Below are 55,159 nucleotides of genomic sequence, written 5' to 3'. Positions count from 1 at the left end.
GGGGGCCTGTTCGTGGTCGGAGCCCCGCAGCGGGGCCCCCCCCGGGCTGGCTCGTGCGGGGCCCCTCTGTGCGTCGTGCGAAGAGGTCGGGCGGGTGCCGGCGCTCGTCCAGATTCACCGGGTACCCGGTGAAACTCACGCTTCCCGTACGAAGCTTCGTACGGGAAGCGTGAGTTTCGGGCGGGCAGTGTGACGCGTGTTCGGTCGGCGTGGCGCCGCGTGGGGCACTGCCTGGCAGGGTGGGGGCATGGCCTCCCTGTCGATCGTCCTCGCCGGCGGCTCCGGCTTCCTCGGCACGCACCTGCGCGACGAGCTGGTCCGGCGCGGCCACACCGTCACCTCCCTCGTACGGCGTGAGGCGGCGGGCGGCGGGCAGTCGCGGTGGGACCCCTACGCCGGCGTCCTGGACCAGTCGGTCGTGTCCGCGGCCGATGTGGTGGTCAACCTCGCCGGCTCCCCCACCGCGGGCAACCCGCACTCCCAGAAGTGGGCCCGCGAGCTGCGCGAGAGCCGCATCACCACGACCCGGGTGCTGGCCGAGGCCGTCGCTGCGGCCGAGCGTCCGCCGGCGTTCCTCGCGGGCAACGGCATCTCCTACTACGGCGACCACGGCGACCAGGTCCTGACCGAGGCCTCCGACAGCCGCGGGCACGCCCTGCTGACCCAGGTCACCCGCGAGTGGCAGGAGGCAGCCGACCCGGCCGTGACCGCCGGTGCCCGGGTCTGCATCCTGCGCACCTCTCCGGTGATGGACCGCGGCAGCGCGCCGCTCAAGCAGCTCCGGCTGCTGTTCAAGGCCGGCCTCGGCGCCCGCCTGGGCGACGGGCGCCAGCACATGGCGATGATCTCGCTGCGCGACTGGGTCGGCGGGGTCGTCCACCTCGCCGAGCACCCCACGGCCGCCGGTCCCTTCAACCTCTGCTGCGCGCAGACGCCGACCAACGGCGAGTTCACGCAGGCGCTCGCCCGGGCCGTGCGCAGGCCGGCGTTCGTGTTCGCCCCGAAGCCGCTCCTCAACCTGGCCGGCGGCGAGATGGCGCCGGAGATCCTCGGCTCCCTCAACGTGCGGCCCGCCGCGCTCGAGGCGGCCGGCTACGTCGTCCGCGACCGTGACGTCCACGCGGTGCTGGCTTCAGGGCTGCGCTGAGTCCACGCGCGCCACGCGCCACTCGCCGCCCGCCAGCAGCAGCGTCACCCGACGGGTCGTCACACCCCCTCGGGGCAGGCGCCACCACCGCGCACCGTCGGAGGCCGAGGCCCGCGCCAGCCGCTCGGTCACCTCGACGGTCAGCCGGTGGGGATGTTGCGCGAGCATCCGGCCCGACAGGACCTGGACGTCCAGCGTCGGCACGGTCAGCCCCCGCTCGACGTAGCGGCGCAGCATCGCCGCGTCACGTCGCCCGGCCACCGACCCGGCGACGTAGAGCCGACGCAGCGCGCGCACGTCGCCGCTCGCCCACGCCGTGGCGCGCCGCTCGTCCCACGCCTGCAGCACCGCCACCGGCGAGTCCTGAGCCACGGCTGCCACCGGAGGCCCGGTCGACCGCTCGGCCGACGGCGCGGACGAGCAGGCGACCGTCAGCAACAAGATCAGCACCACCGGCGTCACAGGACGTGCGTTCATCCTTCAGTCCTACCTCGATCGCGATCGTCCCTCGCCGTTATCCACAGCCGCAGAGGATCACCGCGTGCTGAGCCGTCGCGGGGTCCTGCTGGGCGCGGTCGGCGTCGCCGCCGCGGGCGCGGCCGGCACGGCGGGGGTCGTCGAGGGCGTGCTGCCCGGCCGCCCCCGGCTCCAGGCGGCGCTCGGCCTCAACGGCGAGCCGGGGCGCGTGCCCGATGTGACGCCGGGACCGATCGAGGCCGGCTCCTTCGTCTCGGAGCGCCGCGGTGCCCGCACCGGCTGGGTGCTGCTGCGCCCGCCCGGCTCCGAGGGTGACCGCCTGCCGGTCGTCGTGGCGCTGCACGGGCTGGGCTGGACGCTCGACGCGTTCGAGCCCGACGGCTTCGGCATCCCGCAGCTCCTCGCCGCGGCGGTCGCCGACGGCGTCGCGCCCTTCGCCGTCGTCGCCCCGGAGGGCGGACGCTCCTACTGGCACCGCCGCCCCGACGGGGAGGACGCCGGCGCCATGGTCACCGACGAGCTGCTGCCGCTCCTCGGCCGGCGCGACGACCTCGCGGTCGACCGGGTCGGGCTCCTCGGCTGGTCGATGGGCGGGTACGGCGCGCTCCGGCTGGCCGGGCTGCTGGGGCCGGGCCGCGCACCGGTCGTGGCGGTCGGCTCCCCGGCCGTCTGGACCGACGCCACGGCCGCGAGCCGGTCCGGCTTCGAGGACGCGGCCGAGTACGAGGAGTTCACGGTCACCGGCCGCCAGGACGACCTGGCCGGCACCGCCGTCCGCATCGACTGCGGCACCGGTGACCCGTTCTACCGCGACGTCGAGGACTACGTCGCGGGCTTCCCCTCCGGCGCCGATGTGACCGCGACGTTCGAGCCGGGCGCCCACGACCGGGCCTACTGGCGCCGGGTGCTGCCCGACCAGCTGGCGTTCCTGGGCGCCCGACTGTGAGCGGCCGACCCCCTCAGTCGCCCTGCGTGTAGGCGTAGGTGCCGTAGAAGAAGGTGTCTCCGGACGAGGTCGGACCCCACACCACGCTGAAGCCCAGGTTGCTGTTGTACGCGATCTGGTGGGTGTTCGCCTCGAACTGGGGGTTGACTGCGCCCAGGGTGTAGACGCAGAGGAACCCGGCCGGGGCGGTGGGAGCGTCGGCTCCGCCCTTGCACTCCGTCTCTCCGGGCGTGGAGTCCATCCGGACATGGGGAGGCTTGGTCGTCCCGGGGATCGGGAAGCTCGCCCACGTCCGGATGTCTCCGCCGGAGGCCGCCACCTCGGTGTCGAGCCCGATGACCCCCGTCACCGTCTCCCCGACCCTCAGCGTCGTGAGCGCCGAGCGCCCGGGCGCACCCTGCGCGCCGGTCGCGCCCCGCGGCAGCTGCCCGGCCTTGAAGTCCTTGCGCAGCAGAGAGCCGTCCTTCACGTCGCCCGACCGCACCGCGTTCGGAGCGATCGCGCGGCTGGTGACGGAGTTCTTGGGCAGGGCGGTCACGGCGTACGACGTGCCGCCCATGGCCACGGTGAGGGCGACGAGGGCGACGGCGTTGCGCCGGACCCAGAGCAGGCTGGTGGTGATCATGGGGGTCTCCTTCGCACGCGGAGCCCCGTGCCCCGCTGGTCGCGAACCTACGAGCCGGTGGCCCGGCAGCGTCAGGTTCCGCGACGAGGCGGCTGCCGTGTCTAGACCGCGGCCCCCGAGTAGCATCGAGGCGTGAGTGAGCTCCGCTTCGAGCAGGTCGGCCTCGGCGCCGACGCCCTGGACTACCTCGCGGCCTGGGAGCTGCAGCGCGACGTGCACGCCCGCGTCTCGGACGACGCGCAGCCCGGCACCGTCCTGCTGCTGGAGCACCCGCCCGTCTACACCGCCGGCAAGCGCACCGAGCCTCACGAGCGCCCGGCCGACGCCGGCGGCGCGGACGTCATCGACGTGGACCGCGGCGGCAAGATCACCTTCCACGGCCCCGGTCAGCTCGTGGGCTACCCGATCGTCCGGCTCCCCGACCACGTCAAGGTCGTCGACTACGTGCGCCGGGTGGAGGAGGCCCTCATCCAGGTGTGCGCCGACCTGGGCGTCGTCACCGCACGCGTGCCCGGGCGCAGCGGCGTGTGGCTGCGGGCCGACGAGCGCGGCCCGGAGCGCAAGGTCGCCGCCCTCGGCATCCGCGTCAGCCGGGGCGTCACCATGCACGGCTTCAGCCTCAACTGCGACGTCGACCTGGGCTGGTACGACCGGTTCGTCCCCTGCGGCATCGCCGACGCCGGCGTCACCACCCTGTCGCAGGAGCTCGGCCGGCGCGTCCCCGTCCAGGAGGTGCTGCCCTCGGTCGAACGGCACCTGCGCCACTACCTCGCCTGGGCCCCCTACACACCGACTCCCGACTACGACGCCCGCCCCGAGCCCGGTCGCGCGCCGAGGATCGAGCTCCTCACCCCCTGACGCGTGTTGCGCCCGCCAGGCACCCTGCGGTGCCTGTTGGATCGTCTGCGTGACGACGAGAGGGCGACATGAGTGACCTGGTGATCGAGACCTCGGGGCTCCGCAAGGAGTTCCGCAGCCGCAGGGGCGGCCTGCGGGTGGCCGTCCACGACCTCGACCTCGCGGTCCCGCGGGGAGGCGTCCACGGCTTCCTGGGGCCCAACGGGTCCGGCAAGACCACGACCATCAGGATGCTGCTCGGGCTGGCCCGGGCCAGCAAGGGCCGGATGGAGGTCTTCGGGCACCCGATCCCCTCGGCGCTCCCCCAGGTGATCGACCGCATCGGCGCGGTCGTCGAGTCGCCCAAGTTCTCCCCCCACTTCAGCGGCCGCCAGAACCTGCTGCTCCTCGCCCGCGCCATCGGCGTGCCGAGGAGCCGGGTCGACGAGGCGGTCGAGACCGTCGGGCTCACCGGGCGTGACAAGGACCGGTTCAAGTCCTACTCGCTGGGCATGAAGCAGCGCCTCGCCATCGCCGCGACCCTGCTCAAGGACCCCGACCTGCTGATCCTCGACGAGCCCACCAACGGCCTCGACCCCGCCGGCATCCGCGAGATCCGCGACACCATCCGCGACCTCGGTGAGCGGGGGGTCACCGTGCTCCTCAGCTCGCACATCCTCGCCGAGGTGCAGCAGGTCTGCACCTCCGCCACGATCATCGGCAACGGGCGCCTGCTCGCCTCCGGCAACGTGGACGAGCTGCTCCGCACCGGGCCCTCCGCCGTACGCGTGGAGGTCGACGACCCCGCCGCCGCCCGCAGCGCCCTCGGCGGCGCGGGGTTCGCGGTGGTGCCGCCCACGGCCGGCGAGACCGCGATCCTGGTGGAGTCCGACGCACCGTCCGAGGTGACGCGGGTGCTCGGGGAAGCCGGCATCTGGCTCTCCGCCCTCACCCCGATCCGCCGCGACCTCGAGTCGGTGTTCCTCGAGCTCACCGAGGCCGACACCTTGGGACACGGACCCGACGCCGGACCCGACGCTGGACCGGAGGCGAGGGCATGAGGTCCCTGCTGCGCGTCGAGCTGACCCGGTTGCGCTGGCGCCGGGCCATCCTCCTGCTGCTCGTGGCCGTGGTCGCGGTCCCCGTCGTCTTCGGGGTGGCCGTCGCCCTCGAGACCGTGCCGCCGACCGCGTCCGACCGCGCCACCGCCGCTCGCCAGGCCGAGCAAGAGGCCGAGCAGCCCTACGTCGAGGACGAGCTGGCCAACTGCCAGGACAGCCCGCAGGACTACGGCGTCGGTGACGCCTCGGACCTCGAGGCGGCCTGCGAGGAGATGATCGTCCCCCGGCCCGAGTGGTACCTCGCCACCCAGGAGCTCGACCTCGTGCAGCAGCGCGACGACACGGGTCTCGCCGTCGCGGCCTTCATCTCGGTCCTGCTGCTCCTGGCCGGCGCGACCTTCGCCGGTCACGACTGGAGCAGCGGCTCCATGAGCAACCAGCTCCTCTTCGAGACGCGTCGCCTGCGGGTGTGGACCGCGAAGGCGCTGGCCGTCGTGCTCGTCTCGGGCCTGCTCTCGCTCGTGGTCCTGTCCGGCTACTGGGTGGCCCTGTGGTCGCTCGCCCGCTCCCGCGACCTGCCGTCGAGCAACGCGATCCTGGTCGACTGCCTCCAGGACGGCGCCCGCGGCGCGCTGGTCGCCGCCCTGGCGGCGTTCGGTGGCTACGCCCTCACCATGCTGTTCCGCAGCACCGTCGCCACCGTCGGCGTGCTGTTGGCCGTCGCGGTGGCCGGAGGGGCGTTGATCGCCGTGCTGGGCATCGACGCGAAGTACCAGCCCCAGACCAACCTGTCCGCGGTCGTCCTGGACGACGCCACCTACAACGTCGAGGTGCCCGACGAGTGCTTCATGCAGGCCGAGCCCCCTGAGGGGCTCGACTGCGACGAGGAGAAGGTGCTGCCCGCGCGCGACGGGTCCATCTACCTCGGATCGCTCGTGGTGCTCGCCGGGGCCGCCTCGGTGCTCTCCTTCCGCCGCCGCGACGTGCCCTGACAGGGGGGTCCGACCGGGGGGTGAGCCGAGTTGGGCGGCCCCCCGGCCCGGCGTACAGTTGACCGACGTGACCACCGCTCCCGCCCCTGAGGGCCGCAAGCTCCTCCGCCTCGAGGTCCGCAACGCCGAGACCCCCATCGAGCGGAAGCCGGAGTGGATCAAGACCCGGGCCAAGATGGGTCCGGAGTACAAGCACCTGCAGAGCCTGGTGAAGTCCGAGGGCCTGCACACGGTCTGCCAGGAGGCGGGCTGCCCCAACATCTTCGAGTGCTGGGAGGACCGCGAGGCGACGTTCCTCATCGGCGGTGACCAGTGCACCCGCCGCTGCGACTTCTGCCAGATCGACACCGGCAAGCCCCAGCCGCTCGACCGCGACGAGCCGCGTCGCGTCGCGGAGTCCGTGCAGAAGATGGAGCTGCGCTACGCCACCATCACCGGCGTCGCGCGCGACGACCTCGAGGACGGCGGCGCCTGGCTGTACGCCGAGACCGTGCGCGCCATCCACGACCTCAACCCCGGCACCGGCGTCGAGAACCTCATCCCCGACTTCAACGGCAAGCCCCACCTCCTGCGCGAGGTCTTCGAGTCGCGGCCCGAGGTGCTGGCCCACAACGTGGAGACCGTCCCGCGGATCTTCAAGCGGATCCGTCCCGCCTTCCGCTACGACCGCTCGCTCGACGTGATCACGCAGGCGCGCGACTTCGGCCTGGTCACCAAGTCCAACCTCATCCTCGGCATGGGCGAGACCCGCGAGGAGGTCTCGCAGGCGCTGCGTGACCTGCACGGCGCGGGCTGCGAGCTCATCACGATCACCCAGTACCTCCGCCCCTCGCTGCGCCACCACCCGGTCGAGCGCTGGGTCAAGCCCGAGGAGTTCGTGGAGCTGCGCGACGAGGCCGACCAGATCGGCTTCTCCGGCGTCCTCTCCGGCCCGCTGGTCCGTTCGTCGTACCGCGCCGGTCGGCTGTACCGTCAGGCGATGGACGCCCGCGAGGGTGTCGTCTCCACCGCCACCGCCTGACCCGCCGCAGCCGCGGGTCGGCCCGAACGAGTAAGGCAGCTCCGCAGCCATGGCCAAGAAGGACACGCCCACCGATCCCGCCGACATGAACCGTCGTCAGCAGATCGTCGCCACCTACCGGATGACGAAGCAGACCGACAAGCGGATCGGCCTGTGGCTGCTCGGCTCGTTCCTGCTGTTCGGCGCCGTGGGCTTCGCGCTGTTCTACGTGCTGCCCGGCACGGGCGTCGTGCAGTGGGTCATGTCCGTGATCGGCGCTCTGCTCTTCGGCTTCCTCGGCGCGATGATCGTGTTCTCCCGCCGCGCCCAGCGCACGGCCTACGACCGGATGGCCGGCCAGCCCGGCGCCGCCGCCAGCGCGCTCACGATGCTCAAGCGCGGCTGGAAGACCGACCCGGTCATCGCCTTCAACAAGCAGCAGGACGTCGTCCACCGCGTCGTGGGCCCTCCGGGCATCGTGCTCGTCGCCGAGGGCAACCAGCACCGCGTCCGTCAGATCCTCACCTCCGAGCGCCGCAAGCACGAGCGCGTCGCCGCCGAGACGCCGATCCACGAGATCGTCGTCGGCGACGGCGAGGGCCAGGTGCCGCTCGCCAAGCTGGTGCGCCACGTCCAGAAGCTCGGCCGCCAGGTCAAGCCCGCCGAGCTCACCGACGTCCTCAACCGCCTCAAGGCCCTCGACGCCAACCGCTCCGCGATCCCGATGCCCAAGGGCCCCGTGCCGACCAGCATGAAGGGCATGCGCGGCAACATGCGCGGCCGCTGAGCTCAGCTCCTCACACGTTCCTGGGGTTTCGAGACGGTTGCTTCGCAACCTCCTCAACCCCCGGGAGTGACCCCCGGGGGTTGAGGAAGGACTAAGTCCTGTCTCGAAACCCCTCACGGGGCTCCGAGCCGACCTACTGGATCTGCGAGGCCGGGGGCGCCTTGATGTCGACCGGCTCGCCCCAGTTGTCGTAGCTGGCGGTCATCTCGCCGCCCAGGTCGCCGAGGTCGGCGACCATCTTGCGGAAGTAGCCGTCGTCGTCGAAGAACAGCTCGTAGGTGAACGACGGCGGCAGCGAGCCCTCGGGCAGCGACCCGGTCTCGGCACCCTGCGCCTCCAGCAGCTTCGCGGAGTCCAGGACGAGGCTGTAGTGGTCCATGCCGTCCTCCTCGCCCACGAAGGTGGCGCCGGTGATGGCCTTCTCCATGGTGTCGAACTGCGAGCGGATGTCGAGCTGGTCGCCCAGGCTCGACAGCGGGTTGGCAGGGTCGTCGAGCGACGTCGAGGTGTACTTCTCGGTGCCGGGGTTCTGCTGGTAGAGCGTGTTGTCGACCAGCACCATCTTGATCGGCTGCATCTCGCCGACGTTGATGGTCATCGCCATGGCGGTGGGCGTCTTGCTGAAGTCGGCCTGTCCCTCCGCCTCGTACGCCGCGGCGCCCTCGAGGTTCATCGTGAACGTCGCGGTGCTGGCCTCCTCGAAGGCATCGGCGAAGATGTCGACCATCTCGGAGGGCTCGACCTCCTCGCCCTCGGTGGGCTGCGCCTCCTCCGTCGACTCCTCGGTGGGCTCGTCGGTGGGCTCGCCGGTGGCCGTGGGCTCGTCGCTCTCGCTGCCGAGGCGGTCGAACGCCGACGTACCGCCGGAGTCCGACTCGTCGCTGCTCTCGTCGTCTCCCCCGCACGCGGCGAGGGAGGTGAGGGCCAGGGTGAGGACCGCGGCGGAGGCCGTGCGGCGGAAGAGGGAGCGGGTCATGAGGTGCCTTTCGGGAGGGGCCGTGCAGAGGAGCTGGTGATCAGGAGGAGGGTCCGGGGCGCAGGCCGCGGAAGGTGTCGAGCGTGACCGTCACCGTTCCCGCCACGAGGTCGTGCAAACCGCGACCGTCGGAGCGGTAGACCAGCGGCGGGATCACCAGAGCGATCATCGCCTGGCGCAGCAGCGCCTTGAGGGGGTTGAGCGGGCGGAGGCGGCCGTCGGCCGGCACCACGCGCAGCCGCGTGGCGAGCTTGCCGAACGAGCCGCCGAGCAGCCAGGTGAACAGCGCCGACTCGACGACGTAGACCAGGAGCACGTAGAGCTGCGCGTTGCTGCCGGTCTCGCCGTAGGAGTCGAGGCCCGCGAACGCGATGACCGCGAGGGTGGAGGCGAACCAGTCGACGAACAGCGCGAGCACGCGCCGGGGCCACGACGCGCTCTCGAGCGTCGGAGTGTTCACGTCGTCCTCACCCCCGCAGGCTATCGAGCCGCCGGTGGGCAGCCGCGTACCGGTCACCTGTTACATCCCCGAAACGAAACCGATACGGTCGAGAAATGGCCCGTTCCTAGATTCGGGTCACCCCTCGGCGCAACGTGGCTCCGGGGTGTCCACTTCTGCTTGCTCTTGACGGTTGTCGCCCACCGGGCCGCAGCCAAGGAGGACGAATGTTCCAGAACAGCGACGAGCTGCTCGCCTACATCAAGGACGAACGCGTCGAGATGGTCGACGTCCGCTTCTGTGACCTGCCCGGCGTCATGCAGCACTTCACGGTCCCGGTGTCGTCGTTCGACCAGTCCGTCTTCGAGGACGGCCTGAACTTCGACGGTTCCTCGATCCGTGGCTTCCAGGCCATCCACGAGTCCGACATGTCGCTGTTCCCGGACCCGACCACCGCCTACATCGACCCGTTCCGCACGGCCAAGACGCTGGTGGTCAACTTCTTCATCCACGACCCGCTCACCGGCGAGCCGTACTCGCGCGACCCGCGCAACATCGCCAAGAAGGCCATGGCCTACCTCGGCACCACCGGCATCGGCGACACGGCCTTCTTCGCCCCCGAGGCGGAGTTCTACGTCTTCGACAACGTGCGCTTCGAGACCAAGCAGAACGCCGGCTACTACGAGATCAACTCCTCCGCCGGCGCCTGGAACACCGGTGACTCCTTCGAGAACGACAACCGCGGCTACAAGGTCAAGTACAAGGGCGGCTACTTCCCCGTCGCGCCCACCGACCACTTCGGCGAGCTGCGCGACGAGATGGTCATCGAGCTCGAGCGCGCGGGCCTGCAGGTCGAGCGCGCCCACCACGAGGTCGGCACGGCCGGTCAGGCGGAGATCAACTACCGCTTCGACGAGCTGCTCAAGGCCGCCGACGACGTCATGAAGTTCAAGTACATCATCAAGAACACCGCCTGGCGCAACGGCAAGACGGCGACGTTCATGCCCAAGCCGATCTTCGGAGACAACGGCTCCGGCATGCACGTGCACCAGTCGATCTGGAACAACGGCGAGCCGCTCTTCTACGACGAGACCGGCTACGGCGGCCTGTCCGACATGGCTCGCTACTACATCGGCGGCATCCTCAAGCACGCCCCGTCGCTGCTGGCCTTCACCAACCCGACGGTCAACTCCTACCACCGCCTGGTGCCCGGCTTCGAGGCCCCGATCTCGCTGGTCTACTCCCAGCGCAACCGCTCGGCCTGCGTCCGGATCCCGATCACGGGCTCCAACCCCAAGGCCAAGCGGATCGAGTTCCGCTGCCCCGACCCGTCGGCCAACCCCTACCTCGCCTTCTCGGCGCTGCTGCTGGCCGGCCTCGACGGCATCAAGAACAAGACCGAGCCGCCCGCCCCGATCGACAAGGACATCTACGAGCTCCCGCCCGACGAGATGGCCGACATCGACCAGGTCCCCACGTCGCTCAACGCCGTCCTCGACTCCCTCGAGGCCGACCACGAGTTCCTGACGGCCGGCAACGTCTTCACACCGGACCTGATCGAGACCTGGATCGACTACAAGCGGACCCAGGAGATCCTCCCGGTGCAGATGCGCCCGCACCCGCACGAGTTCGAGCTCTACTACGACATCTAGGTCGTCAACCCGTTCGATCGAGGATGGCCCCGGGCTCCCCGGGGCCATCCGTTATTTCCGCGCGGGACCGCTCCTCCGGCGTCAGACCGTGATGCCGAACAGCTTCTCAGCGTTGCCGAACGCGATCTTCTCCTTGTCCTCGCGCGGAAGATCGACTGCTCGGAACCAGTCGGTCCCCTCCTTGATGCCGGCGAAGGGATAGTCGGTCGCGAACATCACGCGGTCCACGCTGATGTGTCTCAGCAGGAGATGCAGCAGGTGGTCCTGGAAGAACGCGCTGGTGGTGAACCAGAAGTTGTCCTGGAAGTACTGCTCGAAGGGCTTCTCGAGCGAGCTCTCGGTCGGCTCACCCATGTCGTTCGCGATCCGCTCGTAGTAGAACGGCAGCCCCTCCCCCATGTGGCCGACGATGATCTTGAGCTTCGGGAACCTGTCGAAGACCCCGTAGGCGATCATCCGGATGCACTGGGTCAGCACCTCCTGGTGCCAGCCGTAGCCGGACCCGCTGAAGATGAAGTCCTGGTACTCCTTCGTGTACTCCGACCGGGTGGTGCGGTAGTAGATCTGGAAGACCTCGTCGGCCGGATAGCCGGGATGCAGGTAGATCGGCACGTCGAGCGCTACGGCACGCGCCAGCACGGGCTCGAAGTCGGGATGGTCGAGATACTTCTTCCCGATGTGTCCGTTGGTCAGGGCGCCCAGGAAGCCGTCCTCCCGGACCGAACGCTCCAGCTCGTCCGCCGCGGCCTCCGGGCTCTGCAACGGCAAGGTGGCGAAGGCCTGGAAGCGTCCCGGGTGACTGGCCATGGGCCCGTCCACGAGCTGGCGGTTCAGACGGTGGGCGAAGTCGATGCCCTCCTGCCCCGGGACGTTCTGCACGGACGGTGTGTGGGCGGAGAGGATCTGGACGTCGAGTCCCCCCTCGTCCATGTCCCCGAGCCGGCGTTCGCCCAGGTCCGCAAGACCGATCTCCTCGAGGAACGCTCGGTGGTTCTCGTCGATGGAGTTCAGCTTCAACAGCTCGGCCGTCGAGAAGGTCTCCTCCACGCCGATGAACCTCAGGTCCCGGTCACGACGTGAGATGTCCTGGTCGCCAGGCGCGGCTTTCGGATCCGCCTTGTCGCCGTCGAGTGCGGCGAGTGCCGTCGCGGACAGTCCGACGCCGGCTCCGAGTGCGGCCGCGTGGGTGACGAAGGCGCGGCGCCCGATCGACGATCTCGCCGGGCCTTGTTCGATGGGTCTCATGTCTGGGTGCTCTCCTGGCTCGGTCGTCATACCGATCAGTCTCTCGACTTCAAGGGGCTGACGCGTCTGGCCACGGCTGACACCTCCCCGTACGCCGCGCGGCGTACGAGGACACCCCTTCGCGCTCCGCGCGGAGTACGGAGGTTCCGTGGAAAGGTGGCTCCTGTGACCGACGACCGACCTGCCGATGGATGGCGTGCGGGGTGGGGGCACCGCGACTGGCTGAACCCACCTCCGCAGGTGGCGCGCGACCAGGACGACCTGCTGGTCACCGCGGCGGAGGGCAGCGACTTCTGGCGCACCACCTCCTACGGCTTCGTCCACGACACCGGCCACGCCCTCCTCACCGACTTCCCCGACGGCACGGCAGCCGAGGTCACGTTCATCGCTGACTTCTCGGCCCAGTTCGACCAGGCCGGCCTGCTGATCCGTGCCGACGAGGAACAGTGGGTCAAGGCCGGCGTGGAGCTGGCCGACGGCGTCCTCCAGCTCGGGGCGGTGGCGACGCGCGGTGTCTCGGACTGGTCGGTCGCTCCCGTGCCGGAGTGGTGGGGCCAGTCCGTCGTCCTGCGGGCCAGCCGCACGGGGGACGCTCTCACGGTGAGGGCCCGAAGCGGCGACGAACCCTGGCGGCTCGTCCGGGTGGCACCGCTACCCGTCGGGCCGCTCACGGTCGGACTCATGTGCTGCGCACCCACGCGCGACGGCCTGACCGTGCGGTTCACCGACCTGCGGCTCGTCGAGGCGGACCTGACCCTCCACCCGTGACCTCACCCGCCTGTCCCGCTCGACCGCCGGCGGCCCCGTGCGATTCCCGAGTGGTGAGCCCGCTCTCGTGGATGATGCTGCCCATGACCGTCGCGCGGAGCAGGCACGAGACCCAGCGCGTCGAGCGCCGCCGCGAGGGCAACACGATGGCGCTCTACATCGCCCTCTGCCTGCTCGCGGCCCTCACCGCACTGCCGGACAGCAAGCCGCTCCACGCCCACGGGCTCGGGGTCGTGTGGGGCATCACGCTGGGACTGGCGTTGGCCCACTGGTTCTCGTTCTGGGTGGCGACCCGGCTGGTGAGCGCCGGCGAGTTCGAGCGGGACGACCTCGAGCTGGCGGCGGCACAGCTCCTCGGCGCCACCGCGGTGGCGGCGCTGGCGTCGCTCGTCCTGCTCGTCCTCCCCGACTCGGTGGAGCTGCACGCCGCCGAGCTGGTGCTGTCGGCGTTCGTGGCGGTCGTGGGGTACCTCTCGATGCGATGGAGCGGCACCGGGCGCACGAGGGCGGCGACGTACGCCGTCGCGGTGATGGCCGTGGCGGTCGTGATCGTCGAGCTCAAGAACCGACTCGCCGGCTACTGAGCGTCTGCCGAGACGGGGCTTCGCTCAGCCCGCGGCGTCGGGGTGGGAGCGCACTCCTGTCGGACGCCGGAAGACGAACCGGCGGAAGAGGTAGAACCGCGCACCGAGCCCGAGCGCGAGACCGATGACGTTCGCGGAGATGTTGTCCGACAGCGGGTCCTCGAGACCCAGCACGTCACGACTGATCATCAGGCAGGCGACCGGGAGCGACATGGTGACCACGTTGATCAGCACGTACGCCGATCGGCCGCCGTCCGCCTGACGCGGTGGTCGGTCTCGGAACGCCCAGCTCCTGGCGCCGCGGTAGCTGATCACCATGCCGACGGTGTTGGCCAGCACGTAGGCCAGGATCGGTCGATCGCTGAGGACCGCGAGGTGACCGGTGCTGAAGCCGTGGACCAGCGCATTGAAGAGGATGAACGCGACGAGCGTGGCGACGCCCCCCACCGTGAGGAACCGACCCAGCTCGGCCAGCACCCGCGCGTGACGCGCACCGACGATGTTGGCCCTGGACCCCGTGTCGCGTACCGACGGCACCGACCCTCGCGTCACGGCCGCGGACGAGGGGTCGAGGGAGCTCACATGGAGTCTGAACACGAGTGATCGGGGACTATTCCCGAGCGCGCGCCACCCACGACGTCGAGATGTTCGAGCAGACCTCTCCGTTCGGGGGCGCGAGGAGCCGCCTCGGGCGAGGGAGCCCGGTGCGCGGCGGAGGTGCCGGTAGCGTCGCGAGGTGGCCAGTCGTCGTCGATCCAGCGCTCGGCGGCGCAGCCCCTCACGGGGCGGGAGCGGGACACGACCGTTGCCGGCCGCTGGGCCAGGCGAGCGCCTGTGGGTGCTGGACGTCCCTTACGGCACCACCGTCGACGGCGCTGCCTGGCACCCGGCGGTCAAGGCCCACCTCTACGTCGGGCGCGACGTGCCTGCGCACCTCACGCCGTACGTCCCGGGTCCGCACACGCTCGGCCGCTTCCTCGACCACACGCTCAACCCCGACGACCCGACGCCCGCTCCGGAGCCGACCGACGAGCTCGAGCCGCGTCGGATCCAGTTCGAGGCGGCGGACGCGATCGCGGCGCGCGCCGCGGCAGGCGGACGGCAGTTCCTGCTGGCCGACGAGCCCGGCGTGGGCAAGACGATCTCCGCGGTGCTCGGCGCGACGGCGGTGGGCGACCTCCGCGGCGCGCGCCGCGTGCTCGTCGTGGCGGACCGGCCTGCTGCGATCACCATCGGTCACTGGTGCCGGACGATCACGGCGCTGGGCGACGGGGGCCTGGAGTGGGTCGTCATCACCTGGGACCGGCTCGACAAGGTCACGGACCACCAGTGGGACGTGATCATCGCCGACGAGGCTCACGCGCTACGACGTACCACGACGAAGCGGTGGAAGATCTGGGCGAGGATCTCGGGGCACGGGCGGCCGCACGACAAGGCGCCGTTCGTCATCGCCACGACCGCGACACCCGGCCACACGCCGCTCGAGCTGCCCTACCTCGCCCCCGCCTACGCGCAGGTGCTCGGCGAGCCCATGAAGGAGTGGACCTCCGCGACGAAGCCTGATGTCGCGTTCGCCGACGCGCTCGAGCGCCACGGGGTCGGGATGGAGCGGGGCCGCTACGGCGCGACGTGGACCACCGACCCGGCGCGACGGGCCGCCGACCTCAAGCTGGTGCGCGGCTGGCTCGCCGACGAGCGGCCCCCGGCGATGCTGCACCGAGCCGCTCCGTGGGGACCGGTGCCGATCTCCGGCATGCCGGTCACCCTCACGCCGACGGAGCGGACGGCCTACGAGGCCGAGTGGGGGGAGTTCTGCCGCGAGATGGACCTGGCGCGACGCGGCCGCAACGTGGCGAAGGGGCGCGCAGCGCTGCTGCGCTTCCGGCAGAAGGCCGGGCTCATCCGGGTCGACTCGACGGTCGCGTGGATCGCCCAGCAGGTGGAGTCCGAGCGACAGGTGGCGTGCTCGGTCGAGTTCGTGACGACCGCCGCCGACCCCATCGCCGACCGGCTGCGCGACTCCGGGATCGACGTGGCCTCGATCTACGGCCGCGACCGGTTCGACGTCGAGGCGGAGCGGGTGCGCTTCCAGATCGGCGAGGCGAAGGTCTGCGTCTTCACCACCGTCGCCTCGATCAGCCTGCACGCCGGCGAGACGCTCGCCGACGGCCGCCAGGCGAGCACCGAGCCGCGGGTGGGCGTCTTCCACCAGGCCCGGTTCTCCGGCATCGCCGCACGACAGGTGACCGGGCGGACCCACCGCGACCACCAGGTCTCGCCCTGGCACGTGGCGTACGCCGAGGGAACGGTCGAGGAGCAGGTCGGCCGGGTGATGGTGGAGCGGATCGCCGCAGCCTCCGACACCGTGGGTGCCGACACCACCGGCCTCGCCGACCTGGCTCGGCTTCTGGGGGCCGACTGGCTCCCACCCACGAGCCTGCACGACGACGGCGCCTGGGCCGGCGTCACTCCTCGTCCGAGCTCGTGAAGACCCAGTCGAGGCCGTCCTCGCCCTCGCAGTCGAGGGCGACGTCACGCCGCAGGCCGGCCTTCAGCGCGACGTGCTGGCTGGGTCGGTTGTCAGGGCGTACGCGGGCCACGACCGTCTGCCCCGGCTTCTCCTCGAGGGCGCTCGCCACCAGCGCGGCGGCGGCCTCGGTGGCCAGGCCCCGACCCCAGACGTCCGGCACGAAGCGGTAGACCAGGTTCAGCACCGGGCGCCCATCCATCGTCATCCGCTTGACGCCGGCGTAGCCGATGATGCGGTCGGAGCCGTGCTCGCGGACGCAGCGATATCCGAAGCCGTGCTCCGCCCAGTGATGGACCCACCGGTCGACCAGAGCCGTCGCCGCGGTCTCGTCAGCGAGCCGGTCGGACGGGTTGTGCTCGACGGTGCGCGCGTCTCCCAGGATCGCGAACACCCCGGCGGCATCGTTCGGCACGGGCGGGGTGAGCCGCAGCCGTTCGGTCCTCAGCTCCTGGGCGCCCACTGCCGAATGCTCCCACGACGACTCGGACCCGAGGTCGCTCGAGCAGGCGGCTCCGCTGCCTGTGCACAACGTCCGAGGCACCTCGCCGGATCGCGCTACAACTGGTGGCGACCCGAGGAGGACCCGTGCGACGACCTGAGGACGACCAACCCTGGATGGGGCCCCTGCCTGCCGCGCCCGGCTGCGACTGCCACCTCTGCCGGCCCGACCCGTCGTACGACGAGCTGGACAGGCGGACCATCGACGCCGTCCTGCAGCACGGGTGGCAGGTGATGCTGGTGAGCCCGGACGCCGCCTGCTGCTCGCTCGACCACGACGACCTCGCGGACGACGACCCCGGCGCCCACGGGCCGGCGTTCGCCTACACGCTCGGCCTGGGACACCGGCTCGGTCACCCGGAGCTGCTGATGTCGGGGCTCGACCTCGGCGTGATGCACCGTGCGCTCAACGCCGTGGCCACCCGGATCATGGCCGGTCTGCGCCCGGTCCCCGGCGACGCCTTGGAGGACGTCCTGGCCGGGGTGCCGGTGGCGGTCGAGGGTGTCAGCGACGAAGGGCTCCTCGACGCCGTCACGTGGTCGGGGTGGTTCCACCGTCGCAAGCCCGAGGCGCTGGCGCTCGTGTGGCCCGACCGGACCGGGATCTTCGCGTGGCAGCCGGGGGCGCCGGCGATCCTGGACGAGCTGCAGCCGCGAGGCTGGCGGGTGCCGATCGAGCACCGCGACGGCCTGGCCGCCGATCCCCCGTGGGACTTCCCCGTGCCGCCGGACCACCTGGCGTTCTCCTGCGCCCACGTCGTCGACGACGGACGGGCGGTTCTCTGGGCGGCGCGAGAGTCGGACGAGACCCGCGGGGAGGACTGGTCCATCCACTGCGGGAGCTACGACCACGGGACCGACGACATGCGCATCGTCCACCTGGCCCACCTCGTCCGCTCCGCCCCCAGCCTGCGGCAGATCAGCGACCTGGGGCTGGAACGGGAGGCGTCACGCACCGGTCCCGACGCCCCGTGGTCCGTCTCACCGTTGTCCGAGTGAGCCACGCGGGTTGCGTACCCTGGCGTCGCTCCTCCTGGAGGAGCGGCGCAGCCCCAGCGAAGTCCGGTGAGATCCCGGCACTGTCCCGCAACGGTGATGGCCCCTCGTGGCCCAGTCCGGTCGCCTGAGCTGCGTCCACGACGAGCCTCGAAGGAAGGCGCCTCGATGTCACCGACCACTCCCCCGCCCGGCGAGCCCACCGTCACCGTCTGTCGGGGGTGCTGCTGCGGCACCGCCACGAAGCGTCCCCTCGTCGACCACGCCGCGCGGCTGGAGGCCCTGCGACGGCTGCTCGACGGCACGGCTCGGGTACGGGTCACCGACTGCCTCGGTCCGTGCGAGCGCTCCGACGTCATGGTCGTGTCCCCGTCGCCGGAGGGCCGCCGATCGGGCGGGCGCCCGGTGTGGCTCGGTCAGGTCAACGGCCGCCACGAGCCGTCGGCGCTCGCGGACTGGGTGGCGGCCGGCGGTCCGGGCCTCGCCGACGTACCGGAGAGCCTGCGCAGGGCGGTGTTCCGCAGCACCGACCCGCTGTCGCGGCCCTGACGCTGCGCCCCCGGGCGGTCGACCAGGGCTCCCCTCTCGGCTCTGCGGCTCCCGTGCGGGGTGGCACCAGAGCAGATGGACTCAGCGTTACCGCGGCCGCCGGCCTCTCGGAGGGATGAACCGCCTCTTCGGGTGAGGGGTCGCCGGAGGCCGCTCGACTAGAGTCCGCTTCCATGAGCGTCACCGCGCGACATGGCGTGTCGCTCTCCGGCCCGGTCGACGGACAGCCGATGCTGTTCGCCCACGGCTTCGGCTGCGACCAGTCGATGTGGCGCTACGTCGCCCCCGCGTTCGCCGACCGCTACCGCGTCATCACGTTCGACCACATCGGCTCCGGGGGGTCGGACTCCTCGACCTACGACCCCGACAAGTACTCCGACCTCGCGGGCTACGCGGCCGACGTCGTCGAGATCGTGCGCGACCTGGACCTGCACGACGTCGTGTTCGTCGGGCACTCCGTCTCGTCGATGATCGGTGCGCTGGCCGTGATCGAGGACCCCGAGCGCTTCAGCAGGCTCGTGATGGTGAGCCCGTCACCGCGCTACATCGACGACGTCGACTACACCGGCGGCTTCGCCCGCGAGGACATCGACGAGCTCCTGGAGTCCCTGTCGAGCAACTTCCTCGGCTGGTCCGCCACGATGGCGCCGGTGATCGTCGGCAACCCCGACCGGCCGGCGCTCGGGGACGAGCTCACCGCGAGCTTCTGCCGCATGGACCCCGACATCGCCCGGCGCTTCGCAACCACGACCTTCCTCTCGGACAACCGCGAGGACCTGCCCCAGGTCGGCGTGCCGACGTTGGTCCTGCAGTGCACCCGTGACGCCATCGCGCCGACGACGGTGGGCCGCTACGTCGCTGACACCATCCCCGACGCGACGCTGGTGCAGCTGGACGCGACCGGGCACTGCCCCAACCTCAGCGCTCCGGAGGAGACCATCGCCGCGATCGAGGGCTTCCTGCGGCAGCGAGGCGCGCCGTAGTCATGCCGCCGGAGCGGCCCGACGACACCCCGCCCGCCGTGGTGCCGGAGAAGGTCCTCGAGGAGGAGCTCGCCCTCCTCTACGACGAGGCGCCGTTCGGCTACCTGTCGACCACGCCCGACGGCTACATCGTCCGGGTCAACGCCACCTTGTGCACCTGGCTGGGCCTCGGTGCGGACGAGGTCCTCGGCCTCCACCTGACCGACCTCCTCACGGCCGGCGGCAGGATCTACCACGAGACGCACTACGCGCCCATGGTCCAGATGCAGGGGTTCGTCCGCGAGATCGCCGTCGACATCGTCCGGGCGGACGGCAGCCGACTGCCGGTGCTGCTCAACGCGACCCTGGTCCGCTCACCCGACGGCGAGCCACGCCTGGTCCGGGTGGCCGTCTTCGACGCCACGCAGCGGCGCGCCTACGAGCGGGAGCTGGTGCGCACCCGTGACAAGCAGCAGGCCGAGCTGAGGGCGCAGGCCGCGCAGGTCGCCAGCGCCACCGCGACCGTCAGCCAGATCATCGACGCGGCCACCAGCACGCTGCTCGTGGCGACGGACGCGGACATGATCGTCACGCACTTCAACCGCGGCGCCGAGCTGATGCTGGGTCATGCGGCGCAGGACGTGGTCGGGAGGCCCTCCGCGGGCATCCTGGGCGTGGGCGAGACGCTGCGCCAGGCCGAGGATCTCGGGGTCTCCCCCGACTCCGCGCTCATCGTCGCGGCGCTGGTGCACCACGGCAGGCCGAGGGACTGGCACGTGACGACCGCCTCCGGCGAGAGCCGCACGATGTCGCTGAGCTTCACCGAGATCCGCGACGAGCACCGGTTGATCGGCTACCTCTGCGCCGGCGAGGACATCTCCGTGCGGCTGGGCCTCGAGGCCGCCCAGGCCGCCGCGCTCCAGCGGGAGCTGCAGTCCGTGGCCCGCCTCCAGGAGGCCGACCGCATGAAGGACGAGGTCGTCTCCACGATCAGCCACGAGCTGCGCACGCCCATCGCCTCGATCCAGGGCTACGGCGAGCTCCTCGCCGACGGCGACCTGGGAGAGCTGACGCCCGGGCAGTCCGGGGCCGTGGAGAAGATGCTGCGCAACGCGGCCCGGCTCTCCGCGCTCGTCGAGGACCTGCTGCACCTGGACCGCATCGGTTCGGCCGAGGAGGTCCCTCTCCACCTCGCGCCGCACGACCTCGCGGCGCTCGTCGTCGAGGCCCGCGACAGCCTGGCGCAGCTGGCCCGCAGCCGCGACCTCACGCTCGACGTCCAGGTGCCGGAGGAGCACGTCCTCGTCCTGAGCGACGCGCAGGCCCTGGAGCGGGTCGTGCTCAACCTCGGCGACAACGCCATCAAGTTCACCCCCGACGGCGGGTCCGTCACCCTCACCGTCGCCACCACCCCGGCGGGCTGCGTGCTCACGGTCGCCGACACCGGCATCGGCATGTCCGAGGAGGACCGCGACCGCGTCCGGGGGCGCTTCTACCGCTCGTCGGAGGCCTACCGGCTCGCCGTTCCCGGCACCGGACTGGGACTGAGCGTGGTGGAGGCGATCGTGGCGGTCCACGGGGGCACCCTCGACATCGCGTCCACGCTCGGAGGAGGGACCGCCGTCACGGTGGTGCTGCCGGCCTACGTCCCCGAGGCGTAACGGCCGCCCCCGGGGAGACCCGGGGAGCGGCGCGCCGCGCGAATCCCCCCAGACCCACGCGACCCTTCAACGGGGCGGATCCCCCGGGGTTACGCCGGTCTGGACCAGCAAGGTGCCGGTACCTCGTCAGCTCGCGATCCGCGTGGTCCGTCCGGCGGACGATGGGAGGCAGCGGGGGTGTCCTCCGTCCGCAGGATGTCGACCGGAGTGCGTCGCGCACCTAGGGTGAGCCACGTGACGACGAACTCTCGCCCGCTGCGGCTCGCCATCGTGGACGACTACGCCGTCGTGGTCGCCGGGGTCGCCTCCTTCCTCGCGGCGGAGGACATCGACGTGGTCGAGACCGGCGCCTCGCAGTCGGTCCTCAGCGATGTCGACGTCGTCCTGTACGACACGTTCGGCCAGGTGCAGGGCCAGGGCATCGACCTGGAGGACTTCGTCCGGGACAGCGACGCCCACGTGGTCGTCTACAGCTGGAACGTCCAGCCCGAGATGGTGACCGACGCCGTCGCCGGCGGAGCACGCGGCTACCTCTCCAAGGTGCTGACGGGCCCCCAGGTCGTCGCTGCGCTCCGGCGCGTCGTCGCCGGTGAGGTCGTGATCCTGACCGGTGAGGACGAGACGAGCGTGGACGGCGAGGGCGACTGGCCCGGCCGATCGCTCGGGCTGTCCCCGCGTGAGGCCGAGGTGATGGCGCTGATCGCGCAAGGACTGAGCAACAATGACATCGCCGCCAGGTCCTACCTGAGCATCAACACGATCAAGACCTACATCCGCACCGCCTACAGCAAGATCGGGGTGACGTCCCGGTCCCAGGCGGTCATCTGGGCCCTCGACAACGGGTTCAAGCCCGACACCCTGCGCACCATCGACCCCACGCTGGTCCTCCGCGGGCCGCGCTGACCCGGACCGGCACAGGGGTCAGTCGGGTGGTTCCGAGGCCCCCGGGACAGCCCACGCGTAGTCGGCCGCGAGGCTCGCGTGACGCTCCAGGTCGAGAATGCCGACCTTCGCCTCCAGGCGGTCCAGGAGCTCGCGGGCGTGGGCCGGGTGGGCGCAGCCGCTGCGCTCTCCGGCGCCGGGCACCGGGCGCCCGTCGTGGGCTGAGAACCTCACCGCGGGTCCTCCGCGATGGGTGACATCGAGCTGCGCGGTCGGCGGGGCCGCACGGACAGCTCCAGCAGGGCCCGAGCCAGCGTCGTCATGAGCAGGACGACGAGAGTGGTGGTCATGGGGGCGGCGGTCTCCTGGTCGAGTGAGGTCGTCGGACGCCGGTCGTGCTGCCACACCGAGCGCGCGTAGGTCGGGGCCTAGGCGATCGGTCGTAGGGTCGAGACGCAACGCTCCAGCTCCACCAGACGGATCAGCCGCGACATGTGCAGCATCCGCAGCACCGTCGGGCGGCACCCGCGGAGGGTGACGTGGTGGCCGTGCCCCCGCGCACGCCTGCTGGCGAACGCCAGCACCTTCAGCGCCGTGTGGTCCACCGACGGGACCCGCGACAGGTCGACCACGATCGAGTCGGTCCGGATGGCGTCGTGAAGCGCCTGTCGGACCACCCAGGTGCTGCGCACGTCGAAGTCCCCACACAGGTGCAGGGTCGTACCGTCCCGAGAGATGTCCATGTGGTCCTCCAGCGCATATCCCCGCCGCGGTGGCGGGACGTCACCATGCTGCGTCCCGAGTGACCGCCGAGGAAGGTCTCCGAGCACCTTTCGCCTGAGGAGGTGAGGTCATCGGACGCTTTTCACCTCTAGGGGGGACCCCTGCGCGGCGCTCTCGCGATCGACCGCCTCCCCAGGGGTCCGCTTCGCCCCGGCGGGTGATTCTCCGGCGGTCGCCTCATGCACAGGGGTGAAAGGGTCGTCGCGGCATGGACGCGGACCCGGGTCGGGTGTCAGCGTGAGCAGGTCCCCCGGCGTCGACGTGTCGTCCGATCCCGGAAGGCATGGTCGCGGTGACTGCGCGCGGGACCGCAGTCACCGCGGCCCTCCACGCTCGTGCGGAGAGGGGCTACCGGTCCTCCGACGCGACCGTCCCGGCCGCTCGCCGGAGCTCGACCAACGACCAGGACAGCGGCGGGACCTCCAGCTCGTGACGGCCGCTGCGGGCGACGTCGGGAAACCCCCGCAGGTCCACCGTCGTCCGGACGACCGCGGACTCCGAGCGGTTGACCAGCACGAGGGCGACGGCGCCGAGCTCCGACTCGTACGTCGCGACGCGGGGCTCGACCCGCAGGACGTCGCCCCGCGCCACGGCGGCGATCCGGGCGAACGGCGCGCTAGCCCAACGAGTTGCAAAGCGCCAGTGACCCGGCCCGCCCGGCCATGCCCACGGCCCGCCGCTAGGACCGGGAGCCGACCGCGACGGCCTCCGGAGCAGGGCCCGCCCGCCGAGTGGCGGCACGGCGGGAGACCTCGGCCACCAGGCACCCGGCGACCGCGAAAACCGCGCCGAGGACGGCCCAGCCGAGCAGCCCGTGGTCGATCGCCGTCGCCGTGACGACCAGGGGCGACAGCATCCCCGCGAGCGAGTAGCCCATCTGGCTGACGCCCTGGTAGGCGCCGACGCTGGCCGGGTCGGCCAGCTCGAAGGCCAGGCCCCAGGCCCCGGCCTCGGCCCAGATCTCGCCGAACGTCGCGATGACCTCGGCGACCAGCAGGACCAGGACGGCGGCGACCGAGCCCAGGCTCCCGGCCGCGGCGTACAGCAGGCACGCGGCCGCGAGCACGCCGCCGGCGCGGCGCACGGTGCGGCCGCCGACCCGGACGTCCTCGGTCCCGCGCGCGGCGCGCACCTGGAGCAGCGCCACCAGGACCGTGTTGACGATGAGGAGCACCGAGATCATCACCGTCGGGGCCTCGGTGTGGCCCGCGATCCATAGCGGGACGCCCACGCTCTGCAGGCCGAACTGCATCGCGATGACGGCGTTGAGGCTCGCCACCGCGACGTACGTCGGGTCGCGGAACGGCGAGCGCCCTCGCGCCGGCGCCGTGGCTCCCGGGAGGCGGACGCCCATGACCTCCGCCAGCTCCGGCACGCGCTCCCGCAGGCCGAGCACCGGCAGCACGGAGGCCAGCGCGAGGACGCCGACCACCACGATGGCCGCCTGGTAGGCCGTGCGGGTGTCCAGGAGCAGGGCGATGCCCGCCGCGAGCGTGCCCAGGCCCATGAAGACGTTGGTGACCACCCGCAGCCGGGCGCGGACCGCCACCCGGTCCGGGCCCGTGAACCACCGGGCCAGCAGCGCCGACTTGGCCGATCCCTGGAGGCTGCGGAAGCCGACGGCAGCGCAGGCCGTGACGACGAACGACGTCCAGCCGTCGGCGACGACGTAGGCGAGCAGCGCCAGCGCCTGGGCCACCGAGGCCCACCGCAGCACCCGGTCGGCGCCGACCAGGTCGGAGAGCCGACCCCCGAGGTAGGAGGCGACCACGCCGGCCACGCCGGCCACGGTGAGACCCAGGCCCACGTCGGTGGCCGGGAGGCCGATCACGCGGGTGAAGTAAAGGGCGCTCACGCTGTAGAAGACGCCGTTGGCCAGGGAGCCGGCCAGCGTCGTGAAGGTGAGGGCCCGCTCGACAGGGTCGGCGGGGAGCAGCGTGCGGGTCACTCCACCGTTCTGTCAGGCCCGGCCGCCCGGGAGTAATGATGTAGCCTCCTGCTACATGTTGGAGTACGACCTCGGCGGGACCGATCTCGCCGCGGTGCGCTTCGCCATCTCCCCGCTGACCGAGCTGGCGCTCTCGCTGCGCACCTGGCAGGACCCCGGTCGCTTCCCCGTCCACCTGCCCTGGCTGGCCGCGACGAGGCACGCCCGGGACGGGCTTGACACCGAGCTGCTGGTCGCCCTGAGCAACGAGCGACTCTCGCTCCCCGACTTCCTCACCCCCCGCCCGCAGACCCCGCTCACCCGGTTCGCCGACGAGCTGGGGGTGGTCTCCGCGACCCCGGCCGCGGTCGTGCTCGAGGACCTCGCCGAGGTCCACCCCGGCGGCCTGCCGCGCGCCCTGCAGGGTCCGACCGCGCGGGTGCTGGGGCGCACCGTGACCGCGCTGGCCGACTACTGGACCGCCTGCTTCGAGCCCTGGTGGCCGCGGATGCGCGCGGTGCTCGAGGCCGACGTCGTCCACCGCGGGCGCACCACGGCGCGAGCCGGCACGTCGGCGATGTTCACCGACCTGGCCCCCGAGGTCAGCCTGGTCGGCGACGTCGTCCGGGTGAGCAGCGGCAGCGCCCACCTCCGACGCCGCATCACGGCCGGCGAGGGCCTCACGCTCGTGCCGTCGCTCTTCACGCGCACCACCGTCGGCCCGTTCGACACCGAGGAGGCACCCCTGCTGGTCTATCCGGCGCGCGGGGCCGGGACGGTGTGGCAGGCGGACCGTTCCGGCGGCCCGGAGGCGCTGACCGCGATCCTGGGCGAGGCGCGTGCCCGCCTCATCACGCTGCTGGAGTCCCCTGCCTCCTCCACCGAGCTCGGGGTGCGCCTGGGCGTGACGACCTCGGCGGTCAACCAGCACCTGCGGGCCCTGCGCGACGCCGGGCTGCTGACCTCGGCCAGGCACGGCCGCTCGGTGCTCTACCTGCGCTCCGAGCTCGGCGACGCGCTGCTCGCGGGATCGCTCGGCTGAGCCGCCGGCGCCCTACCGCGCGTCCGGCCGTCCCCGGAGGTCGGCGAGCGCGGCGTCGAGGTCGGGATGACGGAACTCGAAGCCCGCGCCGAGGAGCTTCGCGGGGAGCGCCCGACGACCGGTGAGGGCCAGGGCCGGGTCGGTGCGCAACAGCACCGCGCCCATCCTGACCAGGACCCGCGGCGTGGGAGGGGCCGCCGGTCGCCCCACGCTGCGGCGCAGGGCGGCCATCAGCTCGGCGTTGCGCACCGGACGCGGACCGGTGGCATGGACGACGCCGTCGAGGGCCGGGCCTCCTGGCTCGAGCAGGCCCCGCACGATCGCGAGCCAGTCGTCGATGTGGATCCAGCTGACCCACTGGGTGCCCGGACCCACCCTTCCTCCGACGCCCCACCGGGCGAGGGACCAGAGCCGGTCGAGGGCCGGGGTGTCGCGGTCCAGGACGATCCCGGTGCGCAGGACCACGACGCGGTCCGCGCGGGCGCCACCGACCGCGGCCTCCCACGCCTTCGCCACCGAGGTCATCTGGGGTGGCTCGTCGGCCGGCGGTGCCGACTCGTCGAGCACCGCGTCCCCCGCGTCACCGTAGATCGCCAGCGTGCTCGCCTGGACCCAGACGGGCACGGGCCGGTCGAGGGTCCGGCTCGCCTCGACCAGCGCGTGGGTCGGCTCGACGCGCGAGCTGGTCAGCAGGGCGACGTTCGCCGGGGTCGGCCGGCGGTCCACCAGCTCGCCGGCGAGGTTGACGACGGCACTGCCCTCGAGCTCGACCGACCACGGGCCCACGGTGCGGCCGTCCCACACCACCTGCCGGAACGGACCCGGGCGCACCCGCCGGGTCAGGACCACGACCTCGTGGCCCGTGGCGGCCAGGTCCTGGCACAGCCGACGGCCCAGCGACCCGGAGCCTCCAGCGACGACCACCTTCATGGCGGCGAACCTAGTGCAGGTGTCCCGGTCCGGCCCGAGTCGGCCCGAGTCGGCCCGCCTACGGTGGGGTACCAGGGCGTGTCCCGAGAAAGAGGTCGTGCGATGCCGGTGTGGCTCGAAGCGGGCGTGTGGGGCCTGGTCGCCGGTGGCGCCCTGGTCGTGGGCGCCCTGGTGTCCTGGCTGGTGCGCGTGCCCCAGCACGTGGTCGCGGTGGTCATGGCCTTCGGGTCCGGGGTGCTGATCTCGGCGCTGGCCTTCGACCTCGTCGACGAGGCCGAGAGGACGGGCGGCCTGCTCGCGACCGCCGTCGGGTTCCTCGGGGGCGCCCTCTTCTACGTGCTGGCGAACGTCGCCCTGGCGCGCCGTGGAGCGCGGCACCGCAAGCGCTCACAGGACCAGCAGCCCTCCGAGGACGAGCAGTCCGGCAGCGGCACCGCGATCGCCGTGGGAGCCCTCCTGGACGGGGTCCCGGAGTCCGTCGTCCTGGGCCTCACGCTGGTCGGCGGCGGTGGCGTCGGCGTGCCGGTCCTGGCCGCGATCTTCATCTCCAACCTGCCGGAGGGCCTCTCGAGCGCGGCCGGCATGAAGGCGAGCGGGCGCAGCGCCCGCTACGTCTTCGGCGTGTGGACGGGCATCGCCGTCGCGAGCGGCCTGGCCGGGCTGCTCGGCTGCCTCCTCCTCCAGGGAGCGCCGCCCGAGACGATCGCCGTCATCACGGCCGTCGCGGCGGGCGCGATCCTGGCCATGGTCGCCGACACGATGATCCCCGAGGCCTTCGACGAGACCCACCTCTACACCGGCCTGGTCGCCACGGTCGGCTTCATCGTGGCCTTCGCCATCGAACGCGCGTGAGGGATCATCGGCCGGGCCGGCGTACCGGCCCCCTCGAAGGAGACACGATGACGATCGACCAGGCCCTCGTCCAGCGGCTGGCCCCGACCGGGGCGCTGCGCGCGGTGATCAACCTCGGCAACCCCGTGCTCGCCCACGGCACGCCCGACGAGCCGGGAGGCGTCACCGTCGCGATCGCCCGCGAGCTGGCCTCCCGCCTCGAGGTGCCGCTGACCCTGGAGTGCGTCGACGCCGCCCGTCGGTCCCTCGCCGCGCTGACCGACGGCACCGCCGACGTCGCCTTCCTCGCCGTCGAGCCCGCGCGCGAGGTCGACGTCCACTTCTCGCCGCCGTACCTCACCATCGAGGGCGTGTACGTCGTCGGGCACGACTCCCCCGTCACGACCGCCGCCGACGTGGACCGACCCGGCGTGCGCGTGGGCGTCAAGCAGGGCTCGGCCTACGACCTCTACCTCACCCGCACGCTGCAGCACGCGGGGGTCGTCCGCGGCGCCGACGGCGTCGCCGTCTACCGCGAGTCCGGGCTCGACGTGGGCGCCGGCATCCGGCAGCCGCTCACCGCACTCGTGGCGGAGGAGGCGTCCCTGCGTCTCGTCGAGCCGGCCTTCATGCAGATCCAGCAGGCGGTCGCCCTGCCTCGGGACCGCGGCGAGGAGGCCGCGGACGCCCTCGCGGGGTTCGTCCGCGACCTCCTCGACAGCGGCTTCGTGCGGCGCGAGCTGGCGGCGGCCGGGCAGGACCCGGAGCTCGCCGCCGGCTGAGCGCTACTGCTCGAGCAGGTGCTCGCGCAGGGTGCTGCCGGTGTACTCGGTGCGCAGCCGGCCGCGGCGCTGCAGCTCGGGCACCACCATGTCCACGAACTCCTCGAAGCAGCCGGGGGTGTAGGTGGCGATCAGCATGAAGCCGTCGGCCCCGCCCTCGTCGGCGTAGGTCTCGAGCTGGTCGACGATCGAGGACGGGGTGCCCACCAGGACCGGCATGCCCATGCCCTGGGCGTAGATGATGGCCGCCTCGGCGACCGTCACCGGCTCGCCGTTCTTGGCGTACAGGATCGACTCGAAGAGCCCCTGGATGCCGGGGACCTCGATGTTCTGGATCTCGTCGTCGGGGTCGAAGGTCGAGAAGTCGAGGCCGAAGTGGCCCGACATCCACGCCATCGCGCCCTCGAGCGGGATGCAGGCCTTGATGCGCTCGTACTTGGCCTGCGCCTCCTCCTCGGTCGCGGCGACCACCGTCTGCACGCCGAACAGGTACTTCACGCTGTCGCGGTCCCGGCCGAACTTCGGCAGGCGCGAGTCGAGGTCGTCGACGTACTCGCGCATCCGCTCGACGTTGGGGTGCACCGCGAAGATCGCCTCGGCGTGCTTGGCCGCGAAGTCGCGACCGCGCGGCGACGAGCCGGCCTGCCACAGCACCGGGCGACCCTGCGGGGAGGGCGCGACGAAGTGCCGGCCCCGGCTCTTGTAGTACTGGCCCTCGTGGTCGACGACCTTGACCTTGTCCGGGTCGGCGTAGATCCCGGACTCGGCGTCCGCCACGATCGCGTCCGGCTCCCAGGAGTCCCACAGCTGGTAGCACAGCTCCATGTACTCCTCGAGGCGCTCGTAGCGGTCGGCGCGGGAGGTCATCTCCTGGCCGTAGGCCTCCCACTCGCTCTTGGAGTAGGACGAGACGATGTTCCACGCCACCCGGCCGTCGGAGAGGTGGTCGAGGCTCGAGAGCCGGCGACACATGGAGTAGGGGTGCTCGAACGCCGTCGACAGGGTCACGCCCACGCCGAGGTGCTGCGTGGCGCGGGTGATGATCGGGACGATCGTGGACGGCTCGTGGGTGGGGCACTGGATGGCGTACTTCACCGTGGCGTCCGAGCTGTCCTCGTGCGTCGTGTACGGCGCCAGCTCGTCGGCGATGAACATCCCGTCGAACAGTCCGCGCTCCATGGTGCGGGCCATGTGCTCCCAGTAGGCGGGGTCCGTGAACGACCAGTTCACCTTGTCCTGGGGGTGGCGCCACATCCCGGTGGCGTGGCTGTTGACGCCGTTCTGGATGAAGCCGAGCAGGTGGAGCTTCTTGGTCATGTCCGTGTCCGTTCGCGGGAGGGCGACCGACCGTCTGGTCAGTCGTGGCGGATGTTGTCGCGCAGCGTGCGCGCGGGGTACTCGGTGCGGTAGCGACCGCGACGCTGGAGCTCGGGGACCACCAGGTCCACGAACTCCTCGAAGCAGCCGGGCGTGTAGGTGGCCAGGAGGATGAAGCCGTCGGCCCCGCCCTCGTCGAGGAACGTCTCGATCCCGTCGGCCACCTCGGCGGGCGTGCCGATGAGACGCGGCATCGAGAAGCGCGAGGAGTAGATCCGCGCCGCCTGGGCGACGGTGACCCGGTCCCCCTCGACGGCCTGGGCCACGAGGGCGTCCTTGACGCCCTGGATCCCGGGGACGTCGATGTCGACCAGCGGTGCGTCGGGGTCCACGGCGGCGAAGTCCACGCCGAGCTGGCCCGAGAGCATCGCCAGCGCGCCACCCTCCGGGACGAGCGCCTCCACCTCCGCGGCCTTGCGCTGCGCGGCCTCCGACGTGGGCGCCACGACCGGGAGGATCCCGTAGTAGAGCTTCACCTGCTCCGGGTCGCGGCCGCAGCGCGCGATCCGCGCGCGCATGTCGTCGCTGTAGGCGCGCATGGCCTCCACCGTCGGGTGGATCGCGAAGACCGCGTCGGCGGTGGCGGCGGCGAAGTCACGGCCCTGGGGCGAGGAGCCGGCCTGGAAGATGACCGGCTCGCCCTGGGGTGACGGCTTCACGAAGTGCCGTCCCCGACAGGTGAAGTGCGTGCCGCGATGGTCGACCTCGGCGATCTTCGCCGGGTCGGCCCAGACCCCCGAGACCGGATCCGCGACCACCGCACCGGGACCCCAGGAGCGCCACAGCTTGCGGCACACGTCGACGTACTCGGCGATCCGCTCGTAGCGCTGGGCACGGTCGGGCATCACCTCGCCGTAGGCCTCCCACTCGCTCGGCGAGTAGGAGCCCACGACGTTCCAGGCCACGCGGCCACCGGTGAGGTGGTCCATGGTCGAGAGGCGCCGCGCCATCGAGTAGGGGTGCTCGAACGCCGTGGACAGGGTGAGCCCGACCCCCAGGTGCGTCGTCGCTCCGCTGATCACCGGGACCAGGGCGCCCGGCTCGTGGGTCGGGAACTGCACGGCGTAGCGCACCGTCGCGTCGGAGGAGCCGTCGAAGGAGCTGTAGGGGGCGAGCTCGTCGGCCAGGAAGATGCCGTCGAACAGGCCCCGCTCCATCGTCCGGGCCAGGTGCTGCCAGTACTCCGGGCTGGCGAAGTCCCACCCGACCTTGTCCTGCGGGTGGCGCCACATCCCGACGACGTGGCTGCTGAGGCCGTGCTGCGCGAATCCCAGGAAGTGGGCCTTCTTCACACCGCGCCCTTGCCCACCCGGGCTCGCCGGTCCACCGAGAAGGCGATGACCACGGCCACCGCGCTGCCCAGGCTCAGCACCGGCAGGAGGTACCACCCGTACGACGTCACGCTGATCAGCACGATGCAGCTGAACGACGCGACGACCCCGCCGAGGGCCTTGAAGGCGAACTTGCCGGTGTCCTCGGCCTGCACCTCCACCTCGACGCCGCGGTCCCCGCCAGCGCGGAGGTAGAGGAACTCGCGGACGCCCTCACGGACGAAGAAGAAGGTGATGACGACGGCCACGGCCGTCGCGATCCAGAAGAGGGTCATGACCGGTCAGCCTTTGCGGTGAGGACGGGCTCGGGGTTGTCGTCGCGGTTGACGCGTTCGAGCTGTGCGTAGTCGAAGGTGCTGCGGGAGAAGACGCTGCCCAGGACGAGCACGAGCAGCGAGCTGGACAGCAGCGTCGCGGTCCCCCACAGCTCGTCGATGTTCTCGCGCACGAGGTAGCCCGCGATGGCCGCCACGAAGATCGCCGCCACGAACGCCGGGGCGGTGGTGCGCTTCCAGAAGATGGCGAACGTCAGCGGGAGGATCAGCGCGCCCTTGAAGAAGTAGATCGTGTTGACGGTGTTGATGTAGTCGTTGCTCGCCAGGACCACGATGCCGCCGACCACGCCGCCGGCGATGATGCTGCCCTTGGTGATGCGGAGCAGCTGCTTGTCCGGCATCGACGGCCACCGCGGCTTGACGACGTCGGTGGCGACCAGCGAGGAGAGCGCGGAGAAGGCGCCGTCGATGGTGGAGTAGCAGGCCTGCAGGATGATCGTCACGTAGAGGGCGACGAGCACGGTCGGGATGCCCAGGTGGGTGATGACGTAGGGGCCGATGGCCCCGGCCCCGTCGGCCCCGAGGTCCTCCATGGTGACGCCCTGGGAGATGCCGATCAGCCCGAGCAGGCCCATGCACAGCGGGATCGGGTAGAACCACAGCCCCGCCCACAGGAACGTGCGCGACATGCTCGCCGGCTTCATCGACCACGCCTTCTGCCAGAACGTCTGGTCGGCCATGGTCGAGGCGAGCAGGCCCAGCGCGAGCGAGATGCCGAACGCCGACGCGGCGGTGCTGTCGACGGGGTCGAGGTTGGCGCCACCCGCCTCCTCGACGCCCTTGAAGACCGTCGAGGCGCCGCCCGCCTTGGCGAGCGCGTAGAGGGTGATCAGCGCGGCGGGGACCGTGATGCACAGGGTTCCGATGGTGCCGGTGACCGCGGAGGTCCACAGGCCGCCGAAGTAGGAGTAGACGGTGACCACGACGAGCGCGACCACGAGCACGGCGGTCGCCTGGAGGCCGAAGACCACGCCCATCACGAGCACGATGCCGAAGAGGTTGATGAGGACCTCGCAGATGATGACCGCGATCATCACCAGCAGGATCACCGCGCTGGCGACGGTGCTCTCGAAGCGGTGCCGCACGAACTCGACGATCGTGTAGCCCTCGGGCATGCGGCGGCGCAGGGCGACGGCGAAGGGGACCATCAGGATCACGGCCAGGCCGTTGGGGACGACGAACCAGACCAGGCCCGACGTACCGAACGAGAAGGCCTGGGCCGACGACATCATCACGGCCATGGACCACGTCCAGACGGCGATCAGGGCGCCGACGCCGTAGCCGAAGCCGATCTGGCGTCCGGCGATGATGAAGTCGTGCGTGCTGTGGATCAGGGTGCGGACCGTGAGCGCGACGGCGAGGAGGCCGGCACCCAGTCCGATCATCAGGGCATAGCCCAGCAAGGGAGACAGGGTCATGGAGGTCATCGATCCTAGGAAGGAGAGACGGGCAGGAGGACCTCGTTCCGAGCCGAGGCGCAGTAAACCTACTTACTCGGTCGTCTTTGACCACATTGGTCTCGGCCCGTGAGACGAGCCGCGCAGCTGCGGTCGCCAGACCTCGACCGACGGCCCTTCCCGACCGCGACACGCGGGCTGCGAGGATGAGCCGGTGCGTCGTGCCGTGGCCCCCCTGCTCGCCGTGACCGTGGCCCTGGTGCTGGCGGACTCGGCCGTCGTGACGCTGGCGCTGCCCGACATCCTCCAGGAGCTGGACGCCTCGGTTCCGCAGGTCGCCTGGGTGCTGATCTGCTTCAACCTCGTGCTCGGGCTCGTGTCCGTGCCGACGGCCATGAGCCTGCTCCGGGTCTCGCCGCGCGTCCCGAGCGCGATCGGCATCGCGGTGTTCGCCGGAGCCTCCGCGTGGTGCGCGGTGGCCGGCTCCATCGACGTGCTCATCGTGGCGCGCTGCGTGCAGGCGTTGGGCGGGGCGCTCGCGCTGGTCGGGTGCCTGGAGCTGATGGTCGCGGAGTGGGGCGAGCGCCGCGGGGTCGCGGCCTGGGTCACCGCCGGCGTGGTCGGCACCGCCACCGGGCCGGTCGCCGGCGGGTTGCTCACGCAGGCGATCTCGTGGGAGGCGATCTTCGTCGTGCAGGTCCCCTTCGCCGTGCTGGCGGTGCCCGCGGCGCTCGCGGTGCGGGCCGCGCCCGCGCAGGTGCCCGACCGGCACCGCCCGGAAGCACGACCCAACCTGACGCTCGCACTCCTGTCCGCGGCGCTCACCGCGGCCCTCTTCCTGCTGGTGCTGCTGCTGGTCGAGGGCTGGCGCCGCTCCCCCGCCACCGCGGCGCTCACCGTGTCCGTCGTACCGGTCGCCGCCCTCGCCGCGCGTCCCCTGGCGCGCCTGCTGCGTGCCTCGCCCCAGGTGGAGGTCGCGGTGGGCTGCTTCCTGGTCGCCGGCGGCCTGGCCGGCCTGGCCATCCCCCCGTCGGCGTACCTCGCGTGGACGATCGCACCCCAGGCGCTCGTGGGCCTCGGGCTGGGGCTCACCGTCGACCGGCTCACCGCGCAGGCGATGGACATGCGGCTGCCGCGCGCCCGGCACGCCGGGTGGACGATCGCCGCCCGTCACGTCGGCGTCGTCGTCGGGCTGGCGATCCTGACCCCGGTGTTCACGGCCGACCTGCGCGACGCCCAGGTCCCGGCGCAGGAGGCGATCACGGCGCTGGTGATCGACGCGGCCCTGCAGCCCCAGGACAAGGTCGACCTCGCCGGCGCCCTCGGCGAGGAGCTCTCCGAGCAGCAGGGCCGGGTCCCCGACCTGCACCGCGCGTTCACCAGCCTCGACCTGGACCCCGACGACCGCCTGGTCGCCGACGAGCTGGAGCGCGACCTGGACTCCCAGCTCGAGCGCGCCGCCACCCACGCCTTCCGTGACTCCTTCCTCATCGGCTCCGGCCTGGCGCTCGCGGCGCTGGCCACGGCGCTGCTCCCTCGCCGCAGGAGGACCACGTGAGCGCGTGGGCGCGGACCGCGGGCCTCCCGGCGGCTGCGCTCGCGCTCGTGGGCGGCGTGCTCGCCGTCCAGCTCGCCAACGGCGGTGGGTCGTTCGAGCCGATGCGCACCGCCGACCCCTGCGTGGAGCGCACGGTGACCGCGCAGGCCGACGGCATCGAGGGGCTCACCGAGAGCCTCGTGCTGCTCGGCGTCGACGGCGCCGCCTGCCGTTTGGACACCAGCCGGGAGGCGTTCGTCCTGGAGCTCGGGCAGGGCGGCGAGCGGACCGACGCCGAGATCGACGCGCTGCGCGAGGGCCTGCGCGACGCCGTACGGCGCATGGACGACGAGGGCTCGCTGCCGCCGGCGTCCGACCTGGTGGACGAGGCGCTCGACACCGCGGAGCTCAACGGCTTCCTCGAGGCCGCGATCCGCGCCCTGCCGGACTCGGTCGTCGACGCGGCGCTCAAGACCGACGACGTCCTCCTGCGCGCCATCGACGAGCTCGACCTGCGTGAGCTCCTGGGCGACCTCGACAGCCAGGACGAGCTCAACGCCCAGCTCGAGGTCGCGATCACCCAGGCGGTCAAGGACTCCCTGGCCGCGCGGCTGCGCGACCTGATCTGAGCCCCTACCTGCGAGCCCGGGCCACCTTGATCCGGGTGGTGGCCGACCGCGCCACGGTGAAGGCGTCGCCCAGGTAGGTCGCGGTCACCCGGAAGGTCCCCGGCTTGGCGAACCGCGCGAGCCGCACGGTGGCCACGCCGTTGCGCAGCGTGCCGGTGTAGGTGCGGGCGCCGACCTTGAGGCGGACCTTCCCGGAGGGGACGAGCCCGAGCGCGCGGACCGTGACGGCCACGGTCGCTCTGGTCCTCTTGGCCACGACCTTGCGCGGCTGCGCCTTGAGGGAGACCGTCGAGGCGGCCTTGGTCACCAGCACGCGCGCAGGAGCGCTGGTGCTGGCCGCGGTCGCGGCGTCCCCGACGTAGCGCGCCTCGAGGGTCACGGCGCCGACGGCAGCGAAGGGGCCGACCCTCCCGCTGGCCGCGCCGTCGACCAGGGTGAGGGTCGCGATCCTGGTCGGGCCGGAGTAGACCTCCACCGCACCCGTCGGCGTCTCGCCGATCGAGGAGACCCCCACCGACACCGCGACGGTGCCGCGCTTGACCGGCACCGAGGTCGGCGCGACGGTCATCGTCGTGGTCGAGTCGTCGGGGTCGACGGCCGGGCGCACCCGGATGCTGCGGAAGTCGACCTCGTCCGTGGCGCTGCGGTTCTCGAGGCCGAGGTAGCCCGCGACCGGTGCCGTGCCCGACCGGGCGAGGGAGCTGACCTGCGTGTCGTTGAGGTAGACGCGGACCCGGGAGGGGGTGACCTGGACGCGGAAGGTGTTCCACTGGCCCAGCGGGTGCAGCGCCTCCGCCACGGCGGTGCGGTCCGGCGCCTGCATGACGCCGCCGGTGGGCGTGATCGCCCCGGTGTCGGCGCCGATGGCGATCTTGTAGCCGCCGACGGGGTCGGCGCCGGCCCGGCTGCTGGACCCGACGAAGAGGCTCGAGTCGTCGTTGGAGGCGGTACGGCGCCAGTCGAGCTCGAGCGTGTAGGGCTCCGTCTGCTGCTCGGTGAACCACGTGGCGCCGCGGCCGCGCATGCTGCGGATCGTGCAGTCGGTCTGGCGGCCGAAGCCACCGGCGCCGGCCTTGCGCCAGCCGTCGAACGAGGCGAACGTCCCGTCGAACAGGCTCGTCCAGCCGGCCTCGGCCGGCGTGGCGGCGCAGGGGTCCGGGGCGGCGCCGCCGACCTGGACGGCGTCGAAGTTGAGGCGGCAGAAGTCGGTCGAGCGGTCGCACTGCAGCGCCACCGTGTTGGCACCCTCGACGAGGGTGACCTGGTAGGTGACGAAGCGCCACGCCTCCCAGTTGTCGAAGCTGGTCATCGGCAGCTGCATCAGCTGCCGGTCCGCGCCGTTGGTGAGCAGGCCCATCGAGCGCGTGACGTTCTCACCGGCACCGAGCGGGCCGGCGGCGTAGCGGACGTGGATCGGGTAGACCCCGGCCGCCGGCGCCGTCACGCTCATGGTCGAGGACATGCCGGTCTCCCGGAAGGTGTAGGAGCCGGTGCCCGAGAAGTTCCCGTGGTCTCCGGAGTTGAGGCCCGGGCCACCCGCGATGACCCCGTCCTCGACCTCGACCCAGGCGATGACGTCGTCGCCGGGTGCCGCTGCGGCGGGCGCGGACACCGCCCCGAGCACCGGGAGCGCGACCGCCAGTGCGGCCACCGCCGCCAGGAGGTGAGAGGTCGTACGGCGCAGCCGAGGCGCCAGGGGTCGAGGGGTCGAGCTCCGCGCGTGCATGCGCCGAAGGTATGGCCGTCGTCACACAGAGTCAAGAACCTTGTCCAGACTCTTGAACTAACGACGCGATTGGTTCACGTATGCGGACTCAGAGCGGAGTGAGGCGCGCGCGTACGTCGCGGAGCTCGTGAGGCCGCAGCGCCACCCAGGGGCCGGCCGGGTCGATCACCAGGGCGACGTACGGCTCGGCCAGCGCCTCCTCCACGGCCCGCGCGACGTCGACCACCAAGAAGGCGTCCCCGGGCGCGCGCACCACGACCTCGGCCGGCGAGGTGAAGGCCAGCAGCGCCGGAGACCCGTCCGGGAGCGCGGTGGTGCGCACCCGCGGACCGTCCGGTCGCTCGTCAACGGCGTAGAACAGCACGCCTCCCTGCGCGAGCGCCTCGACCACCGCCCCCGCCCCTCGCGGCAGGGCCGCCTTGACCGCCCCGTTGCGAGGGTTGCGCAGCACGAAGCCCACCTCCGCGAGGTTGAGCGCACAGGTCGGTCCGGCCGGGTCGAGGTAGAGCCAGCCGTGCCCCTGGGAGGCCGCCAGCTCCAGCACCGCCGCAGCGGGCTGCCCGACGGTCTGCACGTGCGTCGAGGCCGGGTGCATCCGCGCGGCCTCCTCCTGCCGCGTGAACGCGAAGAGGGCGGTGGCGCCGTCCGGGCCGGTGCCGCCGGCGAACCGCAGCGTCGAGCCGGCCGCGATCGTCCCGTCGTCCACGCGCAGGTCCGAGGCGGTCGCGTCGAGCAGCAGGTCGCCCTGCAGCACCTGACGCACCACCTCGAGGTAGGTGGCCTGGTTGCTGTCCGCGGCGAAGGCGGCGAGCGCCGTACGGAGAGGGACGTTGTCGACGAGCTCCATGCGGCGACCCTAGGCGGCGGGGCCTGGTCGTAGGGTAGGCGGATCGTCATGTCGAGCCCTGGAACCAGCACCGAGACCCTCTCCCCCGAGCCGCGCCTGCTGCTCACCGTGGACGCCCCGTCGCTGCTGCACCGCAACCACCACGCCCGCGTCGACTCCGGGCTGCGCGACCAAGGCGGTCGTCCCGCCTGGGCCCTGCACGGGATGCTGCGCCAGATCCTGGAGGTCATCGACCAGTTCGCGCCGGACGCGGTGGTCTTCGGGCTCGACGACCGCACCGCCTCCGTGCGCACCGAGACCTACCCGGCCTACAAGGCCGGACGGCGCCCGAAGGACCCGACGCTGGTCGACCAGCTCGAGCGCGCCAGCGCCCTGCTCGACGCGCTGGGCCTGCTCACGGTCACGCCGGCAGGTCTCGAGGCGGACGACGTGAGCGCGTCGGCTGCGACGTGGGCCGAGGCGTCGGGGTGGAGCTGCGTCATCGTGACCTCCGACCGCGACTCCTTCGCCCACATCAGCGAGCGCACCCGGGTCCTGCGCCTGATCAACGGCGGCATCAACGGCTCCCCGCTGCTCAACCCCGCGCGGCTGCGCACGCTCTACGGCATCGCCGCCGAGCACTACCTCGAGTACGCCGCCCTGCGCGGCGACACCAGCGACAACCTGCCCGGCGTGCCCGGGATCGGCGAGAAGTCCGCGCCCGTGCTGCTCAGCCAGATGGGGTCGATGCAGTCGGTCTGGGCCGACATCGACCACTGCGAGGGTGCCAACCTCGTGGCCGCCCTCGACTCCTACTGCGAGGAGGAGGGGCTGCGCCGACTCGGACCCGGGCTCCTCAAGCGGCTGACCGCGCCCGGCGCGCGGGAGCGCTTCGAGTTCAACCTCTCCCTCATGTCCGGTCGCACCGACCTCGACCTCGGCCTGACCCCCGACGTCCCGGGGACGCCGGGGCTGCTGCCGCTCGACGCGGACCGGGTCGCCCGTGTGGTCGGGCACCTCGGCGTCCCCTCGACCACGGACCTGGCGCTGCGCGTCCTCACGGAGCCGCCGGCCTCCGTCGGCGGCTGAGCCGTCCGAGCGGTGGCGTCCGGTCGGGGTGCTCCCGCGCAGCCGCGCCCGGCACCGGCCCGATGTGGTGAGATGACCCGGTGTTCATCCGCACCGACAGGGGCTACTTCAACCTCCACCTCGTGGTGAACTATCGCCGCGACGACCGGACCGGCGCGTTCCGGCTGGTGTTCGCCGTGGACGGCGGCAACGTCACCATCGACCCGGGACATCCTCAGTACCGACAGGTGGAGCGACACCTGGCCGCTGCCACCCTCGGCCCCGACACCCCCTGACGAGCTCCGGCGGGGCCCTGCCGGGCGGCCCACCCGACTGACGACGACGAAGGCCCCCGGATCGCTCCGGGGGCCTTCGCGGTCGAGCAGGATGTCAGTCGGTCTTGCTGTCGGAGACCTTCCAGTCGCCGTCCTCCTTGACGAGGGTCAGCGTGCCCTTCTCGGTGAACTTCGTGTCCTCGCCGAACAGCTCGGTGAACTTGTCCTTGTCGTCGCCGGTGTACTCGAGGTCGGCGGTGTACTTGACCGTCGCCTTGTCGCCCTTCTCGGAGACGTCGCCGATCTCGACGTCGGACTCGATGTCGTCGATGAGCTCGGTGAACTCCTTGGTCGACTCGTCCTCGGACACCTTGTCGTCCAGCGCGCTGCACGAGTCGACGTCGTTGGCCTCGAGGATCGGCTTGACCGCGTCCTTCGAGGTCAGCTCGCACACCTCCTCCTGGTCCCCGCTGAACTGCGCGTCCAGGAAGTCCTGCGCGACGCCCTTCGGGCCGCCGCCTCCGCCGAGGACGACGAAGAAGAGCACGAGGGCGAGCGCGACCAGGAGCGCGACGCCTCCGCCGATGAGCGCGATCAGCTTGCCCTTGCCCTTCGCCTTGCCGCCGCCGCTGGGCTGACCCTGCTGCGGGTAGCCCTGCTGGGGGTAGCCCTGGGGCGCGTAGCCCTGCTGCGGGTAGCCCTGCTGGGCGTAGTCGGGCTGCTGCTGCTGCGGCGCCTGCTGCCACTGGGCCGGGGGCGCCTGGGGCGGCGGACCCTGCGGCGGCGTACCGGGGGCCGGGCCGCGCGGGGGCGCCACGACGGTCACGTCGGCCGGCGGGGCCGGGTCGGCGGGCGGCTGCGGCTGCTGCGGCTGCTGCGGCTGCTGCGGTGGCGCGGGCGGGGCCGCCTCGGGCGCCGGCATCGTGTGCTCGGTCCAGCGCGTGCCGTCCCACCACCGCTGTCCGCCCTGGCCGTCGGGATACCACCCGGCGGGGGTGCTGGGCTGGTTCGGGTCGCTCATGGTTTCTCCTCGGCGGGACGTCGGCGGGCTGCCGCCGCATCATCACACGCCCACACCCCGCGGCGCGCCCCCGGGCGAGGGGCGGACGGCCGGACGGGCCGCAGGACCCCGGGCGGCGCCTGGGCTCAGAGCGACCCGTTGCTCGGCAGGTTGATGCCGCAGCTGATCGTCTTGGAGTACTCCGGCGCGGTCCACCCGCCGAGCTTGGTCACGATCGTGAGGCGGTAGGAGGTGTTGCCGGCGTCGATGAGCTGCAGCCCGGTGCTGAGGGTGACCGCCTCGGACGTCGAGGTCTTGGTGGCGCGCTGGGTGGTGCCGCGGTAGAGCGTCGACACGTAGGAGACGTCCGCGGGCTGGCCGTTGTCGCTGAAGCCGGTGACGCTGAGGTCCAGGCCCTCGGTGAAGAAGCCGGTCCGGCACGAGTAGGAGCCGGTCACCGCGGAGGGGGTCACGAGCTTGGCCACGCCCACCTGCATCGAGGGCGCCTTGCTGGCGGTGAACTTGGCGAAGGCCAGCTGCGGGACGACCAGGAAGCAGAGGACGGCGAGGGTCAACGACACTGCGCGGCGCAGGGTGTCGGACCGAGACATCGAGGGAGCTCCAGTGCGGGTAGGTCGTGCGGGGGGTGGGACGTGGTTGACCGTCGAGGACCAGTCTGGCCGGAGGGCCTCAAGGGCGGCCGGGGGCGACCTCTGGAAATCCTCAAGGTCTGGCATAGTCCGCTCCATGAGTGAAGCTCTCGGGAACGAACGCCGCGCCGTGGTGGTCGAGGACGACGAGGACGTACGGTCGCTCATCGAGTTCACCCTGACGAGCCAGGGCTTCGAGGTGCGGTCGGTCGACACCGGGCTGGCCGGCGTCGAGGCGGTCCGGACCTTCGACCCCGATCTGGTCACCCTCGACCTCGGCCTGCCCGGCATCGACGGCATCGAGACCTGCCGGCGGATCCGTGAGACCAGCGACGTCTACATCGTCATGATCACCGCGCGCGACGAGGAGATCGACCGCCTCATCGGCCTGGAGACCGGCGCCGACGACTTCCTGTCCAAGCCGTTCAGTCCTCGGGAGCTCCAGGCCCGCGTCAACGCGCTCTTCCGACGGCCGCGTCGTACGACCTCGTCGGGCGAGGCGGAGACCGACGCCACCGCGGCGCCTGCGGCCTTGAGCAACGAGGTGCTCGACCACGGCCCGCTGAAGGTCGACGTGGACGGTCGGCGCGCCTTCAGCGGCGGCACCGAGCTGTCGCTGACCCGCACCGAGTTCGACCTGCTCACCGAGCTGATGCGCACCCCGGCCCGGGTGTGGACCCGCGAGGCGCTGCTGCGCTCGGTCTGGGGCACCGACTGGGCCACCGACACGCACCTGGTCGAGGTCCACGTCGGCAACCTGCGCCGCAAGCTCGGCGACGCGTCCTCGCTCGTGCACACCGTGCGCGGGGTCGGCTACCGCATGGAAGCCCGCTGACCCAGCGGTCCTGCCTCAGGCGTCGTCGGCGCGACCGCTGAGGTACGTCGCCAGCGCCTGCTCGGCGCGCTGGGCGGCCTCGGGGACGAGCCCCAGCGGCAGTCGGGCGGCGGCCAGGTCCCCCAGGCGCAGGTGCGTCTCGAGCCGGTGCGCGAGGTCGACCAGCTCGAGGGCCCCGACGAAGGCGGACGAGACCCTCAGGCTGAGCGCGGCGTCGAGCGCCTGGTCGAGGTCACCCTCCGTGATGGCTGCGATGACGCGGCGGACCCGGTCGGGCAGGAGCTGCTGGTACTTCTCGGCGAAGGTGACGACGAAGGGCCAGGAGGACACGTCGCGCGCCAGGCGTTCGAGGCTCGCGGTGTCCAGGTGTGTCATCGGCGTGCGGCCTCATCCAGGTCCTCGTTCTCGTTCTCGTCGTCCTCGTCCTTGTCGTCGTCGGTGCGGGACCAGATGGTGGTGAGGCCCATGAGGATGAGGCCGCCGAGGGCGACCCACTTCACGACGTGGTGGACGATCGGGGAGCGCATGGTCTGGATCAGGTCGCCGAGGTTCGGGATGACGGCCTGGACCTCCCAGACGGTGTCCTCCTCGAGGATCGCGGTCCAGGGGTCGACGTTGCTGTTGGCGTCGCCCTGGGTGCGGATGCTGATGGTGCCGTCCTTGGCGGTGGTGACCTCGGTGACGCGGTGGGTCTCGACGCGGTGGTCCTCAATGGGGATCTGGTAGCTGATCACGTCGCCGACGTGGACGTCGGTGGCGGGCTTCTGGGTGGTGACCACGACGTCGCCGGGCATGATGCCGGGCTCCATGGAGCCGGTGAGCATGGTGGAGGTGCGGTAGCCCAGGACGTGGGGTCCCACGGCGAGGAACAGGAACATCACGAAGCTGCCGACCATGGCGAGCGTCATCACCAGGCTGGCCACGCGCCGCCACGGGCCCCGGCCCTTCGACGTCCCGGCCGAGGAGCCCACGGCGCTCGTCGAGGAGGCGGGCGCGGCGGCCGGGGTGACGGGGGTGATGCTGACGGGGAGCGCACGGTGGCGTCCCACGACGGTGGGGGTGGTGACGGCGATGCTCACGGTGACTCCTGCTCCTGGTCAGTACGTCGGGAGGTGGGGACTACTTGGAGGTGGCGGCGCGCTGCGTGGCGTCGAAGGTGAAGGCGACCGTGTTGGACAGGCCCTGGAAGGTGTTGTCCGCGGCCTCGGGGAGGGTCAGCGTGACGCGCAGGTTGGCGGCGGCAGCGTTGGAGTTGAGCGCGGTGGTGGCCGCGGCGAGGTCGAGGTTGGTGCCGACCACGGGGCGCGAGGCGATCAGGTTGGTGACGGTGCCGCCGACGCAGGTGAGGTCGTTGCTGCCCGTGGCCTTGGTCCAACCGGTGGTGCACTGGTCGACGGCCAGCTTGAGGCCGTCGGTCTGGTCGGTGGTGAGCTTGTTGGCCGTGCCGCCGGCGGTGGTGAGCTTGACCGAGCCGAAGGCCTCGGTGTCGTTGGAGCGGGTCAGGACCACGGCGCGCTGCACGGTGTCTCCGGGGACCAGGTTGGTCGCGGCGACGGTGGTGCCGAGGCTGGCGTGCTGGGTCAGGCCCAGGACGACCTTGCCGGTGCCCACGGCCTCGCTGGCCGAGGTGGTGGAGGTGAAGGCACCGAAGGTGCCCAGGCCGGCCACGGAGGCGGCGCCGGCGACGAGGACGACGGAGGCGAGGATCTTGGTGGAGCTGGCGGTGAGGGCCGACTTCTTCATGGTGACGTTTCCTTCTGGTCTGAGGTGGCCCTGGGTGGCCGGTGCTTGATGACCAGAACTCTGCCGCCCGCAGATCAAGCCCCTCGGGGGCAAAACCCCCACGTTTCCTCAAGCAATCATCAAGGCTCTTAGCCGAGCGGTGACCGGGGTCACGCGGGAGGTTTGGGATGCCCGGGAGCGGGCACCTTCAGATCGCACGCGCACCACGCTCGGCCTCGTCTCGGATGTTCCTCAGCCAGCCCGCATCCCGGGGGTGGGCTGCCACTCGAGTGCCTGGAGCGGGGTGCGCGTCGCCCGGTCCGCGGGAGTGCGGAGGAGCCTCACCGGGGCTGGACGGAGAACGAGCCAGGACGCGACCCCTGGGGGGCAGTCGGTCGCGTCCCGGCTCTTCAGGGATTCTCTCACACACTCCCGCCGAAGACCCCTTCCTGCTCAGCTCCAGAACACTCGCTCGACCACTCCCCGGGCCTGCCGCATGCGTCGGAGGTAGTCGTTGACCATCTCGTCGGTGGCCCCGGGCCCGTAGCCGAGGATGCTCGCCACCGCCGCCCGCTGCCGTACGTCGCGGGGCAGCTCGTCGGCCGCCTGCCCGCGCACGAGGGTCACCGCGTTGCGCACGCGGCTCACGGTGCGCCAGCCGTGGGCGAGCACGTCGGCGTCGTCCTGCGAGATCAGGTCGGCCTCCGCGGCGGCGGCGAGGGCTCCGAGCGTCTGCGGCGTGCGCAGCCCCGGGACCCGCCCGGCGTGCTGCATCTGGAGCAGCTGCACCGTCCACTCGATGTCCGCGAGCCCGCCCCGCCCCAGCTTGAGGTGCAGCTGGGGGTCCGCACCCCGCGGGAGCCGCTCCTTGTCGACGCGCGCCTTGATGCGCCGGACCTCGACGACGTCGTCCTCGGAGAGGCCGTCCTCGGGGAAGCGCAGCGGGTCGATGAGCGCTATGAAGCGACGTCGCACGTCCTCGTCGCCCACGACCGCGTCGGCGCGCAGGAGCGCCTGCGCCTCCCAGACCTTGGACCACTTCGCGTAGTAGGCGGCGTAGGAGTCGAGCGTGCGCACCAGCGCGCCCTGCTTGCCCTCGGGGCGCAGGTCCGCATCCACCTGCAGCGGCGGGTCGCCGCCGGGTAGCGCCAGCAGACGGCGGATCTCGTTGGCGACGGCCTGGGCGTACGACGTGGCCCGGTGGAGGTCGGCACCCTCCACGGGCTCGTGCACGAAGAGCACGTCGGCGTCGCTGGAGTAGGACAGCTCGAAGCCGCCGTAGCGGCCCATCGCGACGATCGCGATCCGCGTCGGGGTCTCCTCGAGCGAGCGCTGCTCGCGCACCGTGCGGGCGGCGACGTGCAGCGTCGCCTGCAGCGTGGCGTCGGTCAGGCGCGACAGGCCCTGCCCCACCTCGGCCACGTCGGTGAGCCCGAGGGCGTCGCCGGCGGCGATGCGGTAGAGCTCGCGACGGCGTACGGCGCGGATCGCGCGCACGGCCTTCTCGAGGTCGTCGTGCCGCCCGGCGGCGGCGAGCATCTCCTGGCCGACCGGCTCGGCCGGCAGCGGGGTGAGGTCCTCGCCGAGCATCTGCACCCCGAGCGGCTCGCGCTCCAGCAGGCTCGTGACGTAGCGCGACGACGACAGCAGGTGGGCCAGCCGCTCGGCGACCTGGCCCTCGTCGCGCAGGGTCCTGAGGTACCACGGCGTGCGGCCCAGGGTCTCGCTGATCCGGCGGAAGCCGAAGAGCCCCGCATCGGGGTCCGGTCCCTCCGCGAACCAGTCGAGCATGGCCGGCAGGATCGCCCGCTGGATCGTGGCCGTGCGCGAGACGCCGCTGGTGAGAGCCTCCAGGTGGCGCAGCGCGGCCTGGGGGTCGTCATAGCCCAGGGCCGCGAGCCGTGCGCCGGCAGCCTCGGACGACAGTCGCGCCTCGGAGCCCGGGATGCTCGCGACGGCCGTGAGCAGCGGGCGGTAGAACAGCTTCTCGTGCAGCCGCCGGACCTCGCGGCGGTGGTGCTCCCAGGCCCGGTCGAGCGAGGCCACGGGGTCCTTGAGGAAGCGCATGCTCCGCCCCAGCCGGCGCAGCGACGGCTCGTCGGAGGGGACGACGTGGATGCGGCGCAGCTGGAAGAGCTGGATGCGGTGCTCGAGGGTGCGCAGGAACGAGTAGGCCTCGTGCAGCGCCTCGCCGTCCTCGCGACCGACGTACCCGCGCGAGGTCAGCTGGGCCAGCGCGCTCAGGGTGGTCGCCGGCCGGATCGCCTCGTCCATCCGGCCGTGGACCAGCTGCAGCAGCTGCACGGCGAACTCGACGTCGCGCAGCCCGCCGGAGCCGAGCTTGAGCTGGCGGTCGGCCTCGCGCGCCGGGATGTGCTCGACGACCCGGCGGCGCATCGCCTGCGCGTCGCTGACGAAGCCGTCGCGCTCGGCGGCGGTCCAGATCATCGGCGCCACCATCGCGACGTACTCGCGGCCGAGCGCGAGGTCGCCCGCGACGGGGCGTGCCTTCAGCAGCGCCTGGAACTCCCAGGTCTTGGCCCACCGCTCGTAGTAGCCGCGGTGGCTGGCCAGCGTGCGGACCAGGGGGCCGGCCTTGCCCTCGGGCCGCAGGGCGGCGTCGACCGGCCAGATCGTGCCCTCCCCCGTGTGGTCGGAGCAGACCCGGATCATCTGGCTCGCCAGCTGCGTGGCGGCGCGCAGGGCAGGCTGCTCGGCGGCGCCCTCGACCGGCTCGTAGACGAAGATCACGTCGACGTCGGAGACGTAGTTGAGCTCGTGGCCGCCGAGCTTGCCCATGGCGATGACCGCGAGGCGCGCCAGCGCCGCCGGCTCCCCCACCCGCTGCCGCGCGATCGCGAGCCCGGCCTCGAGGGTGCCGGCAGCCAGGTCGGAGAGCTCGGCCGCGGCGTCGTCGATGCCCACGTCGTGCGAGAGGTCGCGCGAGGCCAGGCGCAGCAGCACGCGTCGATACTCCACGCGCAGCGCGTCGACCGCCACCGCGTCGGGCAGCGTCGCCGTCGGGTGCTCGTCGTGGGGGTCGGCGCCCACCGCGGCCAGCAGCCCCTCGCGCACGGCGTACGCCGGCGGGCGGGTCGAGCCCAGCGTCGGGTCGGTCAGCTCGCGCCACTGCCCGGGGTGGCGCACCAGGTGGTCGGCCAGCGCGGTGCTCGCACCGAGCACGGAGAGCAGGCGCATGGCCGTGCCCTCGTCGTCGACCAGCTCGTCGAGCAGCTCGCCCGGCTCCGCGACCGCCTCGTGCAGCCGGACCAGCTCGTGCAGGGCGATGTCGGGGTCGGCCGTGCGCCCGAGCATCGCCAGCAGCGGGTCGGCGGCGCCGCCCAGCTGCCGCAGGTTGTCCATGGCGGTGTCGGTGTCGGTGAAGCCCAGCCGGATCAGGCTCCCCTTGGTGGTGGCCTCGCGGATCACCGGGCACCCGCCACGATCTCCGCGAAGGCCGTCGCCAGGGGCCGCCACGCCTGGGCCAGCTCGTCGGCGGCGTCCTCGACCGAGGCCAGGAGCGCCTCCTGGTCGACACCGCGCAGCACGTGCGCCTCCCGGTCGTCGGCCGCCCACGGCCGCAGGACGGCCGCGTCCACCTCGGGGTGCAGCTGGACGCCCCACATCCGCGGCCCGAACCGCGCCGCCTGGAGCTCCCCGGCCGGGGTCTCGGCCAGCACCTCCGCCTCGGGGGGCAGCGCGGTGACGACGTCGTCGTTCCAGTGCACGCCGCGCCGCCACGAGGCGACCGACGCGGTCAGCGGGTCGGCCGCCGCGGCCGGGGTCCAGCCGACCTCGAGGAGGCCGAGCTGCTGCCCGCGCGGGTTGCGCTCGACGCGGCCGCCCAGCGCGGAGGCGACGAGCTGGTGGCCCAGGCAGATCCCCAGCGTGGGCAGCCCGGCGTCCCGGGCCGCGCGCAGCCGCTCCTTGAGCGGCCCGAACCACGGCACCGAGTCGTCCTCCGCGGACTGCGGACCGCCGAGCACCAGCAGCCCGTCGTACGCCGCCGGGTCGGGCAGGGGCTCGCCGGCGTAGGGACGCGCGACGTGGAGGGCGCAGCCGGCATCGCGCAGCCAGTCGCCGACGAGCGCGGGCGGGCACTCGTCCTCGTGCTGCACGACCAGGACCGACGACATGGCGGACCCGACGGTCAGATCACCGGCAGCATCTGGTCGCGCTCGAAGGTCGAGACCTGGCCGCGGTACTCGTCCCACTCGGCGCGCTTGTTCTTGAGGAAGAAGTCGAAGACCTGCTCCCCCAGCGTCTCGGCGAGCAGCTCGGAGTCCTCCGCGATCGCGATGGCGCTCTGCAGGCTGGTGGGCAGCGGCTCGATGCCGAGGCTGGTGCGCTCGCGCTCGGTGAGCTGCCAGACGTCGTCCTCCGCCTCGCGCGGCAGCTCGTAGCCCTCCTCGATGCCCTTCATCCCGGCGGCCAGGACCACGGCGTAGGCGAGGTAGGGGTTGCAGGCGGCGTCGAGCGTGCGCAGCTCGATGCGCGTGGACTGGCCCTTGAGGGGCTTGTACATCGGCACCCGGACCATGGCGGAGCGGTTGTTGTGGCCCCAGCAGATGTAGGACGGCGCCTCGCTGCCGAACATCATCCGCTTGTAGCTGTTGACCCACTGGTTGGTGACGACGCTGATCTCGCGAGCGTGGGTGAGGATGCCGGCGATGAACTGGCGTCCTGTCTTGGACAGCTGGTACTCCGCGCCCGGCTCGTAGAAGGCGTTCTCGTCACCCTCGAAGAGCGACACGTGGGTGTGCATGCCCGAGCCCGGGTGGGTCGTGAAGGGCTTGGGCATGAACGTCGCCCAGATGCCCTGGCTCAGCGCGACCTCCCGGATGACCGTGCGGAAGGTCATCACGTTGTCGGCGGTGGTGAGCGCGTCGGCGTAGCGCAGGTCGATCTCCTGCTGGCCGGGCCCGTGCTCGTGGTGGCTGAACTCCACCGAGATGCCCATGGACTCCAGCATCGTGATGGCCTCGCGCCGGAAGTCGGCGCCGCTCGACTGGGCGGTGTGGTCGAAGTAGCCGCTGCGGTCGACCGGCACCGGCTCGCCGCCGGGGACCGGGCTGTCCTTGAAGAGGTAGAACTCGATCTCGGGGTGGGTGTAGAAGGTGAAGCCCTTGTCGGCGGCCTTGCCCAGCGTGCGCTTGAGCACGTTGCGCGGGTCGGCGTAGGAGGGGGCGCCGTCGGGCATCACGATGTCGCAGAACATCCGGGCCGTCGAGGGGCCGTCGCCCTCGCGCCACGGCAGGATCTGGAACGTCGAGGGGTCGGGCTTGGCCAGCATGTCGGACTCGTAGACGCGCGCGAAGCCCTCGATGGCCGAGCCGTCGAAGCCGATGCCCTCGTCGAAGGCGCCCTCGAGCTCCGCCGGCGCCACCGCGACCGACTTCAGCGAGCCCAGCACGTCGGTGAACCACAGCCGCACGAAGCGGACGTCGCGCTCCTCGAGAGCGCGGAGTACGAAGTCCTCTTGCTTGCCCATGCGCTCAGCGTAGGGGCAGCGCGCCCCGGCCCGGCGACAGGTCAGCGCTTGCCGCAGATGTTGACGTCCTGGGAGCCCAGGACGCCGGCGTGGGCGCGACGGAGGGGCACCATGGCGGGCTGGCCGACCCGGGCGAACGCGAGGGTCCCGGCGGTGGGGCCCTGCACGCCCTCGACGGTCACCTTGCGGGTCACCAGCCGCAGGACCGTACGTCGCGCGTCCGTGCCGGCCCAGCACGCCGAGGCGCGCTGCTTGGTGCGCGCCCGCGCGACGGTGACCACCTCACCGGCGCCGATCCCGCGGTACTTGAAGGCCACGTGCGTCACGTAGCCGGTCTGCCCCTCCCACGGGGCGGTGACCGAGACCGAGAGCCCGTGGGTGCGACCGGCCGGCACCGAGAAGGCCGCACGCCCATCGGTCACCCTCCTGGCCCGCGACGTCCAGACGTCCGGCTCGCCGTCCTCGCCGAACACCGCGCTGTAGACGCGCAGCCGGCAGCCCTCGCAGCCCGGTGCCTTGAGCACCACCCGCTGGGTCGCGGCCCGCTCGTGCACCGGCAGGTGGGCGGCGTCCCTGGCGACCGAGGACGCCACCGCCGAGCCCACGGTCAGCCCCAGGGGAAGGGCGAGGACCGCCGCGGCGGTCACCAGTCGTCGTACCCACGTGTGCCGAGTCATCCGTGCCATCTCCTCCGGTCGCTGAAGTGCTGTCCGGAGGGAGACGCGAGGTACGGCGCAGAAGTTGCGGCGCGTCGGGGTCAGTCGTCCTCGGGGAGGGTGTTGCGCTCCACCTCGCCGATCGCGGGACGGCCCCGGTTGCAGAACACCTCGATCTCCACCGACTCCGCCTGCCGGGCCAGCACCGCGTCGACGTCGTCGTCGGGACCGCTGTCGTAGCTGACGGTGCGCCAGCCGGTCGCCGGCTCCACGCTCACGCCGTAGGCCACGGCGTCGCGGCACTCCACGACGAAGCTGCCGAAGTCGTCCTCGAACGTCTTGCGGACCGGCGTCGCGTCCGCCGCGGGGGTGAGCTCGCCCTCGGCGTCGACCTGGGCGTCGCGGACCGCCTCGGTCACGACCGGGCCGCGGTCGCGGATGCTGGCCCCCAGCGACGACACGGCCAGGACGCCCACGGCCACGGCGAGCACCGCGGCGACGAGCCACCCGGCGGCGTACCCCCAGGCGCGCGGGACCCGCCGCTCGTCGCTCATCGCCCCATCGTGCCCGCCGCCGTGCTGCGACGTCCTCAAGCCACGGTTAAGGGAGTGCTAAGGCGGCGGGTGGGGGGCCGGCACTGGGCTAGGTTCGATGCGTGGCGCAGGTGCTGATCATCGAGGACGACGCGCGCATCCGGCCGCTGCTGATGCGCGCCCTCGACGAGCGCGGGTACGCCGTCTCGTCGGCCGCCACCGGGATGCTGGGGCTGTCGATGGCGGTGGAGAGCCGCCCCGACCTGGTCATCCTCGACCTCGGGCTGCCCGACGTGGACGGCACGCAGGTGCTCTCGATGCTGCGCGCGGTCAGCGACGTGCCCGTGATCGTCGCCAGCGCCCGCGACGACGACCCGTCGCTCGTGAGCTGCCTGGACGCCGGCGCCGACGACTACGTGGTCAAGCCCTACACGACCGCCCAGCTCGAGGCCCGGATCCGCGCGGTCATGCGTCGCGTCGGCTCCGGCGCCCGCGCGCCGCGCACCAGCCTGGTGGTCGGTGGGCTCGAGATCGACGTCGGCGCGCGGCGCACGACCCTGGACGGGCGGGTGCTGGACCTGAGCCCGCGCGAGTTCGACCTGCTGCGGCACCTCGCCGAGCGCGCCGGGGAGGTCGTCACCAAGCGCGAGCTGCTCACCGACGTCTGGCACCAGGCGTGGGGCGGCTCGGACAAGACCGTCGACGTGCACCTCTCGTGGCTGCGCCGCAAGCTGGGCGAGTCGGCCTCCGAGCCGCGCTACCTGCACACCGTCCGGGGCGTCGGCGTCCGCCTGACCGCGCCCGACGAGATCTGACGTGCGCCGCAGCCTGATCCTCACGGTGGCCGCGGCCGTCACCATGGTGCTGCTGGCGATGCTCGTGCCGATGGCCGTGCTGCTGCGCGACTACGCCCTGGAGGACCGGCTCTCGCGGGCCGCGCTGGAGGTGCAGGCCACCGAGTCGGTCGTCTCCGGTCAGGACCGCGGCGCCGTCTCGCTCTACCTCGAGAGCATCAACGAGGACCCCGACACCCAGACCACCGTGCTCTACCCGCCCGACGAGGTGCACCCCGGGGGCCAGGACGTCGGCCCCGACCCCGGGCAGGACGCTCGGGTCATCGAGGCGCGGGCGACCGGCCAGGCGCGCGTCGACGACGTGGACGGCGGCGCGGAGTTCCTCGTGCCGGTCTCCCTCAGCGGCAGCTCGGCCGCGCCCGAGCGGACCCCGGTGATCCGGGTCGTGGTGGCCCAGCCGGGCCTGCAGTCGACCGTCGTCCGCAGCTGGCTGGTGCTCCTCGCGCTGGGGATCGTGCTGCTCGCGGGCGCGCTGCTCCTCGCCGACCGCCTGGGACGCTCGTTCGTCCTGCCGATCCGCGGCCTGGCGACGTACGCCCAGCAGCTCGGCGACCGCCGCCGGCCGGCCCGCCTGGTCACCGACGGTCCCCCGGAGGTGCGCGAGCTCGCGCAGGCCATGGCCCGGCTGGTGGAGCGGATCGAGGTGCTGCTGGAGCGCGAGCGCGCGGGGGTGGCCGACCTCTCGCACCGGCTGCGCACGCCGATCACCGCGCTGCGGCTGCGTGTCGACGGCGTCGCGGACGCCGACTCCCGAGCTCGGCTCGGCGCCGACCTGGACGAGCTCGAGCAGATGGTCGACCACGTGGTGCGCGAGGCCCGGCGTTCCGAGCGCGAGGGGCTGGTGCCCGAGTGCGACGCCGTGGCGGTGCTCCGCGAGCGCGCCGCCTTCTGGCAGCCGCTGGCGGAGGACCAGGACCGCGACTTCACCGTCGACGTCACCGCCGCCTCCCCCACGCCGGTGCGCGCCTCCGAGGAGGACCTGTCGGCCGTGGCCGACGTGCTGCTCGACAACGTCTTCACGCACACCCCGGACGGCGCTGCGGTGCGCCTCGGCGTCACGGCCCGGCCTGGTGGCGGCGTGGTGCTCACCGTCGAGGACGGCGGCCCCGGCCTGCCCGACGACCTGGACGTCGCCGGCCGCGGCACGTCCGGCGCGGGTTCGACCGGGCTGGGCCTGGCCATCGTCGACAGGACCGCCACCGAGTCCGGCGGCGGTCTGTCGCTGTCGCGCTCGCCGTACGGCGGGGCGCGCGTCGTGGTCGAGCTCGGCGCGCCCTAGCGGCCGATCAGCGGGTGAGCGTGGCGGTGCAGGGCTCGCCGTCGGCCGGGGTGGCCGTCACGGTGAACCTGTCGGCGCCGTCCTCCTGCGCGATGACGTCGAGGTCGAGCTCGGCGTCACCGTCGGTGCGGCGCTCGCCCTCGAGCAGCGTGGTGCCGCCCTGCTCGACGACGACGTCCCACGTCTCGTCGGGGGCACCGGACTGGAGCTCGTAGGCGACCTCGAGGCCCCCGTCGTCCTGCTCCACGCTCAGCTCGTACGACGTCGCGGCGCACGTGCCGCGCTCGACGCTCTCGTCGTCGCCACGAGTGAGCGCCCAGGCGCCGCCGCCGATGAGCACCAGTGTGATCGCGGCGACCACGATCAGGACTGTCCTCTTCATGATGTCTCCTCTGTCGGTTGCTTGATGACAGGAGGAGACTCGCAAGCCCGCCGCTAACGGCGAACCATGTCGTGGCTAAGCCCAGGCAAAGGCCCTACGTGGGGATGTTGGCCTCGATCTCGGCGAGCCACGTGTCGGGCTTGGCGTCCGACGGCATCCGCCAGTCGCCGCGCGGCGACATGGTGCCGCCGGCGCTGACCTTGGGCCCGTTGGGCAGGGCCGAGCGCTTGAACTGGCTCGCGAAGAAGCGCTTGGTGAAGACCACGAGCCAGGACCTGATCGCGGCCAGGTCGTAGGCGACGCGGCGCTCCTCGGGGAACCCCGGCGGCCACTCCCCCTCGCCCGCGTCGCGCCAGGCGTGCCACGCGAGGAAGGCGATCTTGCTGGGCCGCTGGCCGTAGCGGACGGTGTGGAAGAGCGTGAAGTCCTGCAGGGCGTAGGGCCCGACGGTGTCCTCGGTGGCCTGCGGCTTCTTGCCCTCGACGGTCGGGACCAGCTCGGGGGTGATCTCCTGCTCGAGGATCCCGCGGAGCAGCTCGTTGGTCTCCTCGTCGAACTGGTCGGAGTCGGCCACCCAGCGGATGAGGTGCTGCACCAGGGTCTTGGGCACGCCGGCGTTGACGTTGTAGTGCGACATCTGGTCGCCCACGCCGTAGGTGCACCAGCCCAGGGCCAGCTCCGAGAGGTCGCCGGTGCCGACGACGATGCCCCTGCGGTGGTTGGCGATGCGGAAGAGGTAGTCGTAGCGCAGCCCGGCCTGGACGTTCTCGAACGTCACGTCGTAGACCGGCTCGCCGTCGGCGAAGGGGTGGTCGATGTCGGCGAGCATCTGCGTGGCCGCCGGGCGAATGTCGAGCTCCTCGAACGTCACACCGAGGCTCTGCGCCAGCCGGGTGGCGTACGACTTGCTGGTGTCGCCGGTGGCGAAGCCCGGCATCGTGATGGCCTGGATGTCGCTGCGGGGGCGGCCCAGACGGTCCATGGCGCGCGCGATGACGATGAGGGCGTGCGTGGAGTCGAGGCCACCGCTCACGCCGATGACCGGCTTGGTGTCGCCGATCGCCTGGATGCGCTGCTCCAGGCCGGAGACCTGGATATGGTAGGCCTCGTAGCAGTCCAGCGCCAGGCGGGACGGGTCGTCGGGCACGAACGGGTAGCGGTCGACCTTGCGGCGCAGGCCGAGGTCGCCCGTCGGCGGCTTCAGCTCGAAGGGGATCCGGCGGAACTCCCGCACCCGGTCGTCGTAGGTCCGCCGGTTGTCGTCGACCGTGCCCTGCCGCATCCGCTCCTGGCGGATCCGGTCCAGGTCGACGTCCGCGACCGAGCGCCGCGCCTCGTCGGGGAAGCGCTCGCTCTCCGCCAGCAGGTCGCCGCACTCGTAGACCATCGTCTGGCCGTCCCACGACAGGTCGGTCGTGGACTCGCCCTGGCCGGCGGCCGCGTAGAGGTAGGCCGCGGAGCAGCGCGCGCTCTGGCTGCGCACCAGCAGGCGCCGGTCCTCGGCACGCCCGACGGTGATCGGGCTGCCCGAGAGGTTGAGGAGCACGGTGGCCCCCGCGAGCGCGGCCTCCGAGCTCGGCGGGATGGGGACCCAGAAGTCCTCGCAGATCTCCACGTGCAGCTCGAGCCCGCGCACGTCGGTGGCGGTGAAGATGAGGTCGGGCCCGAACGGCACCGTCTCGCCGTTCAGCGTGATCGTGCTGCCGCGGGTGTCGTCACCCGGCGCGAACCACCGGCGCTCGTAGAACTCCCGGTACGTCGGCAGGTAGCTCTTCGGCGCCACGCCCAGGACGCGCCCCCGGTGGATGACGACCGCGCAGTTCATCACCCGGGTCCCGTGCACCAGCGGCGCCCCGACCACCATCACCGGCAGCAGGTCGGCGGAGGCCTCGACGATGGTGGCGACCGCCGCCTCCACGGCCTCCAGCAGCGTGCTCTGCAGGAACAGGTCGTCGATGGAGTACCCCGACAGCCCCAGCTCCGGGAACAGCGCGACCGCCACCCCGTCCTCGTGGCACAGCCGCGCCTGCTCCAGCACCCGCTGCGCGTTGGTCGCCGGGTCCACGATCGCCACAGGCAACGTGCACGCCGCCACGCGGGCGAAGCCATGTGCGTACGCCGAGTAGAAGTCCACGCCGCGAGTCTAGGCAGCCCGCTCGCCGGCGGGCCGTCGGTGGTTGAGGTGGAGCCGAAGTCCCGCCTCGAAACCGCAACCGGCGGTCGAGCAGCGAGCGCAGCGAGCCTCGAAACCACCCCACCGGTGGTCGAGCAGCGAGGAGCGCAAGCGAGGAGCGAACGTCGAGACCCCCGCACCTCTGTCCGCCTCCTCAGGGTGATCAATGACGTCGTAGCGCGCCGGCCTCGGTGGTTGAGGTGCGAGCGCAGCGAGCCTCGAAACCACCCCACCGGTGGTCGAGCAGCGAGGAGCACCAGCGACGAGCGCCCGTCGAGACCCCCGCACCTCTGTCCGCCTCCTGGGGGAATTCAGTGGAGGCGTACGGCGCCGCTGTGGTCACGGTCTTTGGCAGCTACGAGGAGGAGGTACGAGGTGCTCGCGCGCCGCTCCCGGCCGCAGGGCCCGGTGGTTGAGGTGCGAGCGCAGCGAGCCTCGAAACCACCCCACCGGTGGTCGAGCAGCGAGGAGCGCCAGCGACGAGCGAACGTCGAGACCCCCGCACCTCTGTCCGCCTCCTGGGAGAATTCAGTGGTGTCGTACGGCGCCGCAGTGGTCACGGTCCTTTGGCAGCTACACGGAGCAGGTGGGCGGTGCTCCCACGCCGCCGCCGGCCGTCGGCTCGCCTCGGTTTCGAGACGGTTGCTGCGCAACCTCCTCAACCCACGACGCCGGTGGTTGAGGAGGGACGAAGTCCCGTCTCGAAACCACCCCCGGGAAGGATCAAGAAATTTCGACAGCCCTTGTGGATAAGGCCTCCTGAGCCCCAGTTCAGGGCCTCGACTGTCGGTGGTGGGTGCTTGAGTGGACCCATGACCAGCCCCGCCGCCGACCTCCTCGAGGTCATGCGTCACGAGACCACCGCCGCGACCGCGGCCGAGGTCCGACGCCTGCGCGCGGCGATCGCCTGGTGCACCCTGCACACCACCGACGAGGAGGCCGACGCCGCGTTCGGTGACCACGGCATCCCCCTCGCCGGCGACGGCACCCCCTGGATCTCGGAGTTCGCGGTCATGGAGCTCGGCGCCGCACTCGGCATGTCCACCGACTCCGCCAAGAGCTACGTCGGCGCCGCCCTCGAGATCCACCACCGCCTCCCCCGGCTCTGGGCCCAGGTCGACCACGGACACCTCCCGTTCTGGAAGGCCAAGTGGATCGCCGAGCACACCATGGC

General features: G+C 72.1%; 56 protein-coding genes and 1 pseudogene. 27 read left to right on the top strand and 30 right to left on the bottom strand.

Annotated elements, in window-relative coordinates:
• Positions 1 to 247: 247 nt before the first annotated feature.
• The gene (locus tag E4622_RS17510) at positions 248 to 1,147 is read left to right on the top strand and encodes a TIGR01777 family oxidoreductase (protein ID WP_134741544.1); all 900 of its coding nucleotides are present in this window, start codon (positions 248 to 250) and stop codon (positions 1,145 to 1,147) included.
• Here the strand turns inward: E4622_RS17510 and E4622_RS17505 are convergent.
• Entirely contained in the window at positions 1,133 to 1,624 is a 492-nt protein-coding gene (locus tag E4622_RS17505) for a hypothetical protein (protein WP_134741543.1), read from the bottom strand. The genes E4622_RS17510 and E4622_RS17505 overlap by 15 nt on opposite strands.
• 64 nt (positions 1,625 to 1,688) lie before the next feature.
• Between E4622_RS17505 and E4622_RS17500 the strand changes: the two genes are divergently transcribed.
• The gene (locus E4622_RS17500) at positions 1,689 to 2,570 is read left to right on the top strand and encodes an alpha/beta hydrolase-fold protein (RefSeq protein ID WP_134741542.1); all 882 of its coding nucleotides are present in this window, start codon (positions 1,689 to 1,691) and stop codon (positions 2,568 to 2,570) included.
• A 13-nt stretch (positions 2,571 to 2,583) separates the two neighbouring features.
• On the opposite strand, the gene E4622_RS17495 is transcribed toward E4622_RS17500, so the two are convergent.
• Positions 2,584 to 3,195: a hypothetical protein gene (locus E4622_RS17495; RefSeq protein ID WP_134741541.1), complete on the bottom strand. Its 612-nt coding sequence runs from the start codon at positions 3,193 to 3,195 to the stop codon at positions 2,584 to 2,586.
• A 132-nt stretch (positions 3,196 to 3,327) separates the two neighbouring features.
• Between E4622_RS17495 and lipB the strand changes: the two genes are divergently transcribed.
• The 5 genes from lipB (at position 3,328) to E4622_RS17470 (ending at position 7,872) form a co-directional block, all read left to right on the top strand.
• Positions 3,328 to 4,053, top strand: coding sequence for a lipoyl(octanoyl) transferase LipB (gene lipB, locus E4622_RS17490; protein WP_134741540.1), 726 nt, complete (start codon positions 3,328 to 3,330; stop codon positions 4,051 to 4,053).
• 68 nt (positions 4,054 to 4,121) lie between these two features.
• Positions 4,122 to 5,093 carry an ATP-binding cassette domain-containing protein gene (locus E4622_RS17485; RefSeq protein ID WP_134741539.1) on the top strand — a complete coding sequence of 324 codons (972 nt, stop codon included), beginning with the start codon at positions 4,122 to 4,124 and terminating at the stop codon, positions 5,091 to 5,093.
• Complete coding sequence (locus E4622_RS17480) at positions 5,090 to 6,085, top strand: hypothetical protein (protein WP_134741538.1); 996 nt, start codon at positions 5,090 to 5,092, stop codon at positions 6,083 to 6,085. Before E4622_RS17485 ends, E4622_RS17480 begins: the two co-directional genes overlap by 4 nt.
• Before the next feature lie 67 nt (positions 6,086 to 6,152).
• Positions 6,153 to 7,106, top strand: coding sequence for a lipoyl synthase (lipA, locus tag E4622_RS17475; protein ID WP_134741537.1), 954 nt, complete (start codon positions 6,153 to 6,155; stop codon positions 7,104 to 7,106).
• A 49-nt stretch (positions 7,107 to 7,155) separates the two neighbouring features.
• On the top strand, positions 7,156 to 7,872 hold the full coding sequence (locus E4622_RS17470) for a DUF4191 domain-containing protein (RefSeq protein WP_134741536.1): 717 nt from the start codon (positions 7,156 to 7,158) through the stop codon (positions 7,870 to 7,872).
• A 133-nt stretch (positions 7,873 to 8,005) separates the two neighbouring features.
• Here E4622_RS17470 and E4622_RS17465 read toward each other — a convergent pair whose 3' ends face one another.
• Together E4622_RS17465 and E4622_RS17460 are read right to left on the bottom strand one after the other, a co-directional pair.
• Positions 8,006 to 8,848, bottom strand: a complete 843-nt coding sequence (locus E4622_RS17465) for a hypothetical protein (RefSeq protein WP_134741535.1) — start codon at positions 8,846 to 8,848, stop codon at positions 8,006 to 8,008.
• Between the two features lie 40 nt (positions 8,849 to 8,888).
• On the bottom strand, positions 8,889 to 9,308 hold the full coding sequence (locus E4622_RS17460) for an RDD family protein (protein WP_245156094.1): 420 nt from the start codon (positions 9,306 to 9,308) through the stop codon (positions 8,889 to 8,891).
• A 206-nt stretch (positions 9,309 to 9,514) separates the two neighbouring features.
• Between E4622_RS17460 and glnA (E4622_RS17455) the strand changes: the two genes are divergently transcribed.
• Positions 9,515 to 10,939, top strand: coding sequence for a type I glutamate--ammonia ligase (gene glnA, locus E4622_RS17455; protein WP_134741534.1), 1,425 nt, complete (start codon positions 9,515 to 9,517; stop codon positions 10,937 to 10,939).
• Positions 10,940 to 11,020: 81 nt separating this feature from the next.
• Here the strand turns inward: glnA (E4622_RS17455) and E4622_RS17450 are convergent, their stop codons facing one another.
• Positions 11,021 to 12,214 carry an amidohydrolase family protein gene (locus E4622_RS17450; RefSeq protein ID WP_209022006.1) on the bottom strand — a complete coding sequence of 398 codons (1,194 nt, stop codon included), beginning with the start codon at positions 12,212 to 12,214 and terminating at the stop codon, positions 11,021 to 11,023.
• A gap of 135 nt (positions 12,215 to 12,349) precedes the next feature.
• Between E4622_RS17450 and E4622_RS17445 the strand changes: the two genes are divergently transcribed.
• Together E4622_RS17445 and E4622_RS17440 are read left to right on the top strand one after the other, a co-directional pair.
• The gene (locus tag E4622_RS17445; RefSeq protein ID WP_134741533.1) at positions 12,350 to 12,952 is read left to right on the top strand and encodes a DUF1349 domain-containing protein; all 603 of its coding nucleotides are present in this window, start codon (positions 12,350 to 12,352) and stop codon (positions 12,950 to 12,952) included.
• A gap of 83 nt (positions 12,953 to 13,035) precedes the next feature.
• A complete protein-coding gene (locus tag E4622_RS17440; RefSeq protein ID WP_209022005.1) occupies positions 13,036 to 13,536 on the top strand; it encodes a hypothetical protein in 501 nt (166 codons plus the stop codon).
• 24 nt (positions 13,537 to 13,560) lie between these two features.
• Here the strand turns inward: E4622_RS17440 and E4622_RS17435 are convergent, their stop codons facing one another.
• On the bottom strand, positions 13,561 to 14,073 hold the full coding sequence (locus E4622_RS17435) for a GtrA family protein (RefSeq protein ID WP_167736148.1): 513 nt from the start codon (positions 14,071 to 14,073) through the stop codon (positions 13,561 to 13,563).
• 301 nt (positions 14,074 to 14,374) lie between these two features.
• Between E4622_RS17435 and E4622_RS17430 the strand changes: the two genes are divergently transcribed.
• A complete protein-coding gene (locus E4622_RS17430) occupies positions 14,375 to 16,024 on the top strand; it encodes a helicase (RefSeq protein WP_167736147.1) in 1,650 nt (549 codons plus the stop codon).
• Here the strand turns inward: E4622_RS17430 and E4622_RS17425 are convergent.
• On the bottom strand, positions 16,002 to 16,526 hold the full coding sequence (locus tag E4622_RS17425) for a GNAT family N-acetyltransferase (protein WP_167736146.1): 525 nt from the start codon (positions 16,524 to 16,526) through the stop codon (positions 16,002 to 16,004). The genes E4622_RS17430 and E4622_RS17425 overlap by 23 nt on opposite strands.
• Before the next feature lie 155 nt (positions 16,527 to 16,681).
• Here E4622_RS17425 and E4622_RS17420 point away from each other — a divergent pair, with 155 nt between their 5' ends.
• The 5 genes from E4622_RS17420 (at position 16,682) to E4622_RS17400 (ending at position 21,635) form a co-directional block, all read left to right on the top strand.
• Positions 16,682 to 17,563 (top strand): DUF4262 domain-containing protein, encoded by an 882-nt coding sequence (locus E4622_RS17420; protein ID WP_134741529.1) that lies wholly within the window; start codon positions 16,682 to 16,684, stop codon positions 17,561 to 17,563.
• Positions 17,564 to 17,728: 165 nt separating this feature from the next.
• Positions 17,729 to 18,109, top strand: coding sequence for a (2Fe-2S) ferredoxin domain-containing protein (locus E4622_RS17415; RefSeq protein ID WP_134741528.1), 381 nt, complete (start codon positions 17,729 to 17,731; stop codon positions 18,107 to 18,109).
• A gap of 173 nt (positions 18,110 to 18,282) precedes the next feature.
• On the top strand, positions 18,283 to 19,092 hold the full coding sequence (locus E4622_RS17410) for an alpha/beta hydrolase (RefSeq protein ID WP_134741527.1): 810 nt from the start codon (positions 18,283 to 18,285) through the stop codon (positions 19,090 to 19,092).
• A 2-nt stretch (positions 19,093 to 19,094) separates the two neighbouring features.
• The gene (locus E4622_RS17405) at positions 19,095 to 20,732 is read left to right on the top strand and encodes an ATP-binding protein (protein ID WP_134741526.1); all 1,638 of its coding nucleotides are present in this window, start codon (positions 19,095 to 19,097) and stop codon (positions 20,730 to 20,732) included.
• Positions 20,733 to 20,966: 234 nt separating this feature from the next.
• The gene (locus tag E4622_RS17400) at positions 20,967 to 21,635 is read left to right on the top strand and encodes a response regulator transcription factor (RefSeq protein ID WP_245156093.1); all 669 of its coding nucleotides are present in this window, start codon (positions 20,967 to 20,969) and stop codon (positions 21,633 to 21,635) included.
• Between the two features lie 18 nt (positions 21,636 to 21,653).
• Here E4622_RS17400 and E4622_RS17395 read toward each other — a convergent pair whose 3' ends face one another.
• From E4622_RS17395 to E4622_RS17380, 4 genes are all read right to left on the bottom strand, one after another.
• A complete protein-coding gene (locus E4622_RS17395) occupies positions 21,654 to 21,848 on the bottom strand; it encodes a hypothetical protein (protein ID WP_134741524.1) in 195 nt (64 codons plus the stop codon).
• Positions 21,849 to 22,042: 194 nt separating this feature from the next.
• Positions 22,043 to 22,357 carry an STAS domain-containing protein gene (locus E4622_RS17390; RefSeq protein ID WP_134741523.1) on the bottom strand — a complete coding sequence of 105 codons (315 nt, stop codon included), beginning with the start codon at positions 22,355 to 22,357 and terminating at the stop codon, positions 22,043 to 22,045.
• Between the two features lie 388 nt (positions 22,358 to 22,745).
• The gene (locus E4622_RS22885) at positions 22,746 to 22,988 is read right to left on the bottom strand and encodes a hypothetical protein (RefSeq protein ID WP_167736144.1); all 243 of its coding nucleotides are present in this window, start codon (positions 22,986 to 22,988) and stop codon (positions 22,746 to 22,748) included.
• Positions 22,989 to 23,076: 88 nt separating this feature from the next.
• A complete protein-coding gene (locus E4622_RS17380) occupies positions 23,077 to 24,345 on the bottom strand; it encodes an MFS transporter (RefSeq protein WP_134741521.1) in 1,269 nt (422 codons plus the stop codon).
• A 55-nt stretch (positions 24,346 to 24,400) separates the two neighbouring features.
• Here E4622_RS17380 and E4622_RS17375 point away from each other — a divergent pair, with 55 nt between their 5' ends.
• Positions 24,401 to 25,366, top strand: a complete 966-nt coding sequence (locus E4622_RS17375) for a helix-turn-helix domain-containing protein (protein ID WP_134741520.1) — start codon at positions 24,401 to 24,403, stop codon at positions 25,364 to 25,366.
• Positions 25,367 to 25,378: 12 nt separating this feature from the next.
• On the opposite strand, the gene E4622_RS17370 is transcribed toward E4622_RS17375, so the two are convergent.
• On the bottom strand, positions 25,379 to 26,296 hold the full coding sequence (locus E4622_RS17370) for a TIGR01777 family oxidoreductase (RefSeq protein WP_134741519.1): 918 nt from the start codon (positions 26,294 to 26,296) through the stop codon (positions 25,379 to 25,381).
• A gap of 102 nt (positions 26,297 to 26,398) precedes the next feature.
• On the opposite strand from E4622_RS17370, the gene E4622_RS17365 reads away from it, so the two are divergent.
• Together E4622_RS17365 and E4622_RS17360 are read left to right on the top strand one after the other, a co-directional pair.
• Positions 26,399 to 27,148: a ZIP family zinc transporter gene (locus tag E4622_RS17365; protein WP_134741518.1), complete on the top strand. Its 750-nt coding sequence runs from the start codon at positions 26,399 to 26,401 to the stop codon at positions 27,146 to 27,148.
• Between the two features lie 47 nt (positions 27,149 to 27,195).
• A complete protein-coding gene (locus tag E4622_RS17360) occupies positions 27,196 to 27,909 on the top strand; it encodes a transporter substrate-binding domain-containing protein (protein ID WP_134741517.1) in 714 nt (237 codons plus the stop codon).
• 3 nt (positions 27,910 to 27,912) lie between these two features.
• Here the strand turns inward: E4622_RS17360 and E4622_RS17355 are convergent, their stop codons facing one another.
• The 4 genes from E4622_RS17355 to E4622_RS17340 are packed head-to-tail and all read right to left on the bottom strand — an operon-like array spanning position 27,913 to position 32,370.
• Positions 27,913 to 29,226 carry an LLM class flavin-dependent oxidoreductase gene (locus E4622_RS17355; protein ID WP_134741516.1) on the bottom strand — a complete coding sequence of 438 codons (1,314 nt, stop codon included), beginning with the start codon at positions 29,224 to 29,226 and terminating at the stop codon, positions 27,913 to 27,915.
• Positions 29,227 to 29,264: 38 nt separating this feature from the next.
• Positions 29,265 to 30,578 (bottom strand): NtaA/DmoA family FMN-dependent monooxygenase, encoded by a 1,314-nt coding sequence (locus E4622_RS17350; RefSeq protein ID WP_209022004.1) that lies wholly within the window; start codon positions 30,576 to 30,578, stop codon positions 29,265 to 29,267.
• Positions 30,575 to 30,892, bottom strand: a complete 318-nt coding sequence (locus E4622_RS17345) for a hypothetical protein (protein ID WP_134741515.1) — start codon at positions 30,890 to 30,892, stop codon at positions 30,575 to 30,577. The genes E4622_RS17350 and E4622_RS17345 overlap by 4 nt, the downstream gene beginning before the upstream one ends.
• The gene (locus E4622_RS17340) at positions 30,889 to 32,370 is read right to left on the bottom strand and encodes a hypothetical protein (RefSeq protein ID WP_209022003.1); all 1,482 of its coding nucleotides are present in this window, start codon (positions 32,368 to 32,370) and stop codon (positions 30,889 to 30,891) included. Before E4622_RS17340 ends, E4622_RS17345 begins: the two co-directional genes overlap by 4 nt.
• 193 nt (positions 32,371 to 32,563) lie before the next feature.
• On the opposite strand from E4622_RS17340, the gene E4622_RS17335 reads away from it, so the two are divergent.
• Entirely contained in the window at positions 32,564 to 33,907 is a 1,344-nt protein-coding gene (locus E4622_RS17335; RefSeq protein WP_134741514.1) for an MFS transporter, read from the top strand.
• Positions 33,904 to 34,515, top strand: coding sequence for a hypothetical protein (locus E4622_RS17330; protein WP_134741513.1), 612 nt, complete (start codon positions 33,904 to 33,906; stop codon positions 34,513 to 34,515). The genes E4622_RS17335 and E4622_RS17330 overlap by 4 nt, the downstream gene beginning before the upstream one ends.
• 4 nt (positions 34,516 to 34,519) lie before the next feature.
• On the opposite strand, the gene E4622_RS17325 is transcribed toward E4622_RS17330, so the two are convergent.
• Together E4622_RS17325 and E4622_RS17320 are read right to left on the bottom strand one after the other, a co-directional pair.
• Complete coding sequence (locus E4622_RS17325; RefSeq protein ID WP_134741512.1) at positions 34,520 to 36,241, bottom strand: family 16 glycoside hydrolase; 1,722 nt, start codon at positions 36,239 to 36,241, stop codon at positions 34,520 to 34,522.
• An 88-nt stretch (positions 36,242 to 36,329) separates the two neighbouring features.
• Positions 36,330 to 37,088, bottom strand: a complete 759-nt coding sequence (locus E4622_RS17320; protein ID WP_134741511.1) for an SseB family protein — start codon at positions 37,086 to 37,088, stop codon at positions 36,330 to 36,332.
• A 48-nt stretch (positions 37,089 to 37,136) separates the two neighbouring features.
• Here E4622_RS17320 and E4622_RS17315 point away from each other — a divergent pair, with 48 nt between their 5' ends.
• Together E4622_RS17315 and E4622_RS17310 are read left to right on the top strand one after the other, a co-directional pair.
• Positions 37,137 to 38,156 (top strand): 5'-3' exonuclease H3TH domain-containing protein, encoded by a 1,020-nt coding sequence (locus E4622_RS17315; protein ID WP_134741510.1) that lies wholly within the window; start codon positions 37,137 to 37,139, stop codon positions 38,154 to 38,156.
• A gap of 80 nt (positions 38,157 to 38,236) precedes the next feature.
• Positions 38,237 to 38,431 (top strand): hypothetical protein, encoded by a 195-nt coding sequence (locus E4622_RS17310; RefSeq protein ID WP_134741509.1) that lies wholly within the window; start codon positions 38,237 to 38,239, stop codon positions 38,429 to 38,431.
• 94 nt (positions 38,432 to 38,525) lie between these two features.
• On the opposite strand, the gene E4622_RS17305 is transcribed toward E4622_RS17310, so the two are convergent.
• Together E4622_RS17305 and E4622_RS17300 are read right to left on the bottom strand one after the other, a co-directional pair.
• The gene (locus E4622_RS17305; protein ID WP_134741508.1) at positions 38,526 to 39,431 is read right to left on the bottom strand and encodes a DUF2510 domain-containing protein; all 906 of its coding nucleotides are present in this window, start codon (positions 39,429 to 39,431) and stop codon (positions 38,526 to 38,528) included.
• Between the two features lie 125 nt (positions 39,432 to 39,556).
• Positions 39,557 to 40,021, bottom strand: coding sequence for a hypothetical protein (locus tag E4622_RS17300; RefSeq protein ID WP_134741507.1), 465 nt, complete (start codon positions 40,019 to 40,021; stop codon positions 39,557 to 39,559).
• Positions 40,022 to 40,157: 136 nt separating this feature from the next.
• On the opposite strand from E4622_RS17300, the gene E4622_RS17295 reads away from it, so the two are divergent.
• Entirely contained in the window at positions 40,158 to 40,895 is a 738-nt protein-coding gene (locus E4622_RS17295) for a response regulator transcription factor (protein WP_134741506.1), read from the top strand.
• A 15-nt stretch (positions 40,896 to 40,910) separates the two neighbouring features.
• Here E4622_RS17295 and E4622_RS17290 read toward each other — a convergent pair whose 3' ends face one another.
• The 8 genes from E4622_RS17290 to E4622_RS17255 form a co-directional block, all read right to left on the bottom strand.
• The gene (locus tag E4622_RS17290; protein WP_134741505.1) at positions 40,911 to 41,270 is read right to left on the bottom strand and encodes an Hpt domain-containing protein; all 360 of its coding nucleotides are present in this window, start codon (positions 41,268 to 41,270) and stop codon (positions 40,911 to 40,913) included.
• Positions 41,267 to 41,974, bottom strand: a complete 708-nt coding sequence (locus E4622_RS17285) for a signal peptidase I (RefSeq protein WP_134741504.1) — start codon at positions 41,972 to 41,974, stop codon at positions 41,267 to 41,269. Before E4622_RS17285 ends, E4622_RS17290 begins: the two co-directional genes overlap by 4 nt.
• A 40-nt stretch (positions 41,975 to 42,014) precedes the next feature.
• Positions 42,015 to 42,638: a TasA family protein gene (locus E4622_RS17280; RefSeq protein ID WP_134741503.1), complete on the bottom strand. Its 624-nt coding sequence runs from the start codon at positions 42,636 to 42,638 to the stop codon at positions 42,015 to 42,017.
• A 432-nt stretch (positions 42,639 to 43,070) separates the two neighbouring features.
• The gene (locus E4622_RS17275) at positions 43,071 to 46,046 is read right to left on the bottom strand and encodes a bifunctional [glutamine synthetase] adenylyltransferase/[glutamine synthetase]-adenylyl-L-tyrosine phosphorylase (RefSeq protein WP_134741502.1); all 2,976 of its coding nucleotides are present in this window, start codon (positions 46,044 to 46,046) and stop codon (positions 43,071 to 43,073) included.
• A complete protein-coding gene (locus E4622_RS17270) occupies positions 46,043 to 46,753 on the bottom strand; it encodes a type 1 glutamine amidotransferase (protein WP_134741501.1) in 711 nt (236 codons plus the stop codon). The genes E4622_RS17275 and E4622_RS17270 overlap by 4 nt, the downstream gene beginning before the upstream one ends.
• A gap of 14 nt (positions 46,754 to 46,767) precedes the next feature.
• Positions 46,768 to 48,108 carry a type I glutamate--ammonia ligase gene (glnA, locus tag E4622_RS17265; RefSeq protein ID WP_134741500.1) on the bottom strand — a complete coding sequence of 447 codons (1,341 nt, stop codon included), beginning with the start codon at positions 48,106 to 48,108 and terminating at the stop codon, positions 46,768 to 46,770.
• 41 nt (positions 48,109 to 48,149) lie between these two features.
• Positions 48,150 to 48,785 (bottom strand): hypothetical protein, encoded by a 636-nt coding sequence (locus E4622_RS17260; protein WP_134741499.1) that lies wholly within the window; start codon positions 48,783 to 48,785, stop codon positions 48,150 to 48,152.
• A gap of 80 nt (positions 48,786 to 48,865) precedes the next feature.
• Positions 48,866 to 49,318, bottom strand: a complete 453-nt coding sequence (locus E4622_RS17255; protein ID WP_134741498.1) for a hypothetical protein — start codon at positions 49,316 to 49,318, stop codon at positions 48,866 to 48,868.
• A gap of 101 nt (positions 49,319 to 49,419) precedes the next feature.
• Here E4622_RS17255 and E4622_RS17250 point away from each other — a divergent pair, with 101 nt between their 5' ends.
• Both E4622_RS17250 and E4622_RS17245 read left to right on the top strand, forming a co-directional pair.
• On the top strand, positions 49,420 to 50,112 hold the full coding sequence (locus E4622_RS17250; RefSeq protein WP_134741497.1) for a response regulator transcription factor: 693 nt from the start codon (positions 49,420 to 49,422) through the stop codon (positions 50,110 to 50,112).
• Position 50,113: 1 nt separating this feature from the next.
• Complete coding sequence (locus E4622_RS17245; protein ID WP_134741496.1) at positions 50,114 to 51,430, top strand: HAMP domain-containing sensor histidine kinase; 1,317 nt, start codon at positions 50,114 to 50,116, stop codon at positions 51,428 to 51,430.
• A 7-nt stretch (positions 51,431 to 51,437) separates the two neighbouring features.
• On the opposite strand, the gene E4622_RS17240 is transcribed toward E4622_RS17245, so the two are convergent.
• Positions 51,438 to 51,812 carry a hypothetical protein gene (locus E4622_RS17240; RefSeq protein WP_134741495.1) on the bottom strand — a complete coding sequence of 125 codons (375 nt, stop codon included), beginning with the start codon at positions 51,810 to 51,812 and terminating at the stop codon, positions 51,438 to 51,440.
• A 94-nt stretch (positions 51,813 to 51,906) separates the two neighbouring features.
• Positions 51,907 to 53,946 carry an NAD(+) synthase gene (locus tag E4622_RS17235; protein ID WP_134741494.1) on the bottom strand — a complete coding sequence of 680 codons (2,040 nt, stop codon included), beginning with the start codon at positions 53,944 to 53,946 and terminating at the stop codon, positions 51,907 to 51,909.
• An 851-nt stretch (positions 53,947 to 54,797) separates the two neighbouring features.
• On the opposite strand from E4622_RS17235, the pseudogene E4622_RS17230 reads away from it, so the two are divergent.
• Positions 54,798 to 55,159: pseudogene (locus E4622_RS17230) on the top strand (CoA-binding protein); the annotation flags it as partial.

It is taken from the genome of Nocardioides sp. 503 (assembly GCF_004522095.1).
Lineage (GTDB): Bacteria > Actinomycetota > Actinomycetes > Propionibacteriales > Nocardioidaceae > Nocardioides.
Note: the sequence above shows the minus strand (reverse complement) of the source record. Positions and strands in the feature narration are given on the sequence as shown.

Excerpts from the sequence above, each read along its gene's own strand:
- E4622_RS17505 (WP_134741543.1), bottom strand. The coding sequence starts at position 1,624 with ATGAACGCACGTCCTGTGACGCCGGTGGTGCTGATCTTGTTGCTGACG.
- E4622_RS17290 (WP_134741505.1), bottom strand. The coding sequence starts at position 41,270 with ATGACACACCTGGACACCGCGAGCCTCGAACGCCTGGCGCGCGACGTG.
- E4622_RS17305 (WP_134741508.1), bottom strand. The coding sequence starts at position 39,431 with ATGAGCGACCCGAACCAGCCCAGCACCCCCGCCGGGTGGTATCCCGAC.
- E4622_RS17315 (WP_134741510.1), top strand. The coding sequence starts at position 37,137 with ATGTCGAGCCCTGGAACCAGCACCGAGACCCTCTCCCCCGAGCCGCGC.
- E4622_RS17340 (WP_209022003.1), bottom strand. The coding sequence starts at position 32,370 with ATGACCCTGTCTCCCTTGCTGGGCTATGCCCTGATGATCGGACTGGGT.
- E4622_RS17255 (WP_134741498.1), bottom strand. The coding sequence starts at position 49,318 with ATGAGCGACGAGCGGCGGGTCCCGCGCGCCTGGGGGTACGCCGCCGGG.
- E4622_RS17300 (WP_134741507.1), bottom strand. The coding sequence starts at position 40,021 with ATGTCTCGGTCCGACACCCTGCGCCGCGCAGTGTCGTTGACCCTCGCC.
- E4622_RS17420 (WP_134741529.1), top strand. The coding sequence starts at position 16,682 with ATGGGGCCCCTGCCTGCCGCGCCCGGCTGCGACTGCCACCTCTGCCGG.
- E4622_RS17485 (WP_134741539.1), top strand. The coding sequence starts at position 4,122 with ATGAGTGACCTGGTGATCGAGACCTCGGGGCTCCGCAAGGAGTTCCGC.
- E4622_RS17360 (WP_134741517.1), top strand. The coding sequence starts at position 27,196 with ATGACGATCGACCAGGCCCTCGTCCAGCGGCTGGCCCCGACCGGGGCG.
- E4622_RS17410 (WP_134741527.1), top strand. The coding sequence starts at position 18,283 with ATGAGCGTCACCGCGCGACATGGCGTGTCGCTCTCCGGCCCGGTCGAC.
- E4622_RS17365 (WP_134741518.1), top strand. The coding sequence starts at position 26,399 with ATGCCGGTGTGGCTCGAAGCGGGCGTGTGGGGCCTGGTCGCCGGTGGC.
- E4622_RS17465 (WP_134741535.1), bottom strand. The coding sequence starts at position 8,848 with ATGACCCGCTCCCTCTTCCGCCGCACGGCCTCCGCCGCGGTCCTCACC.
- E4622_RS17450 (WP_209022006.1), bottom strand. The coding sequence starts at position 12,214 with ATGACGACCGAGCCAGGAGAGCACCCAGACATGAGACCCATCGAACAA.
- E4622_RS17295 (WP_134741506.1), top strand. The coding sequence starts at position 40,158 with ATGAGTGAAGCTCTCGGGAACGAACGCCGCGCCGTGGTGGTCGAGGAC.
- E4622_RS17415 (WP_134741528.1), top strand. The coding sequence starts at position 17,729 with ATGTCACCGACCACTCCCCCGCCCGGCGAGCCCACCGTCACCGTCTGT.
- E4622_RS17390 (WP_134741523.1), bottom strand. The coding sequence starts at position 22,357 with ATGGACATCTCTCGGGACGGTACGACCCTGCACCTGTGTGGGGACTTC.
- E4622_RS17480 (WP_134741538.1), top strand. The coding sequence starts at position 5,090 with ATGAGGTCCCTGCTGCGCGTCGAGCTGACCCGGTTGCGCTGGCGCCGG.
- E4622_RS17440 (WP_209022005.1), top strand. The coding sequence starts at position 13,036 with ATGACCGTCGCGCGGAGCAGGCACGAGACCCAGCGCGTCGAGCGCCGC.
- E4622_RS17355 (WP_134741516.1), bottom strand. The coding sequence starts at position 29,226 with ATGACCAAGAAGCTCCACCTGCTCGGCTTCATCCAGAACGGCGTCAAC.
- E4622_RS17280 (WP_134741503.1), bottom strand. The coding sequence starts at position 42,638 with ATGAAGAAGTCGGCCCTCACCGCCAGCTCCACCAAGATCCTCGCCTCC.
- E4622_RS17240 (WP_134741495.1), bottom strand. The coding sequence starts at position 51,812 with ATGAAGAGGACAGTCCTGATCGTGGTCGCCGCGATCACACTGGTGCTC.
- E4622_RS17510 (WP_134741544.1), top strand. The coding sequence starts at position 248 with ATGGCCTCCCTGTCGATCGTCCTCGCCGGCGGCTCCGGCTTCCTCGGC.
- E4622_RS17375 (WP_134741520.1), top strand. The coding sequence starts at position 24,401 with ATGTTGGAGTACGACCTCGGCGGGACCGATCTCGCCGCGGTGCGCTTC.
- E4622_RS17320 (WP_134741511.1), bottom strand. The coding sequence starts at position 37,088 with ATGGAGCTCGTCGACAACGTCCCTCTCCGTACGGCGCTCGCCGCCTTC.
- E4622_RS17470 (WP_134741536.1), top strand. The coding sequence starts at position 7,156 with ATGGCCAAGAAGGACACGCCCACCGATCCCGCCGACATGAACCGTCGT.
- E4622_RS17370 (WP_134741519.1), bottom strand. The coding sequence starts at position 26,296 with ATGAAGGTGGTCGTCGCTGGAGGCTCCGGGTCGCTGGGCCGTCGGCTG.
- E4622_RS17495 (WP_134741541.1), bottom strand. The coding sequence starts at position 3,195 with ATGATCACCACCAGCCTGCTCTGGGTCCGGCGCAACGCCGTCGCCCTC.
- E4622_RS17345 (WP_134741515.1), bottom strand. The coding sequence starts at position 30,892 with ATGACCCTCTTCTGGATCGCGACGGCCGTGGCCGTCGTCATCACCTTC.
- glnA (WP_134741500.1), bottom strand. The coding sequence starts at position 48,108 with ATGGGCAAGCAAGAGGACTTCGTACTCCGCGCTCTCGAGGAGCGCGAC.
- glnA (WP_134741534.1), top strand. The coding sequence starts at position 9,515 with ATGTTCCAGAACAGCGACGAGCTGCTCGCCTACATCAAGGACGAACGC.
- E4622_RS17260 (WP_134741499.1), bottom strand. The coding sequence starts at position 48,785 with ATGACTCGGCACACGTGGGTACGACGACTGGTGACCGCCGCGGCGGTC.
- E4622_RS17325 (WP_134741512.1), bottom strand. The coding sequence starts at position 36,241 with ATGCACGCGCGGAGCTCGACCCCTCGACCCCTGGCGCCTCGGCTGCGC.
- E4622_RS17405 (WP_134741526.1), top strand. The coding sequence starts at position 19,095 with ATGCCGCCGGAGCGGCCCGACGACACCCCGCCCGCCGTGGTGCCGGAG.
- E4622_RS17270 (WP_134741501.1), bottom strand. The coding sequence starts at position 46,753 with ATGTCGTCGGTCCTGGTCGTGCAGCACGAGGACGAGTGCCCGCCCGCG.